Source organism: Sphingobacterium micropteri (assembly GCF_014692515.1).
In the GTDB taxonomy this organism is placed as follows: Bacteria; Bacteroidota; Bacteroidia; order Sphingobacteriales; family Sphingobacteriaceae; genus Sphingobacterium; species Sphingobacterium micropteri.
Window position 1 is genome coordinate 173,014 of sequence record NZ_JACOIK010000001.1, and the last position, 57,671, is coordinate 230,684.

The window sequence follows — 57,671 nt, forward strand, 5'->3', positions numbered from 1 at the left end:
ATAGGCATCAGTAAAGATTTTAATGTCTTCGAACTGCAATCCGCTCTAGCTAAGCGAAATGTGGTGAAAGCGATGCAAATTGTCGACTATTTCGCGGCAAATCCGAAATCGAATCCATTACCGGTCGTTATCGGTAATTTGGGTAATTATTTTATGAAGATTCTAAAATATCACTATCTACCCGACAAATCTCCGCAGGTTGCTGCAAAACAACTCGGTGTGCATACCTTCTTTTTAAAGGAATATGAAATGGCTGCACGAAACTTCAATCGGAAAAAGACGTTCGAAGTCATCCACTATTTAAGTGTATATGACTTAAAAACAAAAGGTCTCGATGTAGGGCCTTTTACCGAAAATGGAGAAATTATTCGCGAGTTGGTATTTAAGATTTTGCATTAGCGTCAATATCGTCGTCGTCTTTCGGTCGTTCTTCCGATTCATGGATTTCCTTGTATTTCATCGTAATCGTCTCCGGGACGGCCTCGGTGTCAACTTCCATTTCGACCGCTACCTTTTTCGAACTCTTAGGTTTTCTGACAACCCCCCATTTCATGAGTAAAATCTGTGTCGAGTTTCTTTTGAGGTGTTCTTTTTCGGGTTCACCAATGAGGAAGCCAAAGGCTTCCATAGACGGAATAGCGTCGAAAAGGACTTTAATGGTAGCCGTTAACGGCAGCGCGAGTATTAAACCGGAGAGTCCGAATAACATACCGCCTAAAAGGATAGCGATAATCGCCATGAGCGGATTGATACTAACTTTACTACCTACAATATTAGGTGTGATAATGTTTCCCTCCAAAAACTGTACAACTTGAAACCAGGCGACAACCCCGATAGCATACCAAGCACTGTCTTTTACAGCTAAAGCAAATAAGGCTGGTAAAATAGAGCCAATGGCAATTCCAATATAGGGAAGAAGCATCAACAACGAGGCTAGCGTGCCAAAAAACCAAGCGTACTCGATCCCCATAACCATCAACCCAACGGTATTCAGCACAGCCACAATACCCATCACCGTTATCAACCCTAACAGGTAACTTTGTACGACATCATATATCTTATTCAATGTGGTGTCCACCTTGGTGTGCGGAACACTTTTGAATGCCCTAAAAAAGAATTCTCGAAAAAAAACGCGATAGTACAATAGAAAAAAACTAAATAACGGTACCAAAACAACACCCGCAACCATGTTACCAATTGACCCAAAGGTAGCCGTAACTACGCTGCCCGCGTTGGACGCCATCTTATTCCCTTGGTCCCGCAGTTGATTCATAATCTCGCTACGCTCAATGCCGAAACTTTGTTCAACCCAAGCTTGTGCACGTTCTAGTACTGAGACGACCTTTGCGGTTATAGCCGAGGCATCTTTACCGATAATAATACTTTGATGGACGATAAACCAACCAATTGCCCAAATGATCGCGATAGCGATAAGTACAGAAAGTATAGCGGCAAACGCTTTGCCCAAGCGAAGACGTTCAAAGAAACGGGCTAGTGGAAACAAGGAAATCGATATCAGAATAGAAAACAGCAAAGGCACGAGGACACTTTGCGTCACGTACATGAAAGCCAGCAAAAGTGCCATAGCGATCAGGCTCGATGCCAAGTCGAGCGAATAGGGGTATTTTTTAGAATTATTTTCCATGTTACGGCTTCTTAATTGTAAGTGAAAACGATTAAGGTCTTCTTTTGTTTTTTATATCCCAATGCAGCACATAAAAAAATGCTAAAAATATAATAACACTATTGAGTATAAATATAATAGGAATTTTGCTAATCTCATCATGATAAATATATCCGGCTAGCAGTGCGCCTCCACCGATACCTATTTCTAAAGCAATGTACATCGTAGCCATCGCTTTTCCCCGGTGTTGCGGCAAGCTGAGGTCTATGGTCCACGCATTGACAGCTGGCGAGAGAATACCGCCCCCTATGCCATACACAATAGCACCTAGAATTAAACCATTTACAGAGCTACCTAAGCCGAGGAGCAACAATGAAATAGAAATAATGACAATCCCCACATACATCACACGTATTCGGCCATAACGATCCGACACTTTGCCCGAGATAAAACGAATACCAATCGAGGCTAAGGTATAAGCCGTAAAAAATAATCCTTTGTTGCTGATACCTAAATGGTCGCTCCAATCGGGTATCAATGTGAGAATAACACCGTATCCGGAATAAGAGAGCAGTGTCACGACACCTGCGGGAATCGCACGCCATTCAATGATTTCCCCTCGATTGATCCGAAGCATGCTCCAAGAGAATTTTCGCTTGCCAGGCAATGTTTCTCCCATGCGTATGACAATGAGAATGGACAACAGTGCAAAAGCGGATGAGCAATAAAACATTGCATCGATACCCTGATCTTTAGCGATGTAGCTGCCGATAGCAGGACCAATGGCACTGCCAATTGCGAACGCAAGCCCATGCATACCCAAGGCTTCGCCCCATCGGTTTTGTGGAATGATGTCCGCAATGTAGGCCGCAGTTGCAGTAGGCTTAAAGCCTGTCGAAAAACCGTGGATAAGCCGGAGAAAGAAAAAACCGGCTACCGAACTGAGAATAGGATAGAGGAAGCCGCAGACAAAACACACCATAGAACCGATGGCCATTACCGGAACGCGTCCCCAACGGTCTGTCAGTTTACCACTGAAAGGACGGGATATGCCCGCTGTCAATGTAAAAAGCGCAATAATCAATCCCTTATGTTCCGCTCCGCCCATCTGGCTAAGATAGTTCGGCAATTCGGGGATAATCATGTTGAAGCTTGCACAAAACAGAAGCGAGCTCAGACACAATAAAATAAAAGGTAACGTATATATCGACTTGGAGTCGTCCGACTGCTTAACCATTCTCCAATTTTTGTCTTGCGATTTCAGAACAGAAAATCGTAGTGGCAACGGCTACATTTAGTGATTCTGCCTGTCCAATACGTGGAATGGTAATCGGATGATCTACCTTCTCTACAATTTCATCGCTGATGCCATTTCCTTCGTTTCCCATGATGATAAGTGCCGCATCTCCAAAGTCGGTTTTATAGATGGATTTTCCATCAAGCAATGCGCCAAAAGTGGGCATTTCGGATTGATCGATGAAATCTGCTAAAGGTGTATAATAAATTTTAACACGAGCCAACGAACCCATTGTTGCTTGTACAACTTTAGGGTTGAAAGCATCAACAGTACCCATAGAGCAAATAATATTATTTATGCCGAACCATTCTGCTGTTCGGATGATGGTTCCCAAATTTCCCGGATCCTGTATATCATCCAAAAGTAAGGTGTGCTGTTGCCTTAAAATCGTCCAATTAAAACCTTCCGACGGTGGTAAATGAACAAGTGCCAGTACCCCCTGCGGATTGGTCAGACCGGAAATTTTTTGAAATTCAGCCGTACTAACCGCTATACATTTTAATTTTTGCGGTAAATTACCCATTTTTGTTCGAGCTTCCGCCGTGGTGTATAAGCTGTGAACTTGGTAATCGGAAGATAGAAATTCGAGTACTGACTTCACGCCCTCGACAATAAAAAGTCCATGCTGTTTGCGAAACTTTTTATGTTGCAATGACGTAATTAAACTAATTTGCGCTTTTGATAACATTGCTTAATGATTAAGAAGTACAGTTTTTTTGTTTGTGCAAGTATAATGCTTTTGTTGCTATTTTTTGCATCCTGTCGTTCGGCAAGATACTTAGAAGAGGGACAAGCATTGGTGACGGATGTGGATATCACGGGCGTTCCCCCAAATATAAAGGAAAATGCAACAGCGTATATATCGAATGAAATTAAACCGAATTCGAGACTGAATCTCACCATATATAATTTGTTCAACACCCGGCGAGGACGATATAAATTGGAAAATAGACGGAATGTGGGCGAACCGCCTCATGTGCTTGATTCGTCCTTGGTGGAGCTTTCTGCACAACAGATTAATCGCTATCTCCAAACGAAAGGATATTTTAATGCATTCGTAATACCGCAAGTGCATGTGAAAAAAAAGAAAGCCCGTATTGATTTTAACGTTGCGTTAGGACAGGCATTTCGGTTTGGTGATATCCACTATCGTGCTGACGACCCCACGATTGAGGAGATATATGCACAGGAGGTCAGATCGGAGTCACTGGCTAAAACAGGAAAGCAGTTTGATAGTGCGGATTTGCTTCAGGAGCGGGAACAACTTTATGAAAAGCTGAAAGAACGTGGATACTACGATTATCTTCGACAATATATGCGTGTAGGTATTGATACGAATGTGATTGCGAAGCAGGCTGATCTCCACGTGGAAATCCAAGACCCAACGGATAGCACGCGGCATACCGTTTATCACATTGATAGTGTGTTTGTACGAATTATATTGCCATACGGGCAGGTCGGGACACGAATGCCGCATTCGGCAGTAGATACCAGTTTACATATCGTCTATAATGACGAAACCGGGCGCTTTCGGCTAAAGCCTTTGTCCCGATATATGTATTTAAGACCGGGCATGCGTTACAATCTCAAAAAAGAGAATCAGTCTTATGATCGTCTTTATGAAATGAATGGTTTTAGAAATGTGAAGATCAACCATCAAAAAACGGGGAACGACCGTTTGAATACGTTTTATGAACTGACGCCTCGTCCGGTTATGGCTAACCAAGTGGAAGGAGAGTTTACGTTTAGTTCGGGGATGAGTGGTTTTAATGTGGGAAATACATTTTCGCATCGCAATGTATTTGGCGGCGCGGAGCAACTGGAAGTAAAGATGCGATACGGGGTGTTATTTGATCCTCGTTTGGAAGGGAACTTAGCGAATAAGATTTTTAATAACGATTTTCAGGTAGGTGTCAACCTTATTATTCCACGTTTGATGACGCCTTTTGAAAATTCCAGCACGGGAACCTACGGGCTGCCACGAACTACCTTTTCCAGTACATTGCAATTTTTTCAACAGGATCAAACGTATTCCAATAGATATTTTACCAACTCGTTAAATTATATATGGTATACGAGCCCCCGTTCGCAACATAGTTTAACCCCCGTGTCTGTGGAGTATCGGGTGGGAAGATTAGACGATGCCTTTCAACGGCAATTGGAAGATGAAGGGTATTTATTATACGTTAGAAGTAATAATCGGGAGTATTTTGGTTTAAGTGCGCAATATAACTATACCTACAATGCTGCGAAACTGTTGACTAGAGAAAATTTCAACTATTTCCGTATCGGATTGGAAAGCAGCGGAAACGTATTAGACTTGTTAAGTGATGTATTGAAGTTGGAAAGGTCACCGGAAGGGGAGCGCTTGTTGTTTGGGGTACCTTATCTGCAGTTTGCGAAAACAGAAGTTGACTACCGATGGTATCGTCATTTGGGGGGAAACAAACAATTTGTACTACGATTTAATGGCGGAGTTGCTGTTCCTTATGGCAACAATTCTCGTTTATTGATCTTTGAAAAAAGTTTCTTTGGAGGAGGGATGAACGGAATCCGGGCTTGGCAAGCGCGTACATTAGGACCGGGTAACTATAATCGGGCAGGCTTACCAGAAGCGTTAAGGCTAAATTTGCGAAACTTGGATCAACTGGGTGAACTTAAACTAGAAGCGAATGCCGAGTATAGATTTCGGATATTGAATAATTTTATGGGGGCGAAGTTGAATGGTGCTACGTTCCTTGATGCCGGAAATATCTGGTTGCTGAGAGATAACGAGATCACCACTAACGGTACCTTCAAGGCTAATGAATTTCTTTCGCAGATAGCACTCGGTACAGGATTTGGGCTACGGTTGGATATGGATTATTTTATTATCCGCTTGGATGCCGGATTGAAATTAAAGGATCCACAATTTGCCAAAGGCGAACAGTGGGTAATTAAGGAATTCTTTAATAGCCGAGAGTTCAAACAGCATTTTTATGAAACCCATCGCCCGGACAGGTATAATTTTATCCAATACAATTTTAGTGTGGGATTGCCATTTTAGATCAAATTCTTCAGCGCATCCAGTATACTTTCCATGATCGTGGAAAAATCCAATCCTTTAGCAAAGTGGAAATAGGCGTATACGATGGCTATGATGACGAAGGTCACGAGAAACCGTCTAAATAAGTAAGCTATCAGTAGGATGGCCAGTGGAATAAGTAATAGTAGCAAACCGTTAATTTTAAATGGCTTCAGCTCCTTGTCTTTCTTATGGATGTAGTATAGCTTGCTTACTGTATTTTCCTGATTTTTGTGTTTGAAGAAAACAAATGTAGAGGATTCTACCGGCTGTTGTACAACTGCAACTCCATCGTGAAATTGGAGGTTTTGTTGAAAACCATTTAGATTAAAAACAAACGTCCCGTTGATTCTTTCTAAAGGCTGCTCGGTACTATCCAATGCGATGATGGCAAGCTTGCTATTTTGCGTAAGATTTTCCTTAACGATAAAATTATCGATGCGTTGCGGTTGCGCCTGGGCTGATGCAACGGACAAAAAAACGAAAACCAGTATATGAATGATTTGCCTCACGTTAGATTAAAATCTCCGCTGCAATAATAAGAAAAAAGTGATATATTTCCTCTATAATATAGCCCCTGATGGCTGAGGAGAGCGAAATAATTTAATTTTATATGCAGGTGCGATTATATTGCATATAAAATTAAATTTATTTAGGTTTGTAGTCAATAAAAAAAGATATAGACTGATATGGAAAATACAGTGTCTCCAAGACCCGCAAAAAAGACAGACAACAACGCAAATCGCACGGAATATTACGTGCAGCTAACAGTTGCTATTGTTATTGGCCTGGTAGGTGTATTCATCCGGTTTGTTCCCGATGTTTTACCTTCCTTGGATCAGATGACCTTTCTGTTTTCTTTGATAGCAAATATATTAATGATTGTGGCGTCAATTATCGCCTTTAAAGTGGTATTCGATATTTTAGGATTTGGTAAAAACAAAAACTAAGTTTTTGTTTTTAGAGCATATTAAAAAAATAAGAGCCTGAATTTTTTCAGGCTCTTATTTTTTTAATATGTTACGCTAGAAGCGACCATGTACTCCAAGGGATACGTGACAGGATAAAAACCAAGCCAATGATATAAAAGATCAGGACGGTTTTATTGGCTTTTTGACTATCGATTTGTCTTTTCGCTTTGGAATAACCTACCGTGATCAAAATAATCGCCAAAAGCATCATGAGTGGGTGCTCCAAAAAGTAAAGGCGCGACAAACTGTTTTTCATATTTTCACCGGAAAACGATTGTATACCCAAAGGAGATACGAAGTATATCACCAAACCCACGATGAATTGCAAATGGGCGGAAACAAGACCAAGCAAAGCAATTTTTCGGTTATACGATTTTTTTCCCAGATAGTTTGCCAATGTAATCACAATGGCAATGACCAATGCCAGCAATAGTACAATAGCCAGCGTCGAATGTAGATGTTTCATTCCTGTTAACATGTTTGTTTGTATTTAATTGTTCTCTCTCTTAATATTATAACTCCTCATCAACCTTCACTCTTCAGACGTTTATCGCCCAATTCCTTAAATTCCGACTTTGCTTTAAAATTAGGGAACGTACTTTCCATGCTCATCGTATAGCCAATGTCGAAGAATAAACGTATATCTGCTATGATACCGCCAAAATCCCAGTTTTCATCTACCTCGTCTGTTACCGTATGGTATCTTCCGGCTAGTGCTTCTCTCCGGCGTTCAATATCCACCGTGTCGGTAGATAGAAGTTCGCTTCCCGCGCCCATAAAAAGCCCCGGGACACCGGCTTTTACAAAGTTGAAATGGTCGGATCGATAAAAGCCGCCTGACGTCGGATCACTTTCTCCTTTCATCACACGGCCAAATTTGGCGGCTGATTTTTCGACATAATCCTCAATTTCTGTTTGCCCGATGCCTACCACGGAAACATCTTTGGTCGCGCCTAATGCGCTGAAAGCATCCATATTCAGATTAGCGACAGTTTTAGCCAACGGATAGATCGGGTGTTGGGCATAATAAGCTGATCCAAGTAGACCCTCTTCTTCCGATGTTACGGCCAAGAAGATAATCGAACGTTCTGGTTGTACTTTTGCCGCTTGGAAAGCCTTTGCGATTTCAAACAAGGCGGCTACACCGGCGGCGTTATCAATTGCACCATTATAAATAGCGTCTCCATCAACAGGCTCACCTACACCCAAGTGATCCCAATGTGCCGTATAAATAATAACTTCATCTGGCCTCTTTGCGCCTTCCAACTTCGCAATAACATTATTAGAGGTTGATTTTCGGAACGTATTGTGAATACCTACCGACGTGCTGACATTTAACGGTATAGCCTTAAATCCCGGTTTCTTAGCTTCTTCCATTACATTCGGCGATATATCCGATAGTTGGAAGAGCTTCTTCGCGGTTTCATTGGAAATCCAACCTTCAAATTCGGAAAATGAAGCGCCATTATCTTCCGATATTAAATCTAGTTGTGGTCCCGACCATCCCGACCGTACCACGTTCCAGCCGTAACTCGCGGCCTCCGTTTCATGTATCAACAGAATACCGGTTGCACCTTGTCGGGCAGCTTCCTCATATTTGTATTTCCAACGGCCATAATAGGTCATGGTATCCGCTTTAAATAAACTTTTATCATATCGACCCGGGTCGCTCACCATGGCTACGACTGTTTTGCCTTTTACATCCAGCCCTTCGTAATCGTTCCAGTCAAACTCCGGAGCAACGATACCAAACCCGACAAAGACCAATTCTGATTCGGCGACGTCGATATCGTCTTGTAGACGTCGGCTTCCAATAACATAATCATCAAGATGATTTGCCGACAGCGTACCTGTTTCACTTTTGAATGTCAATACTTTATTCTTAGGCTCGGAGGAAATTTCTACCAACGGCACCTCCTGAAAGTAAGAAGCGCCGTTGCCCGGTTGTAAACCTAAATCTTTGAATTGCTGTTCAATATATTGTACAGTCAGTGTATCGCCTTTTGTGAAGGGCTTCCGACCGAGAAACTCATCCGAGGAAAGTTTCGTCACATGTGCTTTATAGGTGTCTTCTGTGATTGCCGCGATAGCTGCAGAATCCAGCCCATCCGTATGATGATTATCTGTTCCGTCCTGTTGGCAAGATAAAAAAAGCGTTGCCGTAGCCGAAATCAATAGTAGGTTTTTCGTCATGATCATATATGAAACGTTTTGCGCACTAAAGTTACAAGATTATTTTGGAATACTCTCCGTATCCGTTAGTAATACTACTTCCGCAATAGGATGGATAAGGTATATGCGATCCGTACTCAACTCTCTACACTTGTATCGTTTTCGGAGTTTTTCCCCTTTTTGGAAGATGCGCCCATTTTGGAGGGCAAAGATACTCTCGTCTGGTATGGACTCTATAGTATGCTGTCCTGTTGGTTCTTTGTCGTACTTTTTAAGTATCCGATATAAGTTTATATCTGTACAGCTTGAGGCCGCCGGATTTTCCATGTAGCGGATAATAGCCTCCAAGATATCGGACGGGAAGATGTCCAGATGAAGGAACGGTTGCATGAGTTCTTTATAATGTTGCTTCCACTCCGGACCATGTGGTTTTACACGCTGTTTATACTGTTGCCAAGTTTGTAGATGTGCAAATTCGTGTATCGTCGTGATCAGAAAAGCATAGGGGTTGAGATCGTGATTGACCGATATCTTGTGTGGTGCGCCGCGGAAAGGAGCCATATAATCGCCCAACTTTGTCGTCCGGCTTCGTGAAATACGGAATCGACAGCCGGTATCATTAATCCACGCAGAAATAATCGGGGCTGCGGCTTCCGGCATATATTGACTAAGTTGTTTGGAAAAATCGGGCATGTGTGACAAACATATTGATTTTTTTCGAGACGGTTGTTTTATTTTTTTCATGCCCACCAAAATCATTATCTTTGATAGCACGAACGAGAAGCCATGCTGAATAGACTTTTTATCAAGAATTATGCATTGATTGAGAACCTGGATATCCAATTTGATAAGGGGCTGAATATTATTACCGGAGAAACTGGGGCCGGTAAATCCATTATGATGGGGGCGTTGGGGCTTATATTGGGCAACCGTGCGGAGGGAAAGCATTTTTTTCGGGAGGACCAAAAGTGTGTGATAGAGGGCTTCTTCAAGATAGATGCTTACGGTCTACACGATTTTTTTCAGGAAAATGATTTGGAATACGACGACCAAACGATTATTCGCCGGGAAATAGCCATTGACGGGAAGTCACGTGCTTTTGTGAACGATTCTCCCGTGACCCTAAATGTTCTACGGTTGTTAGGCGAACAGCTGATTGATATCCATTCACAGCACGCTACGCTGCAATTGAATACAGAACGTTTTCAATTGATGATATTGGATAATGTCGCAAAGAATCATGGCGTTCTACACGATTATAAACAACATCTGTCGAAATACAAACAACAGCAAGAATCGTTAAACCGTCTGCGGGAAGATATTGCAGGGGCGAATGCCGCGTTAGACTTTAACCAGTTTCAATTTGATGAATTAGATCAAGCCCATTTGGAAGAAGGAGAACAGGAAAAGCTCGAAGCCGAACTGAGCCAACTGGAAAATGCAGAAGAGATAAAAAGAGGACTTTTACGTGCGCATCATTTATTGAGCGAAAGCGAACAATCTATCACTTTTTCGTTAAAAGATACGTTGCAACAACTTCAGGCTGTGCAACTTTTCATGCCTGCTGTGGAAGAACTAGCAGCACGTCTACAAAGTGCATGGATTGAAGTGAAAGATATCGCAGATGAAGTCAGTGCCAAGGAACAAGACGTGTTTATGGATGAAGGACGGTTAGTGGAAGTTAATGAGCGATTGAGCCTATTATATAGCTTGCAAAAAAAACACCGGGTAGAGGCTGTGGCGGAGCTTATTACGTTACGAGATGAGCTCGAGCAAAAGATTTTGGTGGTAGCTAATCAAGGCGAACAATTGGCTGCTTTAGAGCAAGAGGTGGCCGGATGTTTGAACCTGTTGGAAAAAGCAGCGATGCGTCTTCATGAGACACGGCAGCAAGCTGTTGGTCAGGTAGAGGAATATGTCCAGACCGTATTGGCAGCGGTCGGCATGCCAAATGCCCAATTAAAAATAGAACTTTCCTTATTAGAAATTGATAAATACAAAACCACAGGTGCGGATGAGATCCGGTTTCTTTTTTCTGCGAATAAAGGACAATCTTTACAGGCTATACATCGCGTGGCATCTGGAGGAGAACTATCCCGTGTCATGCTTGCGGTTAAATCGCTTGTGGCACAAACATCTGCATTGCCCACCATTATATTCGATGAAATAGACACCGGTATTTCGGGCGAAGTGGCGTTGAAAGTGGGGGAGATTATGGAACATTTAGCCGGCAACATGCAAGTACTCGCTATTACACACTTGCCGCAGATCGCGTCAAAGGGCCAGGCCCATTTTAAGGTGTTTAAGCAAGATGAGGGCGATAAAACCAAAACGGATATTTCATTATTGGCGAAGCAAGACCGCGTATTGGAAGTCGCACAAATGCTCAGCGGTGCAAATCCGGGTGCATCAGCTTTGCAGCATGCAAAAGAGTTGATTGAAAGGTAAACCAACTAGACGATAGGGTCTCCTATCGTCTAGTTGAGTTTTTTCGATCTCTATATCGATCCAGAATTCGTTGTGTCATCGCATTATCCATTTGCCAATCTTCTCCGGGTCCCCATTCCACGACTTCTTTATTGACAAAATAAACCCAAATCGGTCTGTTTTCATGTTCCTTGGTATAGGAGTTATATTCTAGACGTAAATATTCATATACTTCCAACGGCCCATCGTCGGTAGACTGTGCCGCAACAACTATATTGGGCTTTCCGATTTTTTCAACAACGGTATGTTGTAACATGCCTATACTGATTAAGCTCATATCTGCATTGATCCTTTGGTATTTCATGGCCGTGCAGGATGCGAAAAGGATGATGCCTGCAAATAGTATTACTCGTAGGGTTTTGTTGTGTATCATGTGCTTGGTGTTTTATCGTTTGACGTAAAAATTCGGACAAAGATTAATAAAGAAACTTATATTTTATCATACATTTTATTTTGTTCGATTCCGTGTTAAAACAAAATAAAATACATGTATTTTTATTGTTAAACGAATAATTGATGTTTAAGTCTGTTTAATTCCGTATTAAGTTTGTGTTAAGTGGTGGTATTGTTCATATATATAACATAACTTTGCACCGTAAGTTTCAGTACAAACAACAAACTAAAAAACAACAAACTAAAAGTTGGTTATGAAAAAAATCTCTACTAGATTATCAGTTATCTTCATGCTGATGTTGCTTTGTAATGCTGTTTCGGCACAAACAGTATTGCGAGGAGTGGTTACGGATGGTAAGGAGCCGATTGTAGGTGCTTCTGTAGCCATTCAAGGTACGACGGTGGGTACTTCTACAGATGGCAGTGGTGTGTTTACGTTAAATTCGCCTATTGACGTGGGAACTTTGATAGTGCGGTTTCTCGGTTTTCTTCCACATGAAGTAAACTTCTCCGAAAATGGTGCTGATTTAGGAACCATTATTCTAAATGCCGACAATTCACAAAATTTAGATGAAGTTGTCGTTGTTGGTAAAGGGGTGATCGACATCGCCGATAGAAAAACTCCGATTGCCGCGTCAACTATAACCCCTTTAGAAATTCAAGAAAAGGGTTTAGGTAACGTCGAATTTCCCGAGGTGATGAAAAATACACCATCCGTGTATGTTGCAGATCAAGCTGGTGGTTTTGGTGATTCCAAAATGTTTGTACGTGGATTTGATCAATCAAATACAGCTTTCTTGTTGAACGGACAACCTATCAACGGAATGGAAGATGGAAATATGTATTGGTCAAACTGGGCAGGGATGACTGATGTAGCCAGTTTTATCCAAATCCAAAGAGGTCTAGGTTCATCTAAATTAGCCATTTCTTCTGTCGGAGGTACCGTGAATATTGTAACGAAAGCTACAGAGATGCAAAAAGGGGGATATGTGAGAATGACAACCGGTAATGACGGCTACGCCAAAGCGACGATCGGGTATAACACAGGTTTACAAGGTAAATGGGGATTGTCGTTTATGCTCGATGGCTGGAGAGGTGATCGAAAATATGCTATCGGAACAGCTGGCGCAGGGCAGAACTATTTCGTCTCTGTTGGTTTTAAACCAAATGACAATCATAATTTTAATTTCATGGTTTTGGGTTCGCCGCAATGGCATGATCAAAACTATTCGAAACCATTAGAATCCTCTTATAGGAATAACGGAGCGATCTTAGCGACACCGGGTTACGATATTACTGGAGTGAAAGGAAACTCAAACTACGGTTGGTATAATGGCGAAGGTCTTTCCCAAAGAAGAAACTATTATCATAAACCAGTGAGCAATTTAAACTGGGATTGGACAATAAGCGAGAAATCTTCCTTATCTACCGTAATTTATGCTTCGGTCGGAAAGGGTGGAGGAACAGGACTTCTAGGGAATGGTCCCGGATATACGCCTAATGGTTTCTCCGCGGAAAACGGAACAACGAATTGGGATGCGTTGGCTGAATTAAATGCTGGATTGCCTGGTGGTATATCCAATGGAAATAACGGAACAGTTTTAAGAGCTTCAGCTAATAACCATTTTTGGTACGGTTTAGTGACAAACTATACTTTTGATACGCAAAAGAATTGGTCTTTTAATGTGGGAACTGATTTACGTTTTTATGAGGGAGATCATTTTCAACAACTGATAAATCTTCTAGGGACTAACGGACGGAGAGCTGGTTCAGCGGATTATAATGTTAATCGTCCAGAGGACTACGCCGTATCCAAAACCTTTTCAACTAATCCGTGGTCTGCTTTGTTCAAGAGTGCAAAAGTTGATGAGCGTGTAGGATATGACAATTCAGAAAAGATTAACTACCAAGGGTTATTCGGACAAGCAGAGTACAGCAGTGACAGTTTCACTGCTTTTATTCAAGGATCGATATCTAATCAATCTTACCAGAAGATAGACCGTTGGAATTATATTGGAGAAGCTAAGTCTGATTTTGAAAAGAAATTTGGTTACAACATCAAAGGAGGTGCTTCTTATAGCATCGCTGATGACCATACATTCTTTGCAAATATTGGAAAGTATTCTCGTCAGCCATTCCTAGATAATATGTTCGTCTCTAACACGGTGGATCTAGCAGATCCGGCGGTAGATAATGAAGAAATTTTTGGGATCGAGGGTGGATATAAATTTGATAATTCCATTTTCCGTTTGAACCTTAATGCATATTATACAAAATGGGATAATCGTTTTACCGCTTATTCTTCTGATTTTTATGAAGTGGGTGGAACAGAATATGATGACGTAACCTATCTGTTTACTGGCGTTGGTCAACTACACAAAGGATTGGAGTTGGATTTCGATGCCAAAATTCTTCCGACGCTGACACTGAGAGGTTATGGGTCTATTGGAAACTGGAAATACGATGGAGAATCACCTTACCGCGTCCGTGATAATGACTCCTTTAATATTATTTTTGAAGATGAAGACGGACAAGACTTGACCGGTGTTCGTGTGGGTAATGCAGCACAGACAACAGTTGGCTTAGGAGCAAAATATTATATATTACCTCATTTTTCTATCGATGCAGACTTCAACCATTATGCTAGACTTTATGGTAACGTGGATATAGAAGATGTCATTGAATCGGCATTAGAGAATGAAGTATATCAATCGGAAAAGCTAGATAATTATAATATTGTAGATTTTGGGTTAAGCTATACTTTTAACTTAAAAAATGGTCAACATGTTAAGTTTAGAGGGAATATCAAAAATCTTCTTAATGAAGAATATTTCTCCAGAAGAGATGGATTTGGTTATTTCTATGGTTTGGGTACAACCTGGAATGCAGGATTGACTTACAGTTTTTAGTCCGTTTGTAGCCAAAAAAGTTTTAAGCAGAGCCGCGATTTTCGCGGTTCTGCTTTTTATATAATACCGCGCAATAACTATTGCTGCAACTACAGCAGTATAAACTACTATCAAGACAATGTAGTAGGGAAACCTAATGCACTAGCTCTATGACACAATGGTATATCTTGCTCGCGTAATCCACCAAAGCGCATACACAATCCCTTTTCCGCTACGCAGTTTGTTTTAATCGGTATCAGTTTCACGACAAAGTTTATGCAAAAATGACGAGCATCAATACATTCTCTGGCAAATCGTTTTTATTTTTCACCAATACGCCTGCATAAATTCTTAATCAGCATACATGCTGTGATAACTCTCATGCTATTTCTCGTAAAACGCATCGTTAAATTTCCAATGTGTATGTATTGCACCACTTCATGTATGCAGAGTGTGCAATAACGTATGCATTTTGGTAAATTATGCATGCAAAACGGTGAGTGTGTACTCATCTCAGAAATAGGTTTAGCGCGCTTTAAACCCATATTTTTCGATGATTTAGCCCCAAGGTGACTAAAAATGCAAAAAAAAGCGCACTTGTGCGGAAAAGTTTGCACACATAGACCCCATGTTTGATAGCAGCCTATTCTATATTTGATGCTGTAAACAATTTTTTTAAACTCTTAAATCTATATCATGATGGCAAAGCCTACATTATCTTCGAAAATTGGAACAGCAGCAAAGCTATTGACGTACGCGGAAAACGTGCTTAAAAAATCTATCGAAAACGCTGTGCTTTTTCCGCAGGCCGAATCCACTATCGCGGAATTGGAAGCTGCTCTGGAAGCCTACAGAAATGGCTTGGTGGAGGCTGCCTATCGTGACATGCGGCAAATTGTGATTAAAAACCAGCAGGCAGAAACATTAAAGCAGGTATTGTATCGGTATGCACTCTATGTGGAAATGGTAGCCAATGGCGATCCCAATATTATCTTAGCGGCAGGATATATTCCGAGCAAGAGTTCCACTGTATCTATCGGATTTTCGCCAAAGCCGCATAATTTGCGCGTGGAGATATATCAAGGCGGCAACAACGCTGTACAGTTGCGTGTCAATAGTTGGAGACCTGCCCGGTATTGCCAATTTGAATATCGCAAAGTCGGAAGCGGAAGCGAATGGACGAAAGTATTGAGCACAAAATCAAAAACGGTGATTCAAGATCTGGAACATTTGCAGGAATACGAGTTCCGGGTAACCTATCTGGGTGCTGATCCTACACCGAACTACAGTGATACGGTGCGGTGTTATATAGTATAAACTTTTTCCTCACCAACTGTATAATGCTGTGCGATTACTTTTTTCTCCCCCGTAGCTTTGTTGAAAATAACGTCTAGACGTCCTAACCGTATGCCGGCAAAACCTGCTTGGTTTACCCATACTTCCTTGCCATCCATATCTCGTACGCGGGCGGGCTCATCCAAGAAAGTGTGGGTGTGTCCGCCCAAAATGATGTCAACATGCCGGCTAGCAGCAGCGAGTTTTAGATCATCAATCTTATCGTCGTTATATTTGTATCCTAGATGAGAAAGACAAATGACCAAATCACATTTTTTATTTTCTTTGAGCATTTTGGCGATGCGGTTTACAACCGGAACAGGGTCGAGGTAGGTCATCCCCTTGTGGTTATTGGGATCCACTAAGCCGGTTACGTCGATGCCGACTCCGGTGAGGCCAATGCGGATCCCCCCTTTTTCGATGATGGTATATTCTTTTGTACGACCCGCTAATGAAGTTCCCGAAAAATCATAATTTGCCGTCAAAAAAGGGAAATTAGCGTTAGGAAGTTGTTCGGCGAGTCTCTCCATCCCGTTGTCAAATTCATGATTACCAAATGTGCCCGCTTCATAACCTAATGTAGACATTAATTCCAACTCTAACTTTCCATCAAACATGTTGAAGTAGGGAGTGCCTTGGAACATATCTCCGGAATCGACCAACAATACGTTTTTTTCCTCCCCGCGAATCTTGTTGATGAGTGTGCTTCGCCTAGCCACCCCGCCTAAACCTTGATTCCGCGAACCGTCCATTGGAAAAGGATCAATCCTGCTGTGTACATCGTTGGTGTGCAAAATCGTCAAACGTTTAGTTTTAGGAGCGGTTGCTGCTTGCGTTGGAAAGGCTCCGAATGTCGCCATCGCTGTTAACGTGAGCGATTGCTTGATAAAGCTTCTTCTATTTAATGATTTGAATTCTTCCATCTAATTGCGCTTGAACGTGCTTTCCTTGCTTTGTTATACCTGAAACATATTGCATCAAAGTTTCGCGAAGAAGTTGCGTATAATCTTCGCGAGCGATAGGTTTATCAAAAAATGTTACATAATCACCGCCATTTGCTAGATAATCATAGGTGGCGAGTTTATAATGAGCATCGGGATCGATCGGTTTGCCTTCTACCAAAAATTCCTTTGCCTTTCCATTTTCGATGACTAGCTCGATGCCACCAACCGGTTGCCCTCCAGTTTTGACCATATAATCTGCTAAACGTAACATATCGCCGCCGCTCAGTGTTAAAATGCATACTGCGTTTTCAAAGGGCATAACCTCGAATATATTGCCTACTGTTATATCTCCGGCATGGAGGTCTGCCCGAATTCCATCTTTGGTAGCAAAACTTGCCTGTACCTCTTGATCTAATTGTTTCCCTTTCCACAATAGTGCGTCTGCAAAGAAATTACCCATTAGGCTCTCCGGCGCATTGCGGTTACGCGTGATCGGACCTTCAGCATAACCGATTATGCGGTTCATTGCGGCTTCCAATTTTGCTTTATAAGGTGCATAATAGTTTATAATACTGCTGTCAGCAACGATCGAAGTGTCAATTTGATAATATTGCCCTTTATCTACTTGGTGATGAAGTTGTGTTTTACAGGAAAATAGCCATAGCGCAATAGAAAACAAAGAGCACCACCATACAGCACGTTTCATAACTTGAAATTTTTAGTAAAGCTAAAGATTAAAAACAAAAAGAAGAACATTTGTTGTTCTCCTTTTTGTTGTGTTTTCGTTAAAAAATAGTTGCTCCCGGAGCATTATGCATGTTGTCCATTGTGTGTTCCTTCCGCATATTCTTCTACAATTTTCCGATTAAAAGCAGGAAGGTCGTCTGGTGTGCGGCTTGTTACCAACCCCTGATCTGTCACCACCTGCGTATCTTCCCAACGTGCTTTTGCATTAATCAAATCTTTTTTGATAGCTGCCACTGAAGTGAGTTTGCGTCCCTCCACAACCTCCGCATCGATCAATACTTGAGGTCCGTGGCAGATGGCTGCAACAGGTTTGCCGGCAGCAAAAAAATCACGTACAAAAGAAAGTGCTCTTTCATTTGTGCGTAATTTATCCGGATTGATTACGCCTCCCGGAATCAGCAATCCATCATAGTCATCGATTCTTGCTTGATTTAACGGTATGTCAACCGGATATTCCTCATCCCACTCATCGCCTTTTTTCGAGCGCACAACCTTTTCTTGCGGCGAAACGATATCTACCTGTGCGCCCTCATTTTTCAAAGCCTCTTTCGGACTGGTCAATTCGATTTGTTCAAAACCATCTTCCGTCAAGATGGCGATTCTTTTTCCATTTAATTTTCCCATAGCACTTATCTTTTTAAAATTTTTACTTAGACATTCTTTAATCAAAGAACAACCGAAGAATTATCTAGTTCTGAGAAATTTAAAATACTGACACTGTCATTATTTACGGACTTTAATTAAGTGTCTCAAATGTTCTACCCCAACTATTGAAGCATCGTATTTTAATTTTAAAAAAGCGGAAAATACGTGGGACAACGTAATTCTACCTGTTTTGTAACGCTTAAGAAACAAGGAAGCTCTTTTGTGCATTCTATTTTAAGGAGATAGATAAGAAATAGACGAAATAATATGCAAAGAGACGGAATAAACAGGAGTATTTGGCAAGAGGTTGCTGCGCCAAAACTCTCCGCGCCCCGCGATCAAGAGCATGTCGAAGTAATTATTGTCGGTGCGGGTATCACCGGACTTACAGCAGCGTTAAAGCTGAAGGAAGCCGGTAAAAGCTGTGTCGTTATGGAAGCAAATACGATTGGATTTGGTACCACGGGTGGTACTTCTGCACATATAAATACGGTACTTGATACACCTTACACCGATATTATAGAACAACACGGTTTGGAAGGGGCGCGCGCGGTGTTGGCATCCACACGGAAAGCGATATCAATCATCAAGGAAAATAAAGACCGATATAAAATTGATTGTGACTTTATGTCCTGTTTGGGGTTTATGTATGCTGAAAATGATGAAGAGAAGAAAGAGCTTGCCGAAATAAAAGATGCATTGGAACAAATAGGGATTCCCTGTTCTGAAGTGGATGAAATTCCTGTTCCAGCGTCCTTTATTTATGGCATCGAATTTGATGAACAGGGGCGATTCCATCCTACTAAATACCTCGCTGGACTCGCCAACGCTTACAACAGTTTAGGCGGGCAAATCAGGGAAGGAACGATCGTGCAACAGGTGAAGGAGGAAAATGATGTGTTGTTTGTTAAAACCGCTGATGACGTTGTTTTTACTTCCGATTTTGTGCTATATGCTACACACACACCACCGGGTATACAATTGATGAATTTTCGCTTAGCGCCTTATAGAAGTTATATACAGGTATGGGAATTAGTTCGCCCGATAGATTTTCCGGAAGCGTTGGTATACGATATGCAGGAGCCTTTCCATTATTTCCGAACAGTAGAACATGGAGATAAATCCTATCTTTTAGTAGGTGGGCAGGATCATAAAACGGCTCACCATGACAACGAAAAAAAGAACTTTCGTGAGCTGGAAGCACATATACGAAGTCTCTATACTGTCAATAAAAAGATATATGAATGGTCGTCTCAATATTATGAGAGTCAAGATAGCTTGCCTTTTATCGGTTATTACCCTGGTAAGAAACATCACCGGGAGTTGCTATCGACGGGTTACGGTGGGAACGGCATGATTTTCGGGACATTGGGGGGCTCTATGATGGCAGATCTGGTATTGCATGGGAAGACAGATTTTCAAGACATTTATTCGCCTAGTCGTGTAGGACCCCTTTCGGCAATGCGTGATCTACTTGTCGAAAACTACGATGTAGCAAAACACTTTGTAAAAGACCGTCTCTTTTTGGAAGAGATAGACGAGCTAGCTGAATTGAGCCGTGGCGAAGGAAAGATATTGAATTATCAAGGGAAAAGGATAGGACTGTTCAAAGATGAGAAGGGTGAGTTGTTTGCTATTGACCCGGTATGTCGTCATGCAGCGTGTATTGTAAAATGGAATAACACCGAGCGAAGCTGGGACTGCCCATGTCATGGAGCGCGGTATGCTCCGGATGGAAGCCTGCTTAATGGACCTTCTGTCGCACCGCTAAAAGTATGGCAATTGGAAAGGTAGCCGGTTACCTCTTCCGCTTCCAAAATGATTTTTTAGCTTTTTTATCGCTGCCTATCAAATAGCCATAAGGCTGCAATCGGGGAATGCGGTCGCATATAATCTTGATCATACCCGTAACCGGAATGGCAAGTATCATGCCCGGAATACCCCACACCGCTTCTGCTGCCACTAAACTGAATATAGTAAACAACGGATTGATGTTAACCTCATTTCCTACGATAAGCGGCTCCAGCAGATACGTTTGAACAAATTGGACAAAGCCATATATCAATATAACCCCTACGATCATATTGGTATCACCACCTTGCGCCGTTACGCCCACTATCGTTATGGCCGTGCCTGTTAGGTTTCCTATGAAAGGAACAAGCTCTAATAATCCGCATATCACGGCAAAAAATAATGCATTTTCGACGCCAATGGCTGTAAACCCGAATCCATAAAGAATCCATAACACGACGATCATTTTGGCAAGCCCCGTTATATAATGAGCTGCTACCTGGCTTGCCGATTCGGCGATCTCGATCGTTTTTTCCCGGTCTTTGGATGGCGTTATTTTAAGCAAAAAGGTTTTCAGTCGAGCACGGTAGACGAGTAAAAGGTAAGTATACACCATCACTAAGATGAAATCCACAAGCAAACCAAAAAAGCCCGATGCCAGCTGTTGTACGGTGGAACCGTCTGTCGGTTGGCTTTTCATCTGCTCTTCCGCTATGGCTTGCTGTTTGGCCTGATCGATATCCAACCGATCCTGTATCCAGTGCTGTAAGCTGGAAAGTATCTGCGACAGGTTTTGCTTCAACGAACTGATTTGTTCGGCAAAATTTTGCAGCTGCCAACTCAACAGGAAGCCAATTCCTACAAGGCATACTATTAGTATACCGACCGCGATCAACGCAGTTGCCCAGCGAGGCATCCCTTTCTTTTCCATCCATACGGAAGGTGCGACAAACAACATGGATAAAATGCAGGCGATGGCCAGTGGAGCCAATATGCCTTTGCCATAATATAAGATAACTACAATTAAAACGAGGATGAAGGTTATTTGTAAAACTTTAGAAATTGATTTGCCCATGTTGTTTTTGTGAAGGTCCTTTACTTTTGAGTTGGTCATGGTGTGCATTAGTCGTTGTCAACGTCGCCGAGGCCTTCAACTAACGCTTTCCACTGTGGAAATGATGCGCCCATTTTTGCACCTAAACCCACCATAAAATTTCGCAAATTGTCCAGTATGGATGCATTGTCGGTATTGATGATTTCATTACGTCCGGCGTAGTGCAGATAAATATGACTGCCTTTTTGTTCGACAAGAAAAGACGAAGTGGCTAGTTGCTTGAAAAAGTGCGCTGTATCTGTACTACCCTGCGTTGGGTCGGCAGAAGGTCTTAGGGTTAAAAGGATACTAGCACCTTCGGTATCGGTGGTTTCCGTGATATCTTCTACTTGTACCCAATCGTATCCTTTGGCTGACGGGAGTCCAGGACCAGGGATATCTATTCGAATATAGTCCCCTTTTTGAACAATGCGCTCCATTGTGCTATTGGAAGCATCCTTGATGGTAAATGTGGCGGAGAGCGCTTTGGTAATCTCGTTCCAACGATTAACATCCAATAACCTGCTTCTTATGCGCTCAAAAAATCTCGTAGCCTCCTCGTGGGATGATAGATTTACGGACTTGAAACAGTCTAGGGATTTACCCGCTACCTGCTTCGGAATATTCTTTTCCATATGCTTGTTTTTATTTTCATCTAATCCCCTCCTGTGATATCCTCGTTGTCCTCAAGATTACTAATGTCTAGATTTTCCTCTTCTGAATCAGAAGGCGTATCAAATTCTTCTGTTTCTTGATTTCTGTCGGGTTGTTCATCTGTATCCGCTGTATAATTGGTATCCTCTTGGAGAGGTTCTGCATCGACTAAATCAGAATCCCGAAGGTCGTCTGTGGGATTTTCCCGATATACATCATCTGCACCTCCTATAATAGGGTCTTTATTAATTTCCTGACCTTTTGCGTCTCCAAATTCTTCATCTTGCTCTCCGGGAATAATGGAAATCGTCGTTATTATAATATGTATTGTCTTTCTAAACACTATTTTATGACATGCTTTCATCTGATTATTTTTATTTTGCAACTCCGCTTCATCGTTCATTTTTATTATTGAACAATCGATTTACTTTTATGTTTAAAAAGACTAATCCCTTGTCGCTAGACTATATACCTGGGTCTTTATGACATACACTATATACGTGATGATAAGTTTGCTATTATCTTAGTTATTTTTGCTAAACAAAAAGTAACAGATTAACAAGGTCGCATTGACGAAGACGGAAAACGCGTTTGATAGAATAATAGGCCATTCGTTGAGCATGATACCATAAGCCACCCATAAAGAGACACCTGTTAATAAAATAGTAATCATATAAGGAGAGATGTTTTCTACATCTTTTTCCTTTAGGATCTTTATCAATTGTGGCAGCATCGAAATGGAGGTTAATATTCCGGCCGCAATTCCAATTATTGTTTCCATATTGTTTTATTAAAGTACGCGAGGCGGCCAAAATTGTTTTTCAAGTTGTTTTATAAAAAAAATCCTGAGGCGGGGAACCTCAGGATTTTTAACTAACTAACCAATTATAAACCTAAATTATGAAGTACCATTATAACTCCAATTTCCATGCCTTTCGTATGTACATAGTGTAGATTTAACACCTCTTAACATATATTTCGAAAAGCATAGGGTAATTGACGAATCTGTGACATATCGAACTTTTACTTATGATCCTTCGTACTGTCAAGAATGCAAAACTTACGACAAAAATGCAGCTAGCAACATCCTTTTTGGCAGGTTGGGATTATATGAGGAAATTAAGTCCGTGCTCCCGTACACCGATAGCGAGAGACCCATTTGATATAGTCATATATTTATCATCAATATGAATGTTCCTGTTCGTAGATTGTATCTCCAAGTTTGCTGCTCGAAGCGTCTGAAAATCAAATGATGTTTTTTCTTGATGAATGATTCTTCTGATATGTAGTGCGAAAGCCTCCCGTTCTCTTTCGGGAATCAATACCACATCTAAATAACCATCATCTAATTGCGCACTCGGGGCTAACATAAGATTGGGCCCGATGGAGGGGATATTCATGATTTCCAATAGCAGATACTTGCCTTCATACATTTTGTCATCTGCGTGAATAATATAATGATGTGCTTCTGTGGTTCGTATAATTTCATACAGCTTTTCCAAAGCCAATTGTAATTGTTCGTCTGTATTTTCTAGATGGCTGACATCGATCTTATCCATTGTTTGGATAAGCGTAGGAAATACGCCATACCCTACGCCTTCCAGAAAAAAATTAGAACTGTCGTCGTATTTCAGAATCCCCATGTCGAATCGCCGTTGTTTGCCATTTTTCCAGGCGTTTACATGATCCTCAAAGCTTGTTTCTTTGTGTATGGAGAATGTTTTAGATAGATTGTTTGCCGTTCCCATGGGTAAGAGTGCCATGGTTATCTTTTTGTCTAAGTTATCTTTTTGAAAAAGCTCCTTGACGACTCTGCGCACGGTTCCATCGCCGCCTGCCACGACAACAAAATCTACATCATATAGATGTTCCTTCCACTGTTCATCTTTTTTGATCGAAAAATAGGTGCACTGATACCCTGCTTTCTCGATAGCTTTAATAAGATCAGCCTTAAAATGATCCTCGTCACCCGCTTGGGGATTATGTAATAAAGTTACTCGTTTCATATATGTTATTTAATATGAGAACATTTTGGGGGGCTTAATTGTTGTTAAATTAAGAAAAATAAATACGAAAATATTATGAGGATATTAGTGACGAATGACGATGGTATATATAGTCCGGGGATCGCAGCCTTGGCAAAAGTAGCAAAGAATTTTGGCGAGGTTCGGGTGGTTGCACCAGATGTAGAGCAGTCTTCTATGGGGCATGCGGTAACACATTCAAGACCGTTAGGTTATAAAAAATCGCCTATTGAGTTTCCGGATATAGAAGCTCATCGTGTAAATGGAACTCCTGCTGATTGTGTAGCGATGGGAATGCATCTATGGAAAAATGTAGATGTGGTTTTATCAGGGATTAATATGGGACCCAATTTGGGAAATTCGATGTGGCATTCGGGAACACTGGCGGCAGCGAAGCAGGCGGTATTGTTTGGTGTCAAGGGAGTAGCTCTCAGTACGCCAGTTGGAAAAGATGAGCCTGATTTCGAACATTTAGAAACATATGTGGCAAAGACATTGGAGCTTTTATTGAAAAATGACGAATTGGCCTTATACAATGTCAATTTTCCGCCTGACCCTACTGATATTGCATGGACAAGACAGTCCGTGCGATTATATGATGGTACGATCGTGCCCGGAACCGACCCGTTGGGTAGAAAGCACTATTGGTTTACGGTGACGCCACTAGATCCGGCGGAAGAAGGAACCGATCGTTGGGCCGTAGAAAATAACATGGTCTCGATTACCCCATTACGTCTGGATCTGACCGATGAAGAGATATTGAGTGAGAAAAAAAAATTATTGGTTTAGCTTAATTATATATATTATTGCACCCATTCGTTCGATTAAGAAAAGAACATAAAATGGAAAACAGCAATAAACGTCCAAATTTAGGACATCAACTACCCTCAGTTGTATTCGGAACAAGTGGATTGGGAAATTTATATGTGGAGCTGCCTTTCGAAGAAAAATTGGCCATTGTGGGAGAGTGTATAAAACACGCCCCCGGAAAAGCAGTCTTTGATACGGCGGGAAAGTATGGCGCAGGTCTCTCGTTAGAATCGATAGGCGAAAGTTTAAGGCAATTAGGCGTGCCTCCATCCGACGTGTTGATCAGTAATAAACTAGGTTGGTATCAAGTGCCCCTGACGACAACGGAACCTACATTTGAACCCGGTGTATGGAAAGGATTGAAAAACGATGCGGTGCAGAAAATAAGTTATGAGGGTATTTTAGCGTGTTTTCATCAAGGCAACGCGTTATTGGGGGATTATACAGCACAGTTAGTTTCGGTTCATGATCCTGATGAATATTTAGCTACTGCAAGTAGTCCAGAAGAAGAAGAAGCACTTTATCGCGATATTTTAGACGCCTATCGCGCGCTTGCAGAGCTGAAGGCCGACGGTAAAGTCTTAGGTATTGGGGTTGGTGCAAAAAATTGGAAGATTATCCAACGGATAGCGAATGATGTTGTGTTAGACTGGGCGATGATAGCCAATAGCCTCACCGTACATAGCCATCCGAAAGCACTTGTTGATTTTATAGAAGGACTGGGGGGAAAGGGTGTCGCTGTTATTAACTCGGCTGTATTTAATGGTGGTTTTTTGGTGGGAAGTGATTACTATAATTATCAACTTATTGATAGGAATACGGAAGAGGGGAGTGTACTATATGCCTGGCGGGATAAATTCTGGGCGTTGTGTGCCAAGTTTGACATATTACCAGCCGAGGCCTGTTTTAACTTTGGATTTAATATCACGGGTGTCCGTAGTGTTGCATTGAATACCACGAAATCGGAAAAAGTTCGTATCAACGCTGCTATGGCTATGAAAGATATTCCAGCTGATTTTTGGAGAGCGATGCGAGAAGAGGGGCTTATATTATAAAGTAAAAGGAGAATGCAATTGCATTCTCCTTCTTATTCTATCATAGTTCAGAAACAAGTACTATTTCGCTTCAGCAGCTAATTTGTCTAAGATCGCGTTGTTCTTTGTGATTTGGCTATCTTTCGGCATTTCGCTTCTTGATCCCAATTCCACATTACGACCTAATTTCAAAAACTGTACTTCCATACGTGAAGTAGTTTTATTTCTTCTATCTTTTCTTTTTAAACGTGTAACTCCCATGGTTCAATTTTTTTTATCTTTAAAAGCGAGGTCGGAAGCGGATTCGAACCGCTGTAGGAGGTTTTGCAGACCTCAGCCTAGCCACTCGGCCATCCGACCCTTTCCCGTTCAAGGGAATGCAAAAATAAAACTTACTTTTGATATATCCAATAGTTTAGCGCGCAATATTTATTTTAGTGATGAGTGGTTAGTGGGGTAGAAAGTTAAGAAGTTAGAAAGTGAAGGAGATTGGAGGGTTAGTGACAAGTGGTTAGAGGGTTAGAAAGTTAAGAAGTTAGCGGTTAGGTGTTCGTGATTCGTGATTTTTGGTCTGAATATTGTAATGGATATCGTGATAAAACAAATTTGAAGAGTATGAAAAAGATTTTACTTTCATTAGGAGCAGCATTTTTATTGGCTGCAGGAGCACAAGCCCAAACATCTTGGGGTTTGAAAGCGGGTGTCAACATGGGTAAGTATAGTAATGCGCCCGAGTCTTCAAAAGACTATCAGAAAATGAATACCTCATTTTATGTAACAGGGTATGCAGATTTGCCGGTAGCGCCAAACTTTTCTGTTCAGCCGGGACTATCTTTACAAGGTAAAGGTGATAAGTACAAGCTTGATGGAGATAATTTGGATGGAAGTATGACAACGAATGTAATGGCATTGGAAATTCCCGTAAATGCCGTTTATTATATTCCGACAGGATATAGCGGCTCCGTATTTTTAGGCGCTGGACCTTACGTGGGATATTCTCTTAGCGGAAAACACAAAGTAGAAGGACGAGCGGGTGATCTTTTTGAAGGGGAAGGGGAATACGATATAGATTTCTCTGGTGACGATAAAGACCAAAAGCCATTTGATTTCGGTTTGAACTTTATGGCCGGATACAAATTGTCTAATGGATTCTTGATTAACGCTGGATATGGCCTTGGTTTGACGAACTTATCACCAAGCAGCAACAGCGACAATAAGTATTCTAACCGCGTACTATCCTTTGGAGTTGGTTACCAATTCTAAGAAACATCTTGTAAAAAAATAGGCTGCTTTGAAAAAGCAGCCTATTTTTGTTTAACTGAAATCTATCACACTTTGATTTCCACTTCAACGCCTGAAGGCAATTCAAGTTTCATCAATGCATCAACAGTTTTAGAGTTGGAAGAATAGATATCCAACAATCTTTTGTACGCACACAATTGGAATTGCTCACGTGCTTTCTTGTTAACGTGTGGTGAACGTAAAACCGTATAGATTTTTTTCTCTGTAGGCAATGGAATAGGACCACTGACAACTGCACCTGTAGGTTTTACTGTTTTTACGATTTTCTCAGCCGACTTGTCTACCAAGTTGTAATCGTAAGATTTCAATTTAATTCTGATTCTTTGGCTCATTTTTATGTATTTAAATATGACCACTGATTAGAGCTATTCACAACCAGTGATCGGTAAATTATTATTAGTCTTCGATAGATTTGATCTTACCTTTAGATTTCGCGATTACATCGTCTTGTACGTTACGAGGTGCTTCTGCATAGTGGTCAAACTCCATGGTAGAAGTTGCACGACCAGAAGTAATCGTCCGCAATTGCGTTACATAACCGAACATTTCCGAAAGAGGTACGTGCGCTTTGATAACTTGTGCACCACCACGTGTATCCAAACCTTGCATTTGACCACGACGACGGTTCAAGTCACCCATGACATCACCCATGTTTTCTTCCGGAGTCAATACTTCGACCTTCATGATAGGCTCCATCAATACAGGAGAACATTTAGGTAAAGCATTACGGTATGCCATCTTAGCCGCCAATTCGAATGATAGCGAATCGGAGTCGACCGCGTGGAAGGAACCATCGATCAAACGAACTTTCATGCCTGAAAGTGGATAACCTGCCAATACACCATTACTCATAGATACGTCAAATCCTTTCTGTACCGAAGGAATGTATTCTTTTGGAATAGCACCACCCACGATTTCATTTACGAATTGAAGAGGAGATTTTGTTAGATCGTAGTCCTCGTCAGCCGGAGAAACAACCACTTTGATGTCCGCGAACTTACCGCGACCACCAGATTGTTTTTTGTACACTTCACGGTGTTCTGTCGTTCCGTTGATAGACTCTTTGTAAGCTACCTGTGGAGCACCTTGGTTCACTTCAACTTTGAACTCACGTTTTAAACGGTCGATCAAAATATCCAAGTGAAGCTCACCCATACCAGAGATAACTGTTTGACCAGTTTCTTCATCTGATTTTACAACAAATGTAGGGTCTTCTTCTGCTAGTTTACCTAATGCGATACCTAATTTATCCACGTCAGCTTGTGTTTTCGGCTCAATTGCCAAACCGATTACAGGCTCAGGGAATACCATAGATTCTAGAACGATAGGGTTCTTTTCATCACAAAGGGTATCACCTGTTTTGATGTCTTTAAAACCAACTACGGCACCGATATCGCCCGCACTGATACGCTCGATAGGGTTTTGTTTGTTGGCGTGCATCTGGAAGATACGGGAAATACGTTCTCTGTTACCAGAACGAGTGTTCAAAACATAAGAACCTGCTTCCAATATACCGGAGTATGCACGAATAAAGCATAGACGACCAACAAATGGGTCGGTAGCGATCTTAAATCCTAAAGCTGCGAAAGGTTCAGATTCAGATGGTTTACGCTCGATTTCGTTTTCGTTGCGCGGGTCAGTACCTTTAACCGCTTCGATATCTAACGGAGAAGGTAATAATTCCATCACCAAATCAAGCATGGTTTGTACACCTTTATTTTTGAAAGATGAACCACATACCATAGGAACGATAGCGTTATCCAATACCGCTTTACGCAAAGCATCAAGGATTTCGCGCTCAGTCAATGAATTCGGATCATCGAAGAATTTCTCCATCAATGATTCGTCGTAAGAAGCGACAGCCTCCAATAATTTCTCACGGTATTCTGCCACCTCGTCAACCATATCGTCTGGGATAGGAACTTCTGTAAAGGTCATCCCTTTATCTTCTTTGTTCCACACCATTCCGCGGTTGTTGATCAAGTCAACTACACCTTCGAAATCATCTTCCGCACCGATAGGCAATTGCAATGCAACAGCCTCAGAACCTAACATTTCTTTTACTTGTTTTACAACTTTCAAGAAATCAGCGCCTGAACGGTCCATTTTATTTACGAAACCGATACGCGGTACTTTATAGCCATCAGCTAAACGCCAGTTCGTTTCTGATTGTGGTTCAACACCGTCAACTGCAGAGAACAAGAATACCAATCCATCCAATACGCGCAATGAACGGTTTACCTCTACGGTAAAGTCCACGTGGCCAGGCGTGTCGATAACGTTTACTTGATATTTTTTGTTGCGATAGTTCCAGAATACAGTAACAGCAGCAGAAGTAATCGTGATACCACGCTCTTGCTCTTGTGCCATCCAGTCAGTTGTAGCAGAACCTTCGTGAGTTTCTCCTAATTTGTGGTTAACACCAGAGTAAAATAAAATACGTTCTGTTGTTGTTGTTTTACCAGCATCGATGTGTGCAGCGATACCAATATTTCTTACTAAACTTAAATCTTTTGCCATTTTGTTTTTAAATGAAATCACACAGATCAAAAAAGGATTACACAGACTTCAATGATATCCATCTGTGTAATCCCTTATAGCTGTGTAATCAATTTCATGATATTAGAATCTGAAGTGTGAAAACGCTTTGTTTGCTTCTGCCATTTTGTGCGTATCTTCTTTCTTCTTCACAGCAGCACCTTCGCCTTTAGAAGCGGAAATGATTTCTCCTGCTAGTTTTTCACGCATGGTTTTTTCACCGCGTTTGCGAGAGTAGGAAATTAGCCATTTCATACCCAAAGCGATTTTACGCTCTGGACGTACCTCCATAGGAACTTGAAAGTTGGCACCACCCACACGACGAGATTTAACCTCTACAGCAGGCATTACGTTGTTCAACGCTTTTTTCCAAGTCTCTAAACCGTTCTCTTGTGTTTTTTGTTCTACTATTTCTACTGCATCGTAAAAGATGGAATAAGCGATAGATTTCTTACCGTCTACCATCATGTTGTTTACGAAACGTGTTACCTGAACGTCATTAAACTTTGGATCAGGTAAAATGATTCTCTTTTTTGGTTTTGATTTTCTCATTTTCTTTTCCTCCGTTTAATTATTTTTTACCTTTTGCCGGAGCTGCAGCTTGTCCTGGTTTAGGACGCTTAGTTCCGTATTTAGAACGACGTTGGTTACGACCGTTAACACCAGAAGTATCCAAAGCACCACGGATAATGTGGTAACGAACACCTGGTAAGTCTTTCACCCGACCGCCACGGATTAACACGATAGAGTGCTCTTGTAAGTTGTGTCCTTCACCAGGGATGTAAGCATTCACCTCTTTACCATTGGTAAGACGTACACGAGCGACTTTACGCATTGCTGAGTTTGGTTTTTTAGGGGTAGTCGTGTATACACGGGTACACACACCTCTTCGCTGTGGACATGAGTCCAACGCTGGAGACTTACTCTTGTCTTCCAGAGCTACTCTACCTTTTCTAACTAATTGCTGAATAGTAGGCATTTACCTGTTTTTGTTTTTAATTTATTAAAATTAATTTTTTAAAGTCCGCAAAGATAATGATTCTGTTTTGAATATTAAATAGTTAGGATGTAAAATATTATGATCTGTCGAAGAATCTTCTTTAATACGACAGCATGGCATTGATGCAAGATCTCGTGCCCGGTGTAACATTTAAACCAGAAAGTACAGTTCGTAACAAATCTTTAGGGATAACAGCAGCATATAGTTTTTTAAAGAAGAAAGTGCTACGGTATAAGGAACTGAAAAATTGTAAAACTTTTTGATGCCTTGGGTGATACTATATAGTAAGTATACAATATAGTATAGTCACTGAACATTAGAAATCATGGAGACAACAAATCAAAAAAGAAACCTTTGCACCTCCCGTAAGACTTCCGTCGGAGGTAAGAGGCCTGATATTCTAGTTTAAATAGTTAAAGAAGTAAAAAGATGACGTATTACATCACGAATAACCTATTAGAAATAAACGGTCTGCTCGGCAAGCTATCACAGGTTCAATTGAACAGATGTGCACAGTAACCTACATACCAACCTTAGATGGTTTTTATTTCACATCAAGCAGAGATGAGAAAGCGAGCAGAGCCACTATACCCCCAATGAAACATCGAATTGATGGCATCGATCTCATTTATCCGAAGGATGAAATAGCAGGTGGAACCTGGATTGCTGCCGGCTATAACGGTCGCACTGCCTGTCTTTTAAACGGAGCATTCCATAACCATGTGAAGCAGAAAAGCTATAGGCGGAGCCGCGGTCTGATCCTTCTGGAGAGTTTTAAACACAAAAGTATGTACGAGTTCTCAAATGTAGTCAATCTGAATGGCGTAGAACCATTTACCATAATCAGCCTTATTCACCTACCAGGCATTACGTCTGAGTTCACAGAGTTCAGGTGGGACGGTACAAGCAAGCATCTAAGACAGTTGGACATTCGCAAAAGTCAAATTTGGTCTTCCGCTACGTTGTACAATTCCAAAATTCAATTACAACGGACAGCATTATTTGAAGATTGGATAAAGAAATTTAAAGACGTAAACGGGAGGAACATCTTAGCATTTCATAGCACGAAACACGGCCTCAACGTCTCACACGATATTATAATGAAAGGTGAGGATGATCTAATGACACTGAGCATTTCACAGCTTCACTTTAACAACGGAAATGTTGTATTTAAGTATTACGATATACTGAACGACAAGGCTTATGTAACAGGACTTTAGGGAAAATACCGTAGCACGGGAGATCCTAACGATGATCTACGTTCATTCTCCAATGTATTTCGGCAGAAATTTGGTGTCCGGCCAAGTGAAAACAAACAACAGTTCCTGTCCGCCCGATGAAACAAATCATACCATAACAATACAATCCGATGGTACGAAAGTAATAGGTAGTTAGCATCTGATGAGGAATGGGTAGGGGCGGGAATTTCTTTTGAGCTTTCAGAAAAAAACAATACTACAACCGTCGTACTCAGACATTATAATTGGAAAGAACTGACTGACGACTATAGGTGGTGCAGCAATAATTGGGCGATGTTCCTCTATCGTTTAAAGACGTATTGTGAAAATGAAAAGACGCTGCCATACTAGGGAAACAAAACCTAGCATCATAAAAAGTTTTATACATGCCTTGAAAGAACGTGTCTTCCGGCAGAGGATTTTAAAACTATTCAGCATGCCCGTTGTTGATGTAGAAGAAAGTGTAAACATAGCAGCGAAAACTAGTGGAAAATAAAGAAAAATCGTTAAATGGAAAAACCATTTCGTTAAATAAGATTTGGACAATTGTTGGAGTTACGGCATCGGTCGTAGTAGTGCTATTGCTATGCTGGAAGGCCATAAATGTATTTCTATTCATCCTTGCCGGAGCCATTATGTCTATCTATTTTCATGGTTTTGCTGAGTTGATCGGTCGTATGACAAAAATGACGGCGAAGTGGTCCCTTGTCGCTTCTGTGCTTATAACGATTGTTTTCCTTTTTGGGATATCATTTTTGATCGGAAGTCGTGTAGCAAATGAAGCTGTACAGTTTTCAGAGCAAATTCCGGGCTTGGTTGGCGATGCTAAAAAATATATGCAACAGGACGAGACGTTGAAATCTGTCTATCAGCAAGTACAGTCATCAGAAATGCTACAAAAAGTTACGCCAATGCTTTCCGGTTTCTTTAACAGTACATTGGGCCTCTTCGGCGATATTTACGTTGTACTATTTATTGGCATCTTTTTTACCGCGACTCCGGAGATCTACAAAAGAGGTATGGTAAAGTTATTACCCGCTCGAGCGCGAGGCGAGGGCCGTCGCATTATCGACCTCATCGCCGGAAATCTTAGATCTTGGTTAAAAGGTATGCTATTCTCGATGTTTGTCGTCTTTGTACTGACGAGCATCGGCCTATTATCACTAGGCTTAGATTTATGGCTTATCCTGGCATTAATTGCAGGGCTTTTAAGTTTCATCCCAAACTTTGGTCCCGTCATAGCGCTCATACCCGCAGCGCTGGTAGCACTGTCGCAGTCGCCCACAACAGCACTATGGGTAATTTTATTATACGGCTTGGTACAGCTCGTAGAAAGTAATTTTATTACACCCCTAGTTCAGCAGGAGCTCATAAAAACGCCTCCGGCATTGATTATTATCTCCCAAGTTTTTGTAGGTATATGGCTTGGCGCATGGGGAGTGATACTGGCGACACCAATATTGGTGATCATGATGGTTCTTACTGACGAATTATATATTAAAAAGCAGGACATTAAAGAACATCTTTAAGGCTCTACAAACTTAACCGGGCTTCGGCAATCATATCGGGGAGTAGGCTGACACTGTCCATCAGAATGGTTTTGCGGGCTTGCAGCTTCAATTTCAGAAGTTCGTGATATAGCCGTTGATAACGAAGGAATTTAAGTATCAACCAATCCATGCATCCAGCTATTGAAATCCGCGTCCGAAGGAACTCCGAATTTTTTCCGCAATCTGCGCTTTCTTTTATTTAATTTTAACGAGGTGGTATAAAAATGAATCACAATATTTAAGATAACCATGAAGAGACAAATAGTTAATAAGACAGTTCACGTAAATGGCCTTGAGATTTTCTACAGAGAAGCATGCTATAGTAGAGACCTAGAACGGGTCCAAATTCACATATTAGAGGACGGACATATGTTGTTAGAAACAAATTTTGACGAAGTGGTGGAATTGATCGATAATTTTTTTCCAATCGCTCATTCCATAACAACCCCTAATGGAAGCTTATCTCTTTTCCAACTTTTGTAGCCGGAATGATTTCAGCTGATTTTAAAATTTAACCCCGCTTTTTTAAACGCGGGTAAAGAATCCTTTCCGATGCCGTGCAACGCAAGTATATCTTTTTCATTATGTTTCGGCAACTTTTCGATAGTATCAATGCCGTAATGAAGCAAAGCATTTCTTGGCTCCTTTACTTTTTCCACAAATGGGGCAGGTTGGGCAGTCGCTGCTTTTGTAATTTTGGTGTCCTTGTTTGCAGGTGCGCAATGATTAAGACGGGAATAAAACTGCCGTTGTCTTCGAACAATAGCAGTTTTTGTATCGGTACCTCGCAAAATTAGCGACCTTTACAAAATTTTTACATAATATTTACATTAAATACAGAGTACGTTAAGACCGTAATATAAAGTTAACAATTTATTAATATTTGTTATTCATTTTTGTGCCAATGAAACAGAGACTAATAAAATGGTTTCCACTTGTAGGTTTGGTTGTTCCTTGGTTAGGTATTTCATGCAGTGGTGGCAACAACTCTATAAAAATGAAAGGCTCCGATACGGAGGTTAATCTAGCGGTTAATCTAGCGGAAAAATTCACGGAACAAGATCCTAATTTCAGTATTGCAATTTCGGGGGGGGGGTCAGGATTAGGGATAACATCCCTCTTAAATGGCCAGGCTGATATAGCGAACTCGTCGCGGCCTCTTTCGGAAGAAGAGCAACAGCAGTTTAAGAAAAAAAATATTCTGTTGAAAACTGTCATCTTTGCGGAAGATGCTACAGCTTTCGTTGTTCACAAGGATTTGCCTATAGCCGAAATAACGGTCGAAACGTTGGGTAAAATTTTAAGCGGTAACATTACAAACTGGTCTGAATTAATCGACGCAGACTATCCTATTAATATTTATGGCCGTCAGAGTAGTTCGGGTACACACTCATTTGTTAAGAAAAAGCTAGCTATTGAATTTACGAATGCGGCTAAAGAGATGACGGGTAATGCACAAATTATTGAGGGAGTAAAGGCAGACCGAACAGGGATCGGCTATGTGGGGGCGGGTTATGTTGCCGAGGATCCTATTGCATCTCAGGGAATCAAAGTATTGAAGATTATCGAAAAAGAAGGAGAGCACGCCATTTCTCCTTTAGATCAAGAGGCAATTAATCAGCGGATCTATTTTTTTCAACGGCCGCTGTACCAGTTCGTATTAGCGGAATCCTGGGAGAAGGTCCGTCCTTTTATTGCATTTGAACGGAGCGCGACAGGCAAAAAACTCATTGAAGAGCATGGATATTATATATTAAATAATCAACAGGATGAAATATAAAACCCGTTTATCCTTAGATATTCTTTTTAAGATTATATTTAAAGGAACCGGACTTCTGGTATTGCTTCTATTAGGTGGTATTTTAGCCATGTTGGTGTACAACTCCTTTTCATTTTTTATGGATGTAAAACCGTTAGACTTTATAACCGGAATGGAATGGAGCCCAACGGCCGCAAACCCGAAATATGGTATGCTACCTTTAGTTCTAAGTACGACATTAGTTACTTTTGGTGCGATGCTTATCGCTATTCCGTTGGGGATAGGTACGGCAGCTTATATCGCAGAATACGCCTCGCCACGTGTAAAAAATCTATTGAAACCTGCTATTGAAATGTTGGCAGCAGTTCCTTCTGTTGTCATCGGTTTTTTAGGTATTGTCGTCGTAAGCCCTGGGATTGCAAACTTAGCCGACCTGTCGAACGGATTAAATGCGTTGAACGGTGCTATTCTGCTGGCGGTTATGGCACTACCGACCATCATTACCATTGCGGAAGATGCCATACATGCGGTGCCCAAAACCTATAAAGAAGCGAGTTATGCGGTCGGCGCCACCAAGTGGCAAACCCTGCGTAAGGTCATTATTCCAGCAGCGGCTCCAGGTATCATCGCGGCGATTATGTTGGGCGTAGGTAGAGCTATCGGAGAGACAATGACGGTTTTAATGGCTACCGGAAATGCATCCATTTTGCCAACCGGTATGTTTGACTCCGTCAAAACAATGACGGCGACAATTGCCATAGAGATGGGAGAGGTGCCCTATCAAACCACACATTACTTTGCCCTTTACGCCATAGCCACCGTATTATTTTTAATGACATTGGCTGCCAATATGTTGGGTGAATATTTTATTAACCGTTTTAGAAAATACCATGCTGTTTAAGTCGTCGAAGATATCCACTGTTATTGAATGGGGCACACTTTTGATCAGTACCTTGCTGGTCTGTTTCTTCCTGGTTGTTGTCATATGGGAAATTGTTTCCAAAGGGGCAGGTCAATTGTCTTGGGATTTCATTAGTAAAGTTCCGAGTGAGGGGATGACCAAAGGTGGGATTTTAACGCCCATTATCGGCACCGTTGCGCTGACGCTCCTGACTGCCTTGTTTGCGATCCCGTTTGGTGTGTGCTGTGCAATCTATCTTAATGAATATGCCGAAGATAACTGGTTAACACGTACCATCAGGGCTTCCATCCGTAACCTTTCGGGAGTGCCGTCAATTATCTATGGATTATTTGGATTGGCTTTATTTGTGCAAGCGCTGCAATTGGGGACGTCGCTGCTTGCGGCGGGGCTTACGTTGGGTTTGCTTTCCCTGCCTTATATTATTACCACGACAGAAGAAGCCTTGATGCGCATACCCAACAGCACCCGGGAAGCGGCATTAGCTGTGGGGGCCACGAAGTTTGAAACAATTAAAGATGTAATCCTGCCGTCTGCTATGCCGGGTATACTCACCGGGGTCGTGCTTACCTTGTCACGCGCTGCAGGGGAAACTGCCCCGATACTTTTTACCGGAGCAGCATTCTATATAAATAGTTCGAGCGGTTACCTGGATCAAGAGTTTATGGCATTGCCTTATCACCTTTATATGCTTTCTACACAGCATCAGTCCATTGAGGAGGTAAGGCCGATAGCCTACGGAACGGCATTAGTGTTGATTATTGTGGTGTTCTTTATGAATTTAACGGCTTTCTATATCCGCTTTAAATATAGAAAGAACGCAACGGAGATGTAAAATACGATAGACATGAAAACAAAATTATCCGCTGAAAATTTGAATATCAGCTTCGGAACTAAACAAGTGCTGAAAAATATTGATATACAATTTATAGAAAATGAAATAACGGCTTTAATCGGTCCTTCCGGCTGTGGGAAAAGTACTTTATTACGCTCTTTTAATAGGATGCATGATCTTTCCCCCGATGCCAAGATAACAGGTAAATTACAATTGGAGGATCTCGATCTTTATTCCAAAGCCGTTCCGGTTACACAAATCCGTAAGCGAATCGGTATGGTTTTTCAGAAAGCCAATCCTTTTCCCAAAAGTATTTATGAGAATATCGCCTATGGATTGCGTATCAATAATTTGCCATGTGATAAGTCGATCGTGGAGAAAGCCTTACGGGAAGCTTTTTTATGGGAGGAGGTAAAAAACGATTTGAAGATGCCTGCGACACGGCTTTCGGGCGGTCAGCAACAACGTCTATGTATCGCCAGAGCCGTTGCGCTGCGGCCGGAGGTTATCTTGATGGATGAACCCTGTTCGGCACTTGACCCTGTCAGTACATTGAAAATTGAAGAATTGATTGTCTATCTGAAAAAGAAGTACACCATTGCGATTGTGACCCATAACATGCAACAGGCGCAGCGTATAGCGGATAAAACCGTCTTCTTGTATCTGGGAGAAATCAAAGAAGAAGGGCCTACCCAGAAGATTTTTGGATCTCCGGAAAATGAAATGACCGCCAATTATATTCATGGTCAGTTTGGTTAATGAAGAAATATAAAACCGATAGTTTATATTTGTCGTAAGCTATAAATCGGTATTTATGAATTTAAAGTCAAGCGAGCCATTTTGGTTGATAAAAAACGGGCTAATTGGTTCTTTTCCGTCCTTGAGACAAGATGTTTCATGCGACGTTTTGGTAGTTGGGGGAGGTATTACAGGTAGTTTGATAGCCCACCAATGTGTGGAGGAGGGCTATAAAACAGTGTTGATCGATAAGCGCGAAATTGCCAACGGTAGTTCGTCTGCAACCACTTCGATGCTCCAATATGAAATTGATACACCTTTGTACAAACTAATTGAAATGGTTGGCCCCAAAGGTGCTGTCGCGAGCTACAAAGCATGCTCCCGTGCGATAGACCAGCTGGGCGAAATCGCCCATAAAATAAAATCTAAAGCGGATTTTGTAAAGAAAGATTCCCTCTATTTTGCAGCACTGAAAAAGGATGTAGCCTGGTTAACCAAGGAGTTTGAAGCTCGAAAGAAAGCGGGGTTTGACGTGCAATGGATGACGGAGAGCGACATACTCCAAAAATATAGTTTACAAAAGGCTTACGGCGGTATATTATCTAAACAGGGGGCTAGCATAGATGCCTTCTTATTTGTTCACGAGCTTCTCCGTTATAATACAAAAAAAGGCCTGGAAGTATACGATAAAACAGAACTCGCCACGGTAAAACATCATGCCCGCCATAACGAGGTTATCCTCGCCACGGGAATTACGATCAAATGTAAAAGAATCGTATATTGCGTAGGGTATGAAAGTGCAACCATGATCAAGCAGAAATTTGTCGATCTCATCAGTACGTATGCCATCGTTTCGGAGATGATGCCGAAGGAAAGTAAACGTTATCAGGATCTATTGTTATGGAATACCGCGGCGCCTTATCATTATATGCGGACGACGGATGATGACAGAATGCTTATCGGCGGTGAAGATGAGGAATTTCGGAATCCCTCAAAACGGGATGCTTTAATTGCGCAAAAAGAGCAGAAACTACACAAATCATTTGAAAAATACTTGCCTCAGGTCCCTTTCTATACGGATTTTGCATGGGCAGGTACTTTTGGTCAAACCAAGGACGGATTACCTTATATCGGTGTTCATCCAGATTTTAAAAATTCTTATTTCGTGTTAGGATTTGGTGGCAATGGTATTACTTTTTCTGTTACAGGAATGGAGATGGTCTCCAATTGGCTGAAAGGGAAGAAGCATGCATTGACAGCTTATTTCGCTTTTGGGAGGTAATTATATATGATCTATTACCTCTTCTAACGGTCGCCGGAATTTTGGTTTGAGCATAGGCTGGTTAAAATCTGCTACATCTCGATGGCCTATCGCTGCCGCAAATAACGCCGTATATCCATCATATTTCAATATTTCGTCGTACTTATCCGATTGGATGCCTTCCATAGGCGTAGAATCAATGCCCATGCTTGCGCAGCCTGCTAGGAAAAAGCCCAGCGAAAGGTAAACTTGGTGCTGCATCCAATTTCTGATGCCGGCTTCGCCTAGCGGTTTTACGAGTTGGTGATAATAATTTACCGCGCCTTCTGGTAATTGCAAGAGGTTCTCGTTCTCAAATTTTTCTACGTTGTCAATTACACTGAATACAACCAAGTGACTCGCCTGATTGATTTTTTCCAGATTATGATAGGATACCTTCGCTAGCTCACTTTTGATTTTTGTATCAGAGATAATCGTAAATTTCCACGGTTGGCTGTTTATCGAGGAGGGGCTTAACCGTAAGATTTCCTTTAATTGTTGGACGATATCTTCTGCTAATTTTTCGTTCGGATTATATTTTTTTGTGCTATATCTTTTTTGGGCGATATCTAAAAAATGCATATGTTAAAATTTGCTTGTTTTTGACGTTGTATAACTGCAAAGCTAAATATTTTAATGCTATCTACGGTAGAAGGACTAGACAAAATATACGGTCTGTGTAGATGAATGTTGTAAACGGATATCAGTTTGTTGTAACCGGTATGTGGTTTATCACAAACAGCATATCAGTTTATTATGAACTGATATGCGTTTGTTGCCTAGAGATGGCCATGTTTTAGTCTCTGATTGAGGTCAATAACATCTTGAAAGCGGTTGTCGCAGCGACCGCATGAGGTATCGTGGCCGGCAGGATAATCATTTCACCGGCTTTTACGATATGAGGTTCGCCGGCGATGTGGATCAGTGCTTCTCCATCTAATGCCTGCAATACTGCATCGAATGGAGCCGAGTGCTCTTTAAGTTCCTGCCCTTTATCAAAAGCGAACATAATTATGTGGCCGGTATCACTTTTTTTGATAATCTCTTTTACGATACCGTCTTTTTTGTATGCTACACGTTCTTTAAGTTTAGATACCAATGCGGTTTCAATTGTTGTACTCATGTGTTTGATTCTATTTTTTTAGTTTTTTGTATAAATCAATATTTCTATCGGCAGCGGTACACCCGGTGTCAAATTTAAATCGTAGCGTAAAGCTTTTTGTCCATCTTTTTCTATTTCAGCATAGGTGCCGGTTATGGATGCTTGATCCGAAGATACCCCTCCTTCTGATCCGGGAGGCAGCTGGATGCCGTCGGGTATGTCTTCGGGATCAGTCTCTTCACCCTTTGGCGGCAGGGCCTTGAAAGTACCGCCAGTTCCTTCCAATAAGATGCTGTTGTTTGGTCCTTGTTTGACGGACATGTTTATATCAACTGTCATCTCAAAAGGCATGGGGTCAGCCCGGAATTTCTCGTAAAGCATACGTAAACGCCCGTCGCCAAGTGCTTCGAAATATACGGTATGTTCGCCGCTGGCCATCGGGTTTGATCCCATAAATGATGGTATAATCTGTGCTGTGTAAGTTCCAGCTAGCCCATATTGCTCGATAAGCGACTGCCCGTCGTTGTCATCTTCCTTGGAACAGGACGAGATGCTGACGCCGATAAAAAATAGCAGCATCCATTTGTATATTGTTGTGTGTTTCATATTCTCTATTAGCTTCGTTGAGCTCACTTCGTTCGGTTTTCCATTCTCCATTACTCCCTCGTCATGCTTAACAAAAATAATCCATCCGAAATATTTGCCAAGAGGGTCAACCGATTGGCGTCGAGGTGTTGGATCTTGGCATGTTCGATTTTCATCGGCCCCAGTGGAATGACGGTGTTGATGGTCATTACTCCGTCTTCATTGATAGCCCAGGTTCCTGTATCATGGGTGAACTGCAATGGACTGGTTACCTCAAAATGGAAGGTGCCGTCTGCCTTGAAATCAAAATACTTCTGTGCCACTGTCGCAAATATATCGTAAGGTGGGGTGGCAGCCGTCTGTTTGATAATAACACGGGACACCGTTTGGTCGGATTTCCAACGATGTGCCTGTATCAGGGCCTTTGCGGTCTGCCAGCCTTCGTTATAAGCCGCTTTGGCGGCGATCTTATCGAGCTTGACGGTCTTGGATACAAGATCGCCTTTTGTCACAAACGCTTGCAATTGCTGTTCGTAATCCGCCAGCTGGTCAATGCTAAAGCTGAAATTACCGGAAGCATCTGTTGTGATTTTACGTAAGACTTGCCCGTTAGTGCCCTCGTATTGAAAGGTAACTTCCGTGCCGGAATCTGCCTTGCCACTGATGGTCGCTTTATCGTTGGCCGTTGTGATCTGTATGTCCGATGGGGCATTGATGGTTGTTTCTTCTTCGGGTGCGGGATCATCCTTCCCACAGCTGTACTGAAGCAGTATAAATACGCTGAAAATACATAGGATGTGTTTGAATGTTATCATTTTTAGTTTCTGTTTTTATTTACACCTACAATTCTATAACTCCGGCGTAAGGATCCCAACCACCCTCCCAACTGCTGGTGGTCGTGATACTAAGGTCTTTCGTCCACGATATGGCGTAGTCTATATAAACCATGCCTTCGTTTAATAGCTCTCGAAGTACAACGGTTTCCTTTGTTTCGGTATCGAAAGTTACTTTAATACGGTAAGTCGAATTTTCAGCATATGTTTGACCATACAATGTGCAGTCTGCGTGTTCTCCCCATAACGTATAGATATCGCCCTCCTTTGATACTTTAAATTTTTCATATCCCGAACCATAGCCCCTTATGTTGAGGAAGAGCGTGTTGTTCTTGTCAATGACCACAAAAGGAGCCGAAGGCATGTGGTTGCTCTCGTCCGCAGGAAGTATAAGTGTTGCTTTGTCCAGATCCACCCCTTCAATGGTCGTTATCCAATAATATTCCGCCGGCATATACATCTTGTACAAAGCGTTACTGTTAAAGCCCATGACTTCTTGCAGTTCTGCGATGAGCACCGCCTGGTTTTCTTCTTCGGTCAGTTCCAGTTCAGGCATAACAAAAGGATGGCCTTTTAGCAGTATCGCTGCTCCGGCTGAAGGCGTACCTTTGGCGATGCTGATCTCTACCGGAACCTGTAGGGTTTCTGTCGCCTCTCCACCGGGTTTACGGGAATTTATTTTTGCTTGGAAAACGATTTTGTCTCCATCGTTTTCTGTTTTCACATCGCTGATATCGAGTAGAGAAAAATCATAGGGAAGTGTAGCGGTAGCCAATTGTTTCATCTCAAAACTCTCTTGCTCATCTACATAATTCCAGTACCAGTAGTTATCGCTCTCACTCAACGGAAGATCTTCACCAACAATAAAACTGAATTTACTGCCCAGTTTTGTGTTGCTTTCATCGTTCACCGCTGTCGTCTGGAAGTTGATACCCATTGTTTTGCCGTACATATTGGGGGCCCAGCCCAGTCCGCTCTCAGAAGTAAAAGCTACTGCGTTGTCCCAGTTGGCGGTTTCATCCAGAAAATTGACGGACGTTATTGTCCACATACCTTCTAATTCTATTTTTTGGACGGTTTCTTCCGGTTCTGGTTCGGGAGAAGGGTTGTCGTCTTTGCTACAAGACTGCGTGGCAATTAGTGCTAAAAATGCAATCGTTACGAAAAGTGTGTTTTTTAAGTTGTTCATTGCTTCTATTTAATTTATTGCGTTGTTAATAATAAGTGACATATTGGTCGAACCAGCTCGGTTTGTTAATGATGGTACTGCCTGTTTTTAAATTGACAGGTTTGTAACCCCCAAAATAATTTGATGCGTTAATAAGTGCATGCTCGTTTAGGTTCGGGGGAAGTATGAGTGTTACGGTATTATCTCCTCCCAAGGTACCGAGGTGCATATAATTAAGATTTGTCGTCCGGCTGAGGTCTAGTGTATTGATCGCTAATGTCGTTGAGCTGAAATTTATTTTTTCTATGCTTGCCGGCAGTTTCAGATCGATATCTCCATCCCGTATAGTCGTCGTATAAATCTGGAGTTCTTTTAGATTGGTCAGGTTTGACAGATCCCAGGTGCCGGCTTTTATTCTTGCGCTGATATAAATAGATTGCAAGGATTGGGGAAACTGTACACCATCCATATCAAATTGGTAATATCCGCCATTATTCAATGCAATATGTCGGAGTGAAGCAGGTAGTTTTAATGTGTTGATCTTAAGTGTGTTGTAATCAGAGCCGATGTAGTCATTATTTGTAGAAAAAGACATCTTCAATGTGTCCATTTGATCTAAATCTGTAAAAGCAGGCTCAAAAGTGTAATTATTTAGTGCCAAACTTTTTAGACTTTTTGGAAATGTCAGGTTTTCCTTTAAATTCCGGGCGCTCAATGTTAGGGTTTTAAGACCATCGGGCAGGGTAGATTTTTCAACTAGATTAGCAGTAAGGTTCTCCATACCGGTATGCAGTATCAGTTTCTCTGCCTGCGTGGCTGTAAGGGTTTTAATTTCGGATTTGCTGACATCAAAGGTTCTTACGGCGGCGTAGAATGTCAGGTTATCCGTTTTGGTGCCCGCCATGGTAAAATCGGGATCTGCTTCCCCTCCAACGACCATCTTTTCAACCCATAGCCCGTCCAAACTTCCCGAAGGCATTTTTAGGCCTCCACCAAGTCCATTATTACTATTTGAAAAAGATTTCAGCTTGTGCTGGGGATATGTAATGTTGCCTAATTGGATACCAAATATGAGTATTTCCTCCAGTTTGTGGCTACCGGATAAGTCTGCTTGTAACGGTACGTATTCAAACTCTTGGTCTGGATATGCTCTAGCGAAATCTGTAGGGCTAACTCCCCACGTAAAGCGTTTCATATCGGGCATTTCTTCCAATCCTTTTATACCTGTGCCGAGGTGGTTATAAAAATAAAACAGGGTAGTCTTCGGATAATTTTTAAAGCCTTGCACCACACCTCTGGCATTCGGCATTTTGGTGTAGTTTGCCAGAAAATTGGTGCCCAACCAAACCTCATCGCCTAAAGTAGGGTTGCTGTTGTTTTCGGGCGGTATAAAGAATAAGCTGTCGTTTCCGGGCGTCACCACGTACAGTGCCTGTGTTTCCGCTATGCCCCTGTATTTATGCAGGCTATCCTGCAGGTTTTTGAGGACAGCTGGGTCATTTAATTTATTGAATATATCACCCAGCTTTTCAAAGCGGAACATACGGATGTATTCCATCGCCCGCTCTGCCTGATAGGTCTGGTACTCGGAAGAATTCTCGTCAAATTCCAGCTCGTTTTCTTGAATGATCAGCCTTTCTTTGGTACAGGACAGTACCGCGAGGAAAGAAATGGTTAATAGGAATATGCTTATCTTGTTCATCTGTATTTACGTATTAAAAAGCCGATTTTATATTAATCGTTTCATTGACATCAAAAGGTACTTTGGATAAAAAGGTGTAAAAGATCGCATCGTTGGTCGTGATCCGGCTCCAAAAGCCGTCGTCCATTTTCTCGATCAGCTCAATGGCGTAGTACCGTTGTTTCTGCGTGCGTATGGGAAGATTCTGTGCGACGCCCAATTTTGTCAGGTTCTCGCCATATACAGGTAGGTGAAAGAGCAACTCCCCCATGCTGTAAAAAAAAGCTTCGTCGGTTCGGACGAAAATCTTGTTTCCTTTGACTTCCCAAGTGGCGTCTGAGGCCAGCGTTTTTCCGGGAGGGAGTATGTCCAAAAATTCAGCACCGAAAGTACGTTCAAACACCTTGTAGGCGATGGTTGCCGTGCCGTCTGCCCGCAGGTCAAAGGCCTGCCCAGACAGCAAGGTAGGCGTAGAGAGAAGCAAATCTTCGATATGGGTAACGCGGATAATATCTTTTTCCGCTACATTACCGACCGATACGGCTTCGTCATAGCTGGCCGTAGCCCATGTGCCTATAAAATCTGCGGCATTGATTGCTGCCGTGGACACGGTCTGCTGCTCCAGCCAACGGAAATCTCCGGCACTGATTTCAACGGCATCCGTGCTGGAGGTACTATTGGCTAAATTAAAATCGATCATCCTGTTGCCAAAATCCATAGACACCTTTAGGGTAGAAACCTGGTCCTGCGCTTCTAGGTTCAACACTTTTATTTTGGCGGTATTATTGGATACCGGCGTTTTGGTATTCAGTATGATGGTGTTTTCATCGGTTTTTGCGACCTGCCAGGTACCTTTGTTGTGGATGTAGATATTCGGAAAAAAAGGAGGCCGGAACAGCATGTTGGAAGAACCGTCCCGATTGAGTGTCATGTTTTGGAAAGCTGCAACATACAGGAAAGAAGCCATGGATTCCGACGGGCTGGGTACATTCTCTTTGCTTTCCCATATCAATTTGATGGATTCTAAACCTAATGCCGCATCTCTGTGCCACGTCTGGTTGGAGATTTTCTGGATGACTGGATTGCTCAAGTCTGGCGTGATCGTGGTGTTTTCCACGACAATATCTTCTTTTTTACAGGCCGTGACCATCCATAACGCTAATCCAAAAAAGAGTATATTTCTTGTCTTCATCATTATTTTCAATTAAGATTTAACGTAAATTCCTTTATCCCGTCTGCATAGAATCGGGTATAGATATCATCGCCGGGCTCGGCCTTCAATAAATGCGGATATATGCTCAGTATCATCCTCGGTTTGGACAGTGTTAGGCTGTTGCTTCGTACGGCATATTCGTATTCAAATACCCATTCGCGCTCGACTTTGCCGACACCTTCCTGATTGGGGTCTAGGGTGTTTCGCAGGTGGAAATAGAAAAATATCTTGTTGCCGTAAACCCTATATTCTGCCGGAGATAACAAGTCTGCGGTAGCAAATCCCTGTGTGCTGTATTGGTTTTCGTCCTGTTGGGTGTAAAAGGAACCGTTTGGAACCGGGATATACGGAAAGAAGAAGAACTTCTGGATATCCATTCCGTTGTCTGCCTGGAGGGTAAAATCAAAGTTGACTATAAAGGTCGTCCAGGGATTTTCAGTGGTGCCGCCCACGGTTTTGTTCCGGAGCAACCAATTTTTGTTGATGATGCTTTCATTGACGGTCAAGGTTTGTTTTAAAGTGGCTATCTTTTCATCAAAAAAGGCGTCGATTTCCGTTACCCTTGCCTTAAACAGTTCAAAACGCTCGTCAAAACGGAGCTGTTGCGGCGATTGTCCCAATAGCGTGCGGTTCAGGACGTTGGTCTCGAACTTTGCTTTGTACAGGTCGAACAACGTCGTCGGCATATCGGCAGATGCCCGCGCGAAGTTCGCATTCATGCGCACCACCAGGTCTGTCCGGGCATTCCGCCACTGCACATCACTGTCGTCTAGAAAATTCTGTGTCTCGGTCAGGAGTTCGTATTGTACAAACTGCCGGTAATTGCTTTCGGCTTCCAAAGGCTGCTCAAAGGAAAGGTCGAAGAGCTCATCCAGCTTGTCCAGTCTTTCCTGCTTGTCCAGCAGCAGCAGGGTGGTCTCATCCAGATCCAGCGTGTCCTTGCAGGAAGTGAATGTGTTCACAGCAAAGGCTGTGAGCAGTAGGAGGTATATTGTTGTCTTTTTCATTTTTTTAACTATTAAATATTAAACTCCAGACTCACGCTGAAATACCGTTTCGGTTGCGAGAACCGGGTAATGGTCTTCGTTCCCTCGCGGAAGAAGTTTTCGATATGGGGCAACAAGGCCGGGTTGGTCAATTGACGTAAATCATCCCACCGCCAAAACTTACTGTCGAATATATTGTATACACCGGCGCGGATGACGTAGCGTGGGGTAATCTGGTACGAGCCATAGAAATCAAAGCTGTAGCTGTCTTCCAAAAACAATCCCGGGAATGTACGCTGTATTTCTTTCGTCGCTGTGCTTTCTATAAAGCGTGTTTCGTCGCGTTCCTTTGCTTTGAAGTAGTTGCCGACCAGGTTGGCATTCCACTTCTGATTGGGTGAGAAGTACTCAATTCCCGCAAACCCTGTTAAGGGCTGTACGCCGAGCATACTGGTGCCGTAGGATGTTTCGCCTTTGGCGTAACTAACGGCCGAGTTGATGGCGAAGCCACGAAACGGAGCGTATATTTCCTCTAGCAAGAGGTGTACTTTGGCATCAAAACCGCGGAGATCGGCCGAACGGCGGTTTACGTTTTTTACGTACGATAGATTTTTGGTGCTGTTGTCCAGCGGACTGGTCACGGCAATGGTCCCACGTTCGATCTCGATAAAGTTAGCATAGTCGGAGTAGTAAAAATTCAACATATACGTACCGAAACGGCCATTGCCGGCAACCTCGATCTCGTGGTTTACAGAAGTCTCCGCTTTCAAATCGCGGTCAGACAGTACCAGAAACGAAGGCCAGGAGTTGAAGTATTGGAAATAGCGTTCTTCGGTGGTCGGTACCCGGTATCCGGTCGAGAATTTGTAGCTGAGGTTAAGGTAGTCCAAGAGGCGGTATCCCGCACTTGCCAGAAACGAGACTCCCTCATCGGTGTCGTCGATCGGTGCATCGTTCAACTCAACGCCTTCCAGGTCGCGCATGAGGTAGTCCATATAATACTGGTCGTTGTTGTAGTCCCAGTCTTTGTCCTTGGTGTGGAAACGGTCGTAACGCACACCGAGATCCAAGGTCAGCCGTGGTGTAACGTGGATATTGTCTATCAGCGATGCACTGTAGTTGAGACGGTCGATCGGGCGTTGGAACGAGTAGGCATTGATGTATTTGCCCATGGACTCCCCGAATTCGTAGCGCACACCCTGCCGCACGGTATAACCGTCGATCTTGTTGGAAGCGAATGGATTTTCTACATCCACATTCCGGTTGTCGTTATATTTGTTGGCCACGTTGGCAGCCAGGGCGAAGCGGTGTAAGCCGAGATAGTTGCTTTCTATTTCACGGAACGTAATGTCGGCACGGAGCATCTTATCCTTTATTTCCTGTCCGCGGTATTTATCGCGTTTCCCCTCGTATATCAGTTCATAGTTACCTGTGCCGTCAAAGTTCGGGCGGTAATATTCTGACCAGGTGGCGGCATCGAGGTGGGTATTCTGGATGTTCCCCGTGAGGGAAGCTTTGGATAGCCAATGTTCTTCCAGGGGCGTAAACGTATAGCCCAGGGAGTAGGAATGGCTCAATGATTGGTCATGGCCATAATAATAAGGCTTATCGGCCGAGGTGAAAATGTCTAACGGTTCCTGCGACCAAATTTCGGAGTCTACCCTTTTGTTGAGCATGTAGTAAGACAGCTCCATGCGATGCTGCAGGTTGGGTACAAAAGCGGCCTTGGCAAGGAAGGTTTGCTGGCGGTAGTCCATCGGGTCGATCTGGGTGGAGGTGACGTTGCGGTTGAGCTCGCCATAGCTGAAGTTGCGGAGTTCGTTGCCATAGCGGTCGGCAAACATCAACAGGCCTTCCCAACGGCCTTTTTTGACACCGGTGCCGGCGAGGTACATGCGCATGTTGTCTTTACCGTTGTAGTTGAGCTGTGCCAATGCACCGTATTCCTGTCCTTTGCGCACGATGTCGCTGACTCGTTTAGTGGTATAGTTAACGGCGCCACCCAAAGCACCGGAACCGACAGCAAAGGAAGAAGCCCCTTTCTGGATATCGATAGCCGACACGAAATAAGGATCGAATTCAATACGGGACGCGTTGGAAAGCCCATAGGCACTGAACACCATGTTTTCATGTATTTCGGGCTGCTGCACACCGTCTACACTGATGGCGACACGGTTAGCCTCTACACCACGGATGGCAAAGCCCCGGTTGCCGCCGCGTGTACCCGAATAGGAGATGCCTACACCCGGTGTGTATCGAATCAGGTCGCGGATGTCGGAGGTCATCTCTTTGGCGAGCTGCTTCTGGTCAATACGGGTAGACCCAATTTCACGTTTGTGCTGTCCATCCACAGTAACCTCCTCTATTTTCAGGTTTTTTAAGGTGTCGGTTTTCGTTTTTAAAGTATCCCGTTGCTGTGCTAAGATGGAGCCCGTTCCTACTATCGTCAAAACAGCTAATATGATCGTGGTTTTCGTTGTCGTCATGTCTTTAATTCGTTAGGAACAGCTCTAAGGTTAAGTTTTGTAATCGCAGCGTGCGCAGGTCATAATTTACGACGGTTTCTACCGGTACGACGAAATCAATCTCTTTGAATTCGATACGGTCGATTTGGAGGACAAATGTCCGCTCACATTGCCGACGTTGGTTTGGATCGGTAGTCAGTTCACATCCGTCCTTCTGTTTACGGAAAAAGCTAAAAACAATATCGGCAGGAATATCAGTGCCCGTAGCGATGTCCAGTGGATAATCCAAGATCGTCAGCTCTTCTTTTTCCGCATCGTAGCTGTATAGCATGCCCCGTAAGTCAATTCGCTTGATCATGGTCAATTGTTCGCTTGGGTCTCCTTCCGGATTCAGGACATAGGTTAAGTTCATTGCCGGTTTGGAGAAATTAGCGATCTCGTTGCGGATATCGAACCACAAATATGTGCTTCCGGTCGCGAATTGAAATATCTTGCTGAACAATAGTTGGTTATCACCATAGACTTCCGCGGCGATATCCTCCGTAAAATTGAGGTTATCTTCAAATTCTCGTTTGCAGGAGGAGCTCAACAGCATCAGCAGGGTGGCGATATATAGTAGTTTTGCTTTCATATAGGTTATTTTTATCTTTTGCTTCCTTCGATATTTGCCTTCATCGGTACCGGCAGCATCGGATCTATAAACAATTCCAGTTCACTGGTTGCACGGACATACTTGCCCACCAGTTCTGCGTCGTCGCTCTCCGGTAGGGGTGTACCGATTTCACCGTCCGGATCAGCAGTACGCACTAGACCATCGGTCCCCCGTAGATAGATGGTGTCGGCAGTTACCTCCAACAGGCTTTTGATCCGAATAGACATCTCCAAAGGCATAAAGGAGGTGTTGAATCGCTCAAAAGAAACCTGCACCGCTCCACTGCCGAGGGAATCGATATGGATATCCTGCTGCCCACGTGTAAGATAGAGTTGGGGAATGGTTCGCGTTTCTGCATCGTAATAGATCAAGCCGATTTGACTATCGTATACACCCGATATTTCATGCGCGTATCGTTGCGTACCGTAATCTTCGTCGAGATAATCCCCACGATCGGGCAGCAGGTTGCTATCACCAATATCTGGCGAATAGTATTCATCCTTACTACACGCTGTCAGCACAACAGCCAATACAAAAAAACAAAGTTTCAAATTCATCTTTTTCTCGCGACAATCGCTACGGAGTTGATGTCATTTTTATGTCTGCGGAAAGTCTGGCGCATCAACAGGATGCGTTTACGCAGTTCTGCATGTGTTAATATATTGCATATCATCTTGATCATGCCCATGAGGCCTTCGTCCTGTAGCACACGTTTAGGTTCCAGCAACGCCATAGCATTCGTGTCTATCTTCACGATTTCGAAGCCTTCGTCCTGTAACAATGCACACCATTCCCGGACGGTTAGCGGACGAGCGTGTACGCGGATATTGGTGCTAAGATCCTTATAGACGCTTTGTTTGATGTCTTCCGAGATGTTGTCCGGTTGTAAACCCATTTCGTGGATACCATAATAACCACCGGGTTTCAGGATACGTGATGCTTCCTGGATAATCGCTTTTTTATGTTCCAAAGGTTGCATGGTGAGCATCGCCTCGCCATATACTTTGGTGGCGCAGGCGTCGGGCAAGGTAGTGTCCGATGCATCAGCAACAATCATTTTCATCTTGTCATAATTCACGTTTTTCTGGGCGAGTTCAGACGCCGCTTTATTGTTGTCTATGCCTGTATAGCTGTTGGGTTTCATCGAGCAGGCTAATGCTGCCGTATAGCCCAAACCGGGCGCAAATTCGACAACATCATCCGCCGTGTTGATCTGCATATTTTTCATCAGAATGTTGGTCAGTTCGCGTCCGCCGGGACGTAATACTTTCTTGCCGACCTTTGCTAGGATCCAGTGTCCTTGTTTTTCGTTTAATTTGTGTTCTATAGCCATTTTATTCGTGTTCCGTTTTTTCTATTGTTGTTTATTTTAGTGTATAACTTAATCCCACATAGATAGCCCGCTTCTGTCCCGGCATGAAAAACGCCAAATTATCCACGGTAAATTGTGGAAAGGGGATAGGGGGGAGCAGTATCTGATCGCTGATGACGTAGCTCGATGCATAGGATTTATTCAGAATGTTCTTGCCGTCAATGTAGAAGGAGAAGTTTTTCCACCCCTCAACCCCTAAGCGTAGACCGAAAACTGTGTATGTGGGCTGGTACACGGTATTGCTGTGATCGATCGGGGCTTTCTGTGGCTGACTTTCGGCGTTTAGCGATACGAAAAACTTACCGGGATAGCTGTATTCTACCGATCCTGTAAGGTAATGTGGTGGCACGCCAGCAAGTTTATTGCCCTTATATTCTCCCGTGTTAAAATAGAAATTACTAAAAGTGTACATGGCCCGGAGCATTAGGAGATCCTTGCCCGATACGTCCAATAAACCCTGGATCGGTACCGCCATGAGCCCGGCTTCTACGCCTTGGTGAATCGTATTTGGATAGTTCTTGGTTTGTTTAACGCCCAAGACGAAGTCTTTCACCTCCAGCAGTTCGTTTTTTACCCAGGAGTGGTAGAGGGAGATATTCCAGCCATATCGTGTACCTTCATGACGGCTACCGAGCTCGGCCGTATAGGATGATTGTTTGTCGAGCTTGACAGCAAATAGTTCTTTCGGACTGGTGTTGATGTTGCTGCCGACTTTCGTGCCCACCAATTCGTCAAATGTCGGTGGTTCATAACTACGGCTGATGTTACCGAAAAACTGGATGTCGTTGTTATTTCCTGTATTGTATATAGCGCCTATCCGAGGATTAAAGGCAAAATAACGCTGATCGAGCGAGATATCCTCTGAATGGAAATAGCGGTATTTATGTGATGAATGGCTGTACCAGGGCCGAAGCTCCGGGTTACGGAATACATCTTTACTATTACGTTCATTGGTGACGGCCTGTAGATTCCCGATAAGATGAAAACGATCACTGAACCTGTGGGCGTATTCGGTATAAAGGGTCAGGTTCAAGGCATTTAGTTTGTCTTTGCTGAACATATAGGAGTCCAATCCGTCCCTATTGATATGTCCATGGCGATCGATACGGCCGCTGCTCGCTAACAGCCCGGCTGTCAGGGTAGCGTTATGCCGGCGATGTACGGTTTGTATAGATAGGCCGTAGTCGTTGCCAAAGGAGCGATTGGTAGACAATACAATCGGAAAGGCAAACCGGTCGTCAATATACTGATAGTACAATGATGCGGTGAGGTCTGTCTGGGCAGATAAACGGAAGGCGGTACGGTTTGCAATACGTATAACAGCCGCTTCCCGACCCGGTTTGTCGCGGGCAATATTTGGCCCCATATAGTAGGGCAATGCGATTCCGGTATTAATCTGGCTCGGATCATCCCGAAGCATAGACATGGTCAAAGGTCCGGGGACATCGAAGTGGATATAAGAATAGTTCAGGTAGGTACGGTTGTCGATGTTCGGCGAAATACGATAACCGAAGTTGCCGGCGATATTTAGTTTTCTGTTCTGGTTATGTTGCCGGAAACCGTCCTGTCTGCTCGTTGAAATCGAAAGAAAAGCATCCTTGTCTTCCCAAGCATCGCCTAGAAATGCATTCAATTGCCCGTAGCCATAGGAACCAGCTTCTGCTTTGACTTGTATGCCTGGGGAATGTCGCCCTGTCCGGGAGTTGAAATTGACTGCCCCACCTAAGGTGGAAGCGCCGTACCGCAAAGCATTTGCACCTTTATAGACTTCTATAGATTCCGAAACTGCCGGATCCATGACTCCGATAATAAAGGAGCCGTCGGCAAAATTGGTAGGGATACCGTCTTGCAAAAGGTACACTCCCCGACGTTGTGGATTGCTTTGGATACCCGAACCCCTTATGCTTAAACGTGGTTGGTCGTTGGCACCGAATAATTCTTGTATCACCACGCCGGGCTCATATTTTAAGGCATCCTTGATCGTTTCCAGACGCTGTACTTCGGGGGTCATTACGGCAACGGAGGTTCCTCCGGCAATCTGTTTGTGCTCCATCTTTATTTTTTCGATCGGCTGGTTGCTCGATAGGGTATGATGGGACACAATGACTTCCTGCAACTCAATACGTTTTTCTTTAAGGTAGATATTGTAGTGGCGTTTATCTATATCGTGATGTATATTGACGGTCGTTTCAAATAAATCGTAGCTGGTATGCGTAAACACGAGCGTATTCTGTCCGCTAATGACAGCAAGTGCGAAGTGCCCATCTGCATCCGTTTTGGTCTTTATTTTTTGATTCTGTTTTAACACGACGCTCACATTTGGAATAGGTTGTAAGTTTTCCGTTAACACATGCCCTTCAATGTATATAGATTGCTGAATAGATCCGGAGTTGCCTACGCAAATGACCGTTATGAACATGCTGGCTAACCATAAGGATAAACTCGTTCGTATACCGCTTATCATCTAGTATTTTTTCCTCTCTAAAGCTGTTTGCATATATTTGAATCCATAAATTTTTGTTTGTCCACAATCACAAAAATGTAATAATCAAGCATCTAACATAATGCTATTTAGAATAAAACTAAATAAATGTATATTTGATGGCAAATATAAGACGAGTTGTTCGTTGAAGAGAGCCCAAATTGGAAGTAAAGGCTCCCAAAATAGAAGAAATTGAATGATGAAGTTTATTGTAAGCACTCCAGAAGATAATCTGTTGACAGCGATAGAGCTGCCGGATAATTACGATATGGCTTCGCAACTGCATAAGCAAGAGTATACGAGGCATGATTTGACAGGGTCTAAATTCCGCCATTTCCATACAGACGGGCTGGTCTTGATCGATGCGCAAACTATTTGTTCACAACAGCTTACCGCCGGGCTGCTTTTTGATAGCCATGTTATCGCGATGGTATTTCATTTCGATGGTGATTGTCACATGGTTTCGACGGGAGCTGAAAAGAACACGCATATCACATTTTTTCCTGGCGGACATAATATTCGTGTACTTAGCAGAGGGGAGCTGGATTTGGTTTTTGAACCCAACAAATTCGTCAATTCATTTATTGTTTTGCTCTCCAAAGAATTTTGTCTTCGGGTGATCCCGCAGGAATATAATAATGACCTGCTCACTGCGGTGGAAAACGGGAGAGATGTAGCGCTCTTTCCGGAGGGCTCGTCGTTGAGTCAGGAAATGAAACGAATTGTAGAAAATGTTCGAAATTGTAGCCGAAAAGGATCTTTCCATAGGCTTTGTCTTGAAATCAAAATAGCAGAGCTGATGATGCTCCAGTTAGAGCAATATCAACTATTGCGCAGCAACCGACCTGAAAAGCCAATAGTTCATCAGGCAGATGTGGAAAAGATAGAAAACGCAAAAAAAATATTGGAGGAGAATTATAGTCGTCCACCTACTATTAAAGAATTGGCTATGATTATCGGGGTAAATGAAACCAAACTAAAAACCGATTTTAAGAAAATGTATCAACGTACTATACATGAGTATACCGTGTCTTTGCGGATGCATAAAGCCTATCAACTCATTACCCAACAAAATCTTTTATTAAAAGAGGTTGCTTTACATGTAGGATACCAGAAAACGTCAAATTTTACCAAAGTATTTAAAGAGTTCTATGGTATCAGTCCCAAGCAGGCGGCGATTGATAAAATATCTTGAAAACGAAGACAAGAGAACTTGGTGGTTTTCCGGATTTAAAGGCGAATTTTGTAATATCCGCTGTCTGCCAACCTTAAATTCGTGTCGGTTTTTCTATTTTTATATAAAGTTTCTTTGCTATGCTACAATTTCTAAAATATAAATGGGAAGATTTTGACAACTATTATTCTATAGTGGCGGATGATCAGGTCATGAAATACATTACCGGAAACGCGATGTCGGAAAAACAAGCAAGGGAAAAATTCACTTCTATCATGCAGATTAACGAAGAAGAGAACTTATTGGGATATTTTAAAGTTATAGATCATAATTATGGACTGATTGGAGATTGTAAACTTGTAAGATACAAATACGACCGTTCCATGTTAGAAATAGGATATCTTTTGAAATATGCCTTTTGGAGAAAGGGCTTCGGAACAAAAATATGTAAAAAACTTTTGAGAAAATCTGCAAAAATAGCACCTAAAGATAACATTATCGGGGTTATAGACCCCGATAATGTTGCGTCGAAACGCCTTTTAGAAAAATTTGGATTCAAAAGTTGTTTTATAGGAGAAGAAGACGACGTTCCTACAGAAAAATTTATTCTTTGCAGATAATCGGCAGAAAATATATTATTCTGTAAATTCTTTTGTACAGCTATTATACACTTGTTTTATATCACTGACATTGCCAAAATCATCAAAATCTACCTTTTTATTTCCGCAGGTGTAGCCGGAAGAGGGCGGAACGGTGTTGCAGTTGGGACACATGGTCATCGTAAAATAGACTAGCTCATTTTTATATAAACCAGAATATAGATTTACTTCCATAGCATCTTTTTTTGTACATTTTAATTCTGCTTTATACAATTCTTTCATACGTACAACACATTCCGAAGTGTCGGTTGGAGCTTCATCTTTTGTACAGGCAGTAACTATCAGTAAAATAGCTGTTAAAAATAGATAGCATCTTTTCATATTATATGGGTTTCTAAACTAAACGTATAATATCTTTTTTTGCTACATCATAGTTGTGCGATTAAATGACGATTTACCTTTTGGTTATAGATATAAGAAACTGCAAGTATAGCTCCGATGATAATCGGCAATAAAATGAAGCCGATGTTACCATCTACTACTAGATGGCTTAGGGCGGCAAAAATTAAATTAAAAGTCAGGCCTGCATATGCCCATTCTCTTATTTTTGGATGTAAGCTAGGAATAACCAGCGCAGTTGCTCCTAATACTTTACAGACCATAAGTGCATATGCGAAATAGTCAGGATACCCTAACGGTTTTGTGCCGACATTGAATTGATCGGGGACAAAAATGACTGAACTAAGGGGCATCACAGCTTCAAACAAGAAAATAAAAATTGTTGCCGACCAAAAGATGATTTTATCTCTTTTCATATTATTCTTTTTCTGCTAAGCTAAAAGCAATTTTGAGAATAATACTTTACATAGGGCAAGAAATAATCGCTTCCTCTATGATACTAACGTAAAATCAATCTGTCTTTTTTCCAGATCTACCTTCTTTACCTTGATGCTTACCTCGTCACCCAATTGATACTTCTTTTTCTTCCGCTGGCCAATGATGGTATAGTTTTTTTCGTCCAGTGTATAGAAATCGTCCGTAATATCCCGTAGCCGTACCATACCTTCACATTTATTTTCCTGGATTTCTACATACATACCCCATTCCGTGACGCCTGATACGATCCCGGTATATTCTACCCCAATCTGGTCCTCCAGAAACTCGGCTTGCTTGTATTTAATGGATGCACGTTCTGCTTCAGCAGCTCTTTTCTCCATTTGGGAGGAATGCTCCGCCATTTTTTCATAATGCTCTGCGTTGATTTTCTTTCCACCGTCTAAATAGAATTGCAACAACCGGTGCACCATCACATCGGGATAACGACGGATAGGGGAGGTGAAATGGGTATAATAATCGAAAGCAAGTCCATAATGGCTTGTGCTTTTGGTGGTATAAATAGCTTTTGCCATAGAACGGATGGCCAGTGTCGTTAACAGGTTCTGCTCTCGCTCGCCCTCGATTTTTGTTAGGAGGGCGTTTAATGATTTAGCGGCCTCCTTATCGGTTTTGATCGTGAGTTTGTGTCCAAATCGTAAAGCAAATTGTGAAAAAGTGGTCAACGTTTCTGGGTTCGGGGTATCATGGAACCGATAGACGAACGTTAGCTTATTTTTACCTTTCCCTTGTTTTCCGATATATTCAGCAACCTTTCGGTTGGCAAGCAGCATAAAATCTTCAATAAGCTTATGTGCATCCTTCCGCTCCTTGGTATAAACACCTAAAGGCTTCCCTTTTTCATCGAGGTGGAATTTAACCTCTTCACTTTCGAAGCTAATGGCACCGTTTTTAAACTTCCGCTCTCGTAGGATGTGGGCGAGCTCGTTCAGTTTAAGGATTTCAGCTGCGTGGTCTCCTTGTTTTTTTTCGATAACCTCTTGCGCTTCCTCATAGCTAAAACGGCGATTGGAATTGATGACCGTACGGCCGAACCATTGATCTAAGATCGTTGCTTTGTCGTTTATTTCGAATACAGCTGAAAAACACAGCTTGTCCTCATGTGGTCGCAATGAACAGACACCATTTGACAAACGTTCAGGAAGCATGGGGATAACACGGTCAACCAAATATACGGAAGTACCCCGTTCAAAAGCTTCCTTATCTAATAGCGAATCTGGGTGCACATAATGGGAAACATCGGCAATGTGTATTCCCACTTCGTAATTTCCATTATCCAGCGTTTGGAATGAAATCGCATCATCAAAATCCTT

The 57,671-nt window shown here is 42.4% G+C and carries 58 protein-coding genes and 1 tRNA gene (2 of these 59 only partly in view); 19 read left to right on the forward strand and 40 right to left on the reverse strand.

Annotated features, from left to right (window positions below):
* Positions 1-399, forward strand: partial view of a DNA polymerase III subunit delta gene (holA, locus tag H8B06_RS00670; RefSeq protein ID WP_190992355.1) — the 3' portion only. Its footprint begins 612 nt before the window's first position; 399 of the gene's 1,011 nt are visible here — the last part of the coding sequence; its start codon lies beyond the left edge, outside the window; it ends in the stop codon at positions 397-399.
* On the opposite strand, the gene H8B06_RS00675 is transcribed toward holA, so the two are convergent.
* The 3 genes from H8B06_RS00675 to H8B06_RS00685 are packed head-to-tail and all read right to left on the reverse strand — an operon-like array spanning position 383 to position 3,609.
* Positions 383-1,645: an AI-2E family transporter gene (locus H8B06_RS00675; protein ID WP_190992356.1), complete on the reverse strand. Its 1,263-nt coding sequence runs from the start codon at positions 1,643-1,645 to the stop codon at positions 383-385. The genes holA and H8B06_RS00675 overlap by 17 nt on opposite strands.
* Positions 1,646-1,676: 31 nt before the next feature.
* Entirely contained in the window at positions 1,677-2,861 is a 1,185-nt protein-coding gene (locus H8B06_RS00680; RefSeq protein ID WP_190992357.1) for an MFS transporter, read from the reverse strand.
* Positions 2,854-3,609 (reverse strand): TrmH family RNA methyltransferase, encoded by a 756-nt coding sequence (locus H8B06_RS00685; RefSeq protein ID WP_190992358.1) that lies wholly within the window; start codon positions 3,607-3,609, stop codon positions 2,854-2,856. The genes H8B06_RS00680 and H8B06_RS00685 overlap by 8 nt, the downstream gene beginning before the upstream one ends.
* A gap of 6 nt (positions 3,610-3,615) precedes the next feature.
* Here H8B06_RS00685 and tamL point away from each other — a divergent pair, with 6 nt between their 5' ends.
* Complete coding sequence (gene tamL, locus H8B06_RS00690) at positions 3,616-5,967, forward strand: translocation and assembly module lipoprotein TamL (protein WP_190992359.1); 2,352 nt, start codon at positions 3,616-3,618, stop codon at positions 5,965-5,967.
* Here the strand turns inward: tamL and H8B06_RS00695 are convergent.
* Positions 5,964-6,461: a hypothetical protein gene (locus tag H8B06_RS00695; protein WP_223857396.1), complete on the reverse strand. Its 498-nt coding sequence runs from the start codon at positions 6,459-6,461 to the stop codon at positions 5,964-5,966. The two genes, tamL and H8B06_RS00695, sit on opposite strands and share 4 nt — an antisense overlap.
* A 213-nt stretch (positions 6,462-6,674) precedes the next feature.
* Between H8B06_RS00695 and H8B06_RS00700 the strand changes: the two genes are divergently transcribed.
* Positions 6,675-6,935 carry a hypothetical protein gene (locus H8B06_RS00700; RefSeq protein WP_190992361.1) on the forward strand — a complete coding sequence of 87 codons (261 nt, stop codon included), beginning with the start codon at positions 6,675-6,677 and terminating at the stop codon, positions 6,933-6,935.
* A 70-nt stretch (positions 6,936-7,005) separates the two neighbouring features.
* Here H8B06_RS00700 and H8B06_RS00705 read toward each other — a convergent pair whose 3' ends face one another.
* Genes H8B06_RS00705 through H8B06_RS00715 form a run of 3 tightly spaced genes read right to left on the reverse strand, consistent with a single transcriptional unit; the run spans position 7,006 to position 9,872 of the window.
* The gene (locus tag H8B06_RS00705; protein WP_190992362.1) at positions 7,006-7,422 is read right to left on the reverse strand and encodes a hypothetical protein; all 417 of its coding nucleotides are present in this window, start codon (positions 7,420-7,422) and stop codon (positions 7,006-7,008) included.
* A 59-nt stretch (positions 7,423-7,481) separates the two neighbouring features.
* The gene (locus H8B06_RS00710; protein WP_223857397.1) at positions 7,482-9,155 is read right to left on the reverse strand and encodes a M28 family metallopeptidase; all 1,674 of its coding nucleotides are present in this window, start codon (positions 9,153-9,155) and stop codon (positions 7,482-7,484) included.
* Positions 9,156-9,188: 33 nt separating this feature from the next.
* Positions 9,189-9,872 (reverse strand): SprT-like domain-containing protein, encoded by a 684-nt coding sequence (locus H8B06_RS00715; RefSeq protein ID WP_317170816.1) that lies wholly within the window; start codon positions 9,870-9,872, stop codon positions 9,189-9,191.
* Between the two features lie 42 nt (positions 9,873-9,914).
* On the opposite strand from H8B06_RS00715, the gene recN reads away from it, so the two are divergent.
* Positions 9,915-11,576 carry a DNA repair protein RecN gene (gene recN, locus H8B06_RS00720; protein ID WP_190992363.1) on the forward strand — a complete coding sequence of 554 codons (1,662 nt, stop codon included), beginning with the start codon at positions 9,915-9,917 and terminating at the stop codon, positions 11,574-11,576.
* A 22-nt stretch (positions 11,577-11,598) separates the two neighbouring features.
* Here the strand turns inward: recN and H8B06_RS00725 are convergent, their stop codons facing one another.
* A complete protein-coding gene (locus tag H8B06_RS00725) occupies positions 11,599-11,988 on the reverse strand; it encodes a hypothetical protein (protein WP_190992364.1) in 390 nt (129 codons plus the stop codon).
* A 274-nt stretch (positions 11,989-12,262) separates the two neighbouring features.
* Between H8B06_RS00725 and H8B06_RS00730 the strand changes: the two genes are divergently transcribed.
* A complete protein-coding gene (locus H8B06_RS00730; RefSeq protein WP_190992365.1) occupies positions 12,263-14,917 on the forward strand; it encodes a TonB-dependent receptor in 2,655 nt (884 codons plus the stop codon).
* A 675-nt stretch (positions 14,918-15,592) separates the two neighbouring features.
* Positions 15,593-16,213 (forward strand): fibronectin type III domain-containing protein, encoded by a 621-nt coding sequence (locus H8B06_RS00735; RefSeq protein WP_190992366.1) that lies wholly within the window; start codon positions 15,593-15,595, stop codon positions 16,211-16,213.
* On the opposite strand, the gene H8B06_RS00740 is transcribed toward H8B06_RS00735, so the two are convergent.
* The 3 genes from H8B06_RS00740 to H8B06_RS00750 form a co-directional block, all read right to left on the reverse strand.
* The gene (locus H8B06_RS00740; RefSeq protein WP_190992367.1) at positions 16,201-17,154 is read right to left on the reverse strand and encodes a bifunctional metallophosphatase/5'-nucleotidase; all 954 of its coding nucleotides are present in this window, start codon (positions 17,152-17,154) and stop codon (positions 16,201-16,203) included. The two genes, H8B06_RS00735 and H8B06_RS00740, sit on opposite strands and share 13 nt — an antisense overlap.
* Entirely contained in the window at positions 17,129-17,881 is a 753-nt protein-coding gene (locus tag H8B06_RS00745) for a 5'-nucleotidase C-terminal domain-containing protein (protein WP_223857398.1), read from the reverse strand. Before H8B06_RS00745 ends, H8B06_RS00740 begins: the two co-directional genes overlap by 26 nt.
* A gap of 104 nt (positions 17,882-17,985) precedes the next feature.
* Positions 17,986-18,546 (reverse strand): type 1 glutamine amidotransferase domain-containing protein, encoded by a 561-nt coding sequence (locus H8B06_RS00750; protein WP_190992368.1) that lies wholly within the window; start codon positions 18,544-18,546, stop codon positions 17,986-17,988.
* Positions 18,547-18,834: 288 nt separating this feature from the next.
* Here H8B06_RS00750 and H8B06_RS00755 point away from each other — a divergent pair, with 288 nt between their 5' ends.
* Positions 18,835-20,361, forward strand: a complete 1,527-nt coding sequence (locus tag H8B06_RS00755; RefSeq protein WP_190992369.1) for an FAD-dependent oxidoreductase — start codon at positions 18,835-18,837, stop codon at positions 20,359-20,361.
* A 4-nt stretch (positions 20,362-20,365) separates the two neighbouring features.
* On the opposite strand, the gene H8B06_RS00760 is transcribed toward H8B06_RS00755, so the two are convergent.
* The 5 genes from H8B06_RS00760 to H8B06_RS00780 all read right to left on the reverse strand — a co-directional run bounded on the left by H8B06_RS00760 (position 20,366) and on the right by H8B06_RS00780 (position 24,111).
* Positions 20,366-21,433 (reverse strand): AI-2E family transporter, encoded by a 1,068-nt coding sequence (locus H8B06_RS00760; RefSeq protein ID WP_190992370.1) that lies wholly within the window; start codon positions 21,431-21,433, stop codon positions 20,366-20,368.
* Positions 21,434-21,480: 47 nt separating this feature from the next.
* A complete protein-coding gene (locus H8B06_RS00765) occupies positions 21,481-22,086 on the reverse strand; it encodes a hypothetical protein (protein ID WP_190992371.1) in 606 nt (201 codons plus the stop codon).
* 20 nt (positions 22,087-22,106) lie between these two features.
* Positions 22,107-22,508, reverse strand: a complete 402-nt coding sequence (locus H8B06_RS00770) for a hypothetical protein (RefSeq protein ID WP_190992372.1) — start codon at positions 22,506-22,508, stop codon at positions 22,107-22,109.
* 120 nt (positions 22,509-22,628) lie between these two features.
* Positions 22,629-22,886, reverse strand: a complete 258-nt coding sequence (locus H8B06_RS00775) for a SemiSWEET transporter (RefSeq protein ID WP_190992373.1) — start codon at positions 22,884-22,886, stop codon at positions 22,629-22,631.
* 325 nt (positions 22,887-23,211) lie between these two features.
* The gene (locus tag H8B06_RS00780) at positions 23,212-24,111 is read right to left on the reverse strand and encodes a diacylglycerol/lipid kinase family protein (protein ID WP_190992374.1); all 900 of its coding nucleotides are present in this window, start codon (positions 24,109-24,111) and stop codon (positions 23,212-23,214) included.
* Positions 24,112-24,186: 75 nt separating this feature from the next.
* Between H8B06_RS00780 and surE the strand changes: the two genes are divergently transcribed.
* Both surE and H8B06_RS00790 read left to right on the forward strand, forming a co-directional pair.
* Positions 24,187-24,918: a 5'/3'-nucleotidase SurE gene (surE, locus tag H8B06_RS00785; protein WP_190992375.1), complete on the forward strand. Its 732-nt coding sequence runs from the start codon at positions 24,187-24,189 to the stop codon at positions 24,916-24,918.
* A gap of 53 nt (positions 24,919-24,971) precedes the next feature.
* Positions 24,972-25,994, forward strand: coding sequence for an aldo/keto reductase (locus H8B06_RS00790; protein ID WP_190992376.1), 1,023 nt, complete (start codon positions 24,972-24,974; stop codon positions 25,992-25,994).
* Positions 25,995-26,054: 60 nt separating this feature from the next.
* On the opposite strand, the gene H8B06_RS00795 is transcribed toward H8B06_RS00790, so the two are convergent.
* Both H8B06_RS00795 and H8B06_RS00800 read right to left on the reverse strand, forming a co-directional pair.
* A complete protein-coding gene (locus H8B06_RS00795) occupies positions 26,055-26,234 on the reverse strand; it encodes a spore protein (RefSeq protein ID WP_190992377.1) in 180 nt (59 codons plus the stop codon).
* Between the two features lie 28 nt (positions 26,235-26,262).
* Positions 26,263-26,333, reverse strand: a tRNA-Cys gene (locus H8B06_RS00800).
* A 255-nt stretch (positions 26,334-26,588) separates the two neighbouring features.
* On the opposite strand from H8B06_RS00800, the gene H8B06_RS00805 reads away from it, so the two are divergent.
* The gene (locus H8B06_RS00805) at positions 26,589-27,236 is read left to right on the forward strand and encodes a porin family protein (RefSeq protein WP_190992378.1); all 648 of its coding nucleotides are present in this window, start codon (positions 26,589-26,591) and stop codon (positions 27,234-27,236) included.
* Between the two features lie 65 nt (positions 27,237-27,301).
* Here the strand turns inward: H8B06_RS00805 and rpsJ are convergent, their stop codons facing one another.
* From rpsJ to rpsL, 4 genes are all read right to left on the reverse strand, one after another.
* Entirely contained in the window at positions 27,302-27,607 is a 306-nt protein-coding gene (gene rpsJ / locus H8B06_RS00810; RefSeq protein WP_002993539.1) for a 30S ribosomal protein S10, read from the reverse strand.
* Between the two features lie 64 nt (positions 27,608-27,671).
* Positions 27,672-29,795, reverse strand: a complete 2,124-nt coding sequence (gene fusA, locus H8B06_RS00815) for an elongation factor G (protein WP_190992379.1) — start codon at positions 29,793-29,795, stop codon at positions 27,672-27,674.
* Positions 29,796-29,897: 102 nt separating this feature from the next.
* A complete protein-coding gene (rpsG, locus tag H8B06_RS00820; protein ID WP_105724787.1) occupies positions 29,898-30,365 on the reverse strand; it encodes a 30S ribosomal protein S7 in 468 nt (155 codons plus the stop codon).
* Positions 30,366-30,384: 19 nt separating this feature from the next.
* Positions 30,385-30,792 carry a 30S ribosomal protein S12 gene (gene rpsL, locus H8B06_RS00825; protein ID WP_130140989.1) on the reverse strand — a complete coding sequence of 136 codons (408 nt, stop codon included), beginning with the start codon at positions 30,790-30,792 and terminating at the stop codon, positions 30,385-30,387.
* A gap of 527 nt (positions 30,793-31,319) precedes the next feature.
* Here rpsL and H8B06_RS00830 point away from each other — a divergent pair.
* A complete protein-coding gene (locus H8B06_RS00830) occupies positions 31,320-32,033 on the forward strand; it encodes an NRDE family protein (protein WP_190992380.1) in 714 nt (237 codons plus the stop codon).
* A gap of 503 nt (positions 32,034-32,536) precedes the next feature.
* Positions 32,537-33,580, forward strand: a complete 1,044-nt coding sequence (locus H8B06_RS00835) for an AI-2E family transporter (protein WP_190992381.1) — start codon at positions 32,537-32,539, stop codon at positions 33,578-33,580.
* Between the two features lie 4 nt (positions 33,581-33,584).
* Here H8B06_RS00835 and H8B06_RS00840 read toward each other — a convergent pair whose 3' ends face one another.
* The gene (locus tag H8B06_RS00840; protein ID WP_190992382.1) at positions 33,585-33,731 is read right to left on the reverse strand and encodes a hypothetical protein; all 147 of its coding nucleotides are present in this window, start codon (positions 33,729-33,731) and stop codon (positions 33,585-33,587) included.
* A gap of 364 nt (positions 33,732-34,095) precedes the next feature.
* A complete protein-coding gene (locus H8B06_RS00845) occupies positions 34,096-34,260 on the reverse strand; it encodes a helix-hairpin-helix domain-containing protein (RefSeq protein WP_223857399.1) in 165 nt (54 codons plus the stop codon).
* A gap of 245 nt (positions 34,261-34,505) precedes the next feature.
* Between H8B06_RS00845 and H8B06_RS00850 the strand changes: the two genes are divergently transcribed.
* Genes H8B06_RS00850 through H8B06_RS00870 form a run of 5 tightly spaced genes read left to right on the forward strand, consistent with a single transcriptional unit; the run spans position 34,506 to position 39,134 of the window.
* Positions 34,506-35,381, forward strand: coding sequence for a substrate-binding domain-containing protein (locus tag H8B06_RS00850; protein WP_190992383.1), 876 nt, complete (start codon positions 34,506-34,508; stop codon positions 35,379-35,381).
* Positions 35,371-36,261, forward strand: a complete 891-nt coding sequence (gene pstC / locus H8B06_RS00855) for a phosphate ABC transporter permease subunit PstC (protein ID WP_190992384.1) — start codon at positions 35,371-35,373, stop codon at positions 36,259-36,261. Before H8B06_RS00850 ends, pstC begins: the two co-directional genes overlap by 11 nt.
* Positions 36,251-37,114 (forward strand): phosphate ABC transporter permease PstA, encoded by an 864-nt coding sequence (pstA, locus tag H8B06_RS00860; protein WP_190992711.1) that lies wholly within the window; start codon positions 36,251-36,253, stop codon positions 37,112-37,114. The genes pstC and pstA overlap by 11 nt, the downstream gene beginning before the upstream one ends.
* A gap of 12 nt (positions 37,115-37,126) precedes the next feature.
* The gene (pstB, locus tag H8B06_RS00865; protein ID WP_190992385.1) at positions 37,127-37,873 is read left to right on the forward strand and encodes a phosphate ABC transporter ATP-binding protein PstB; all 747 of its coding nucleotides are present in this window, start codon (positions 37,127-37,129) and stop codon (positions 37,871-37,873) included.
* 55 nt (positions 37,874-37,928) lie between these two features.
* The gene (locus H8B06_RS00870) at positions 37,929-39,134 is read left to right on the forward strand and encodes an NAD(P)/FAD-dependent oxidoreductase (protein ID WP_190992386.1); all 1,206 of its coding nucleotides are present in this window, start codon (positions 37,929-37,931) and stop codon (positions 39,132-39,134) included.
* Here H8B06_RS00870 and H8B06_RS00875 read toward each other — a convergent pair whose 3' ends face one another.
* From H8B06_RS00875 to H8B06_RS00935, 13 genes are all read right to left on the reverse strand, one after another.
* Positions 39,135-39,734: a nitroreductase family protein gene (locus H8B06_RS00875; RefSeq protein ID WP_190992387.1), complete on the reverse strand. Its 600-nt coding sequence runs from the start codon at positions 39,732-39,734 to the stop codon at positions 39,135-39,137.
* 214 nt (positions 39,735-39,948) lie between these two features.
* Complete coding sequence (locus H8B06_RS00880; RefSeq protein ID WP_190992388.1) at positions 39,949-40,275, reverse strand: cupin domain-containing protein; 327 nt, start codon at positions 40,273-40,275, stop codon at positions 39,949-39,951.
* A gap of 18 nt (positions 40,276-40,293) precedes the next feature.
* A complete protein-coding gene (locus H8B06_RS00885) occupies positions 40,294-40,860 on the reverse strand; it encodes a hypothetical protein (RefSeq protein WP_190992389.1) in 567 nt (188 codons plus the stop codon).
* Positions 40,861-40,910: 50 nt separating this feature from the next.
* A complete protein-coding gene (locus tag H8B06_RS00890; RefSeq protein ID WP_190992390.1) occupies positions 40,911-41,654 on the reverse strand; it encodes an Ig-like domain-containing protein in 744 nt (247 codons plus the stop codon).
* Between the two features lie 25 nt (positions 41,655-41,679).
* Entirely contained in the window at positions 41,680-42,861 is a 1,182-nt protein-coding gene (locus tag H8B06_RS00895; protein ID WP_190992391.1) for a hypothetical protein, read from the reverse strand.
* Between the two features lie 25 nt (positions 42,862-42,886).
* Positions 42,887-44,542, reverse strand: a complete 1,656-nt coding sequence (locus H8B06_RS00900) for a hypothetical protein (protein ID WP_190992392.1) — start codon at positions 44,540-44,542, stop codon at positions 42,887-42,889.
* Positions 44,543-44,555: 13 nt separating this feature from the next.
* Positions 44,556-45,716: a hypothetical protein gene (locus tag H8B06_RS00905; protein WP_190992393.1), complete on the reverse strand. Its 1,161-nt coding sequence runs from the start codon at positions 45,714-45,716 to the stop codon at positions 44,556-44,558.
* Positions 45,717-45,721: 5 nt separating this feature from the next.
* Positions 45,722-46,741, reverse strand: coding sequence for a hypothetical protein (locus H8B06_RS00910; RefSeq protein WP_190992394.1), 1,020 nt, complete (start codon positions 46,739-46,741; stop codon positions 45,722-45,724).
* Positions 46,742-46,752: 11 nt separating this feature from the next.
* Positions 46,753-49,206 (reverse strand): TonB-dependent hemoglobin/transferrin/lactoferrin family receptor, encoded by a 2,454-nt coding sequence (locus H8B06_RS00915; RefSeq protein ID WP_190992395.1) that lies wholly within the window; start codon positions 49,204-49,206, stop codon positions 46,753-46,755.
* A gap of 4 nt (positions 49,207-49,210) precedes the next feature.
* A complete protein-coding gene (locus tag H8B06_RS00920; RefSeq protein WP_190992396.1) occupies positions 49,211-49,816 on the reverse strand; it encodes a hypothetical protein in 606 nt (201 codons plus the stop codon).
* 11 nt (positions 49,817-49,827) lie between these two features.
* On the reverse strand, positions 49,828-50,394 hold the full coding sequence (locus tag H8B06_RS00925; protein WP_190992397.1) for a hypothetical protein: 567 nt from the start codon (positions 50,392-50,394) through the stop codon (positions 49,828-49,830).
* Positions 50,391-51,170 carry a class I SAM-dependent methyltransferase gene (locus tag H8B06_RS00930; protein ID WP_190992398.1) on the reverse strand — a complete coding sequence of 260 codons (780 nt, stop codon included), beginning with the start codon at positions 51,168-51,170 and terminating at the stop codon, positions 50,391-50,393. The genes H8B06_RS00925 and H8B06_RS00930 overlap by 4 nt, the downstream gene beginning before the upstream one ends.
* Positions 51,171-51,201: 31 nt before the next feature.
* Entirely contained in the window at positions 51,202-53,673 is a 2,472-nt protein-coding gene (locus H8B06_RS00935) for a TonB-dependent receptor domain-containing protein (protein ID WP_190992399.1), read from the reverse strand.
* A gap of 214 nt (positions 53,674-53,887) precedes the next feature.
* Here H8B06_RS00935 and H8B06_RS00940 point away from each other — a divergent pair, with 214 nt between their 5' ends.
* A complete protein-coding gene (locus H8B06_RS00940) occupies positions 53,888-54,886 on the forward strand; it encodes a helix-turn-helix transcriptional regulator (RefSeq protein WP_190992400.1) in 999 nt (332 codons plus the stop codon).
* Positions 54,887-55,005: 119 nt separating this feature from the next.
* Entirely contained in the window at positions 55,006-55,485 is a 480-nt protein-coding gene (locus tag H8B06_RS00945) for a GNAT family N-acetyltransferase (protein ID WP_190992401.1), read from the forward strand.
* A gap of 15 nt (positions 55,486-55,500) precedes the next feature.
* On the opposite strand, the gene H8B06_RS00950 is transcribed toward H8B06_RS00945, so the two are convergent.
* From H8B06_RS00950 to rnr, 3 genes are all read right to left on the reverse strand, one after another.
* The gene (locus H8B06_RS00950; protein WP_190992402.1) at positions 55,501-55,845 is read right to left on the reverse strand and encodes a hypothetical protein; all 345 of its coding nucleotides are present in this window, start codon (positions 55,843-55,845) and stop codon (positions 55,501-55,503) included.
* Positions 55,846-55,892: 47 nt separating this feature from the next.
* Positions 55,893-56,279 carry a DoxX family protein gene (locus H8B06_RS00955; protein WP_190992403.1) on the reverse strand — a complete coding sequence of 129 codons (387 nt, stop codon included), beginning with the start codon at positions 56,277-56,279 and terminating at the stop codon, positions 55,893-55,895.
* 75 nt (positions 56,280-56,354) lie between these two features.
* On the reverse strand, positions 56,355-57,671 hold the 3' portion of the coding sequence (gene rnr / locus H8B06_RS00960; protein WP_190992404.1) for a ribonuclease R. Its footprint extends 813 nt past the window's final position; the window shows 1,317 of its 2,130 coding nt (coding positions 814-2,130); its start codon lies beyond the right edge, outside the window — the gene reads right to left on this strand; the stop codon is at positions 56,355-56,357.

Coding starts and splice junctions, on each gene's coding strand:
- H8B06_RS00675 (WP_190992356.1), bottom strand. CDS start 1,645: ATGGAAAATAATTCTAAAAAATACCCCTATTCGCTCGACTTGGCATCG.
- H8B06_RS00680 (WP_190992357.1), bottom strand. CDS start 2,861: ATGGTTAAGCAGTCGGACGACTCCAAGTCGATATATACGTTACCTTTT.
- H8B06_RS00685 (WP_190992358.1), bottom strand. CDS start 3,609: ATGTTATCAAAAGCGCAAATTAGTTTAATTACGTCATTGCAACATAAA.
- tamL (WP_190992359.1), top strand. CDS start 3,616: ATGATTAAGAAGTACAGTTTTTTTGTTTGTGCAAGTATAATGCTTTTG.
- H8B06_RS00700 (WP_190992361.1), top strand. CDS start 6,675: ATGGAAAATACAGTGTCTCCAAGACCCGCAAAAAAGACAGACAACAAC.
- H8B06_RS00705 (WP_190992362.1), bottom strand. CDS start 7,422: ATGAAACATCTACATTCGACGCTGGCTATTGTACTATTGCTGGCATTG.
- H8B06_RS00710 (WP_223857397.1), bottom strand. CDS start 9,155: ATGATCATGACGAAAAACCTACTATTGATTTCGGCTACGGCAACGCTT.
- H8B06_RS00715 (WP_317170816.1), bottom strand. CDS start 9,872: ATGAAAAAAATAAAACAACCGTCTCGAAAAAAATCAATATGTTTGTCA.
- recN (WP_190992363.1), top strand. CDS start 9,915: ATGCTGAATAGACTTTTTATCAAGAATTATGCATTGATTGAGAACCTG.
- H8B06_RS00725 (WP_190992364.1), bottom strand. CDS start 11,988: ATGATACACAACAAAACCCTACGAGTAATACTATTTGCAGGCATCATC.
- H8B06_RS00730 (WP_190992365.1), top strand. CDS start 12,263: ATGAAAAAAATCTCTACTAGATTATCAGTTATCTTCATGCTGATGTTG.
- H8B06_RS00735 (WP_190992366.1), top strand. CDS start 15,593: ATGATGGCAAAGCCTACATTATCTTCGAAAATTGGAACAGCAGCAAAG.
- H8B06_RS00740 (WP_190992367.1), bottom strand. CDS start 17,154: ATGGAAGAATTCAAATCATTAAATAGAAGAAGCTTTATCAAGCAATCG.
- H8B06_RS00745 (WP_223857398.1), bottom strand. CDS start 17,881: ATGAAACGTGCTGTATGGTGGTGCTCTTTGTTTTCTATTGCGCTATGG.
- H8B06_RS00750 (WP_190992368.1), bottom strand. CDS start 18,546: ATGGGAAAATTAAATGGAAAAAGAATCGCCATCTTGACGGAAGATGGT.
- H8B06_RS00755 (WP_190992369.1), top strand. CDS start 18,835: ATGCAAAGAGACGGAATAAACAGGAGTATTTGGCAAGAGGTTGCTGCG.
- H8B06_RS00760 (WP_190992370.1), bottom strand. CDS start 21,433: ATGGGCAAATCAATTTCTAAAGTTTTACAAATAACCTTCATCCTCGTT.
- H8B06_RS00765 (WP_190992371.1), bottom strand. CDS start 22,086: ATGGAAAAGAATATTCCGAAGCAGGTAGCGGGTAAATCCCTAGACTGT.
- H8B06_RS00770 (WP_190992372.1), bottom strand. CDS start 22,508: ATGAACGATGAAGCGGAGTTGCAAAATAAAAATAATCAGATGAAAGCA.
- H8B06_RS00775 (WP_190992373.1), bottom strand. CDS start 22,886: ATGGAAACAATAATTGGAATTGCGGCCGGAATATTAACCTCCATTTCG.
- H8B06_RS00780 (WP_190992374.1), bottom strand. CDS start 24,111: ATGAAACGAGTAACTTTATTACATAATCCCCAAGCGGGTGACGAGGAT.
- surE (WP_190992375.1), top strand. CDS start 24,187: ATGAGGATATTAGTGACGAATGACGATGGTATATATAGTCCGGGGATC.
- H8B06_RS00790 (WP_190992376.1), top strand. CDS start 24,972: ATGGAAAACAGCAATAAACGTCCAAATTTAGGACATCAACTACCCTCA.
- H8B06_RS00795 (WP_190992377.1), bottom strand. CDS start 26,234: ATGGGAGTTACACGTTTAAAAAGAAAAGATAGAAGAAATAAAACTACT.
- H8B06_RS00805 (WP_190992378.1), top strand. CDS start 26,589: ATGAAAAAGATTTTACTTTCATTAGGAGCAGCATTTTTATTGGCTGCA.
- rpsJ (WP_002993539.1), bottom strand. CDS start 27,607: ATGAGCCAAAGAATCAGAATTAAATTGAAATCTTACGATTACAACTTG.
- fusA (WP_190992379.1), bottom strand. CDS start 29,795: ATGGCAAAAGATTTAAGTTTAGTAAGAAATATTGGTATCGCTGCACAC.
- rpsG (WP_105724787.1), bottom strand. CDS start 30,365: ATGAGAAAATCAAAACCAAAAAAGAGAATCATTTTACCTGATCCAAAG.
- rpsL (WP_130140989.1), bottom strand. CDS start 30,792: ATGCCTACTATTCAGCAATTAGTTAGAAAAGGTAGAGTAGCTCTGGAA.
- H8B06_RS00830 (WP_190992380.1), top strand. CDS start 31,320: ATGTGCACAGTAACCTACATACCAACCTTAGATGGTTTTTATTTCACA.
- H8B06_RS00840 (WP_190992382.1), bottom strand. CDS start 33,731: ATGGATTGGTTGATACTTAAATTCCTTCGTTATCAACGGCTATATCAC.
- H8B06_RS00850 (WP_190992383.1), top strand. CDS start 34,506: ATGAAACAGAGACTAATAAAATGGTTTCCACTTGTAGGTTTGGTTGTT.
- pstC (WP_190992384.1), top strand. CDS start 35,371: ATGAAATATAAAACCCGTTTATCCTTAGATATTCTTTTTAAGATTATA.
- pstA (WP_190992711.1), top strand. CDS start 36,251: ATGCTGTTTAAGTCGTCGAAGATATCCACTGTTATTGAATGGGGCACA.
- pstB (WP_190992385.1), top strand. CDS start 37,127: ATGAAAACAAAATTATCCGCTGAAAATTTGAATATCAGCTTCGGAACT.
- H8B06_RS00870 (WP_190992386.1), top strand. CDS start 37,929: ATGAATTTAAAGTCAAGCGAGCCATTTTGGTTGATAAAAAACGGGCTA.
- H8B06_RS00875 (WP_190992387.1), bottom strand. CDS start 39,734: ATGCATTTTTTAGATATCGCCCAAAAAAGATATAGCACAAAAAAATAT.
- H8B06_RS00880 (WP_190992388.1), bottom strand. CDS start 40,275: ATGAGTACAACAATTGAAACCGCATTGGTATCTAAACTTAAAGAACGT.
- H8B06_RS00885 (WP_190992389.1), bottom strand. CDS start 40,860: ATGAAACACACAACAATATACAAATGGATGCTGCTATTTTTTATCGGC.
- H8B06_RS00890 (WP_190992390.1), bottom strand. CDS start 41,654: ATGATAACATTCAAACACATCCTATGTATTTTCAGCGTATTTATACTG.
- H8B06_RS00895 (WP_190992391.1), bottom strand. CDS start 42,861: ATGAACAACTTAAAAAACACACTTTTCGTAACGATTGCATTTTTAGCA.
- H8B06_RS00900 (WP_190992392.1), bottom strand. CDS start 44,542: ATGAACAAGATAAGCATATTCCTATTAACCATTTCTTTCCTCGCGGTA.
- H8B06_RS00905 (WP_190992393.1), bottom strand. CDS start 45,716: ATGATGAAGACAAGAAATATACTCTTTTTTGGATTAGCGTTATGGATG.
- H8B06_RS00910 (WP_190992394.1), bottom strand. CDS start 46,741: ATGAAAAAGACAACAATATACCTCCTACTGCTCACAGCCTTTGCTGTG.
- H8B06_RS00915 (WP_190992395.1), bottom strand. CDS start 49,206: ATGACGACAACGAAAACCACGATCATATTAGCTGTTTTGACGATAGTA.
- H8B06_RS00920 (WP_190992396.1), bottom strand. CDS start 49,816: ATGAAAGCAAAACTACTATATATCGCCACCCTGCTGATGCTGTTGAGC.
- H8B06_RS00925 (WP_190992397.1), bottom strand. CDS start 50,394: ATGAATTTGAAACTTTGTTTTTTTGTATTGGCTGTTGTGCTGACAGCG.
- H8B06_RS00930 (WP_190992398.1), bottom strand. CDS start 51,170: ATGGCTATAGAACACAAATTAAACGAAAAACAAGGACACTGGATCCTA.
- H8B06_RS00935 (WP_190992399.1), bottom strand. CDS start 53,673: ATGATAAGCGGTATACGAACGAGTTTATCCTTATGGTTAGCCAGCATG.
- H8B06_RS00940 (WP_190992400.1), top strand. CDS start 53,888: ATGATGAAGTTTATTGTAAGCACTCCAGAAGATAATCTGTTGACAGCG.
- H8B06_RS00945 (WP_190992401.1), top strand. CDS start 55,006: ATGCTACAATTTCTAAAATATAAATGGGAAGATTTTGACAACTATTAT.
- H8B06_RS00950 (WP_190992402.1), bottom strand. CDS start 55,845: ATGAAAAGATGCTATCTATTTTTAACAGCTATTTTACTGATAGTTACT.
- H8B06_RS00955 (WP_190992403.1), bottom strand. CDS start 56,279: ATGAAAAGAGATAAAATCATCTTTTGGTCGGCAACAATTTTTATTTTC.